Consider the following 56489-nt stretch of genomic DNA (forward strand, 5'->3'; position numbering starts at 1 on the left):
CCAAAGACCATGCGAGACGGCTGGAACCGTCTCGCTGCTACGCTCGAGGGATATGCTCTTGCTAACCAAGAACAAAATCCGGGAATCCCATAGCCCCTTGTGGGAGAGGGTGGCTCGCCGCAAAGCGGCGAGACGGGTGAGGGGTATCTCTCCGCGAGTGAAGCTCGCAGTGAGTTCGCGGATAGATACCCCTCATCCGGGGCTGCGCGCCACCTTCTCCCACAAGGGGAGAAGGAATGTCCGCATCGGCGATCTCACTTCATCATACTTCATACTCTAGCCCGCTGGGTTACTCGGAGGAAACTGCCTCGTCGCGATGGCATCCATGCTTGGCGCACCTTCAATTGTGTCCAGTCGCTAGCGTCAGCGCTGTTGTCGCATCGCACAACAAGCGGACGCCGCGATAGTTTCGACTGATTCCAAATTGCATTTGCCTCCGCGCGCGAACGCGATCATTCTTGCGGGCAAGGCGGCCGCCGACCCGGTGGGTGTCCGCTACACAAGTTGCCGCCGTAAGCGGCTTCATTGCACCGGCAGGGGAAGACGCCTATGCCAACGCTCACCATCAACGGGCGGAGCATGTCCGTGGATGCGGCAAACGACACGCCGCTCCTTTGGGCCATCCGCGAACAATTGCAGATGACCGGAACGAAATTCGGCTGCGGTGCCGGCCTGTGCGGTGCCTGCACCGTGCATGTCAACGGCGAAGCCGTGCGCTCGTGCCAGACCATGGTCGGCGACGTCGCCGGCAAGAAGATCACCACCATCGAAGGTCTTTCCGCCAAGGGCGATCATCCCCTGCAGAAGGCGTGGATTGCCGAGCAGGTGCCGCAATGCGGCTACTGCCAGTCCGGGCAGATCATGCAGGCAGCCTCGCTGCTGGCGAAGAATGCCAATCCGACCAAGGAAGAGGTCGTGGCCCACATGGATGGCAATCTCTGCCGTTGCATGACCTATTCGCGGATCCAGAAGGCAATCATGCGCGCCGCCACCGAGATGCGCACCGCATCCGCCGCCGGCAACGAGCGGAGGCCCACATGAACCATCACGTGAAAAAAATCACCCCCGAGACATCAGATCTCAGCCGTCGCTCCTTCCTGGTCGGCACCGCCGCCACCGGCCTCGTGCTCGGATATGCCGGCGTGCCCGGCGTCGGCGAAGCACTCGCTGCGGCTCCCGCCAATTTCGAGCCGAGCGTCTGGTACGCGATCGCGCCCGATGGCCTGGTCACCGTAACCTGCGGCAAGGCAGACATGGGCCAGCACATCGCCTCCACCATGGCGCAGATCGTCTGCGAGGAGCTGGGTGCCAAGTGGAGCGACATGCGGGTCAACCTCGCCTCCAACGATCCAAAATTCAACGACCCGGTCCTCGGTGCACAGATCACCGGCGGCAGCTGGTCGACCATGATGAATTTCGACGCGATGAGCCGGGCGGGTGCTGCCGGACGCATGGCGTTGACCGAAGGTGCGGCCGCCGCGATGGGCGTACCGGCAGGCGAGCTCGCAGTGCGCGACTCCATGATCGTGCATGCGAAGTCGAAGAAGCAGATGTCGTTCGCCGATGTCGTGAAGAGCGGCAAGGCGACCAAGACCTTCACGCCCGACGAGCTGAAGGCGATCAAGCTGAAGGCGCCGGAACAGTACACCATGATCGGCGTGTCGGTGCCGCAGATCGACATTCCCTCCAAGACCAACGGCACGGCGAAGTACGGCATCGACGTGATGATTCCGGGCATGGTCTATGGCGCAGTGGTGACGCCGCCGGTGCGCTACGGCGCCACGGTGAAATCGGTCGACGACTCCGATGCGAAGAAGGTGCCAGGCTTCATCAAGGCTGTCACCCTCGACGACAAGACCCAGACCACGACCGGCTGGTTGGTTGCGGTCGCCAACACCTATGCCAACGCCAAGAAGGCGGCGGCGGCGCTGAAGGTCAGCTATGACGGCGGCCCGAATGCAAAGGTATCGAGTGAGTCGCTGCTCGATGAAGCCAAGCGGCTTCAGAAGCTCGATGATTCCGGCCAGTTCTTCGTCAAGGACGGCGATCCCGCGGCTGCTCTCGGAACAGCGGCCAAGGTGCTGGAGGCGGAATACACCACCAGCATCAACATCCACGCGCCGATGGAGCCGATGAACGCCACCGCGGAGTTCAAGGGCGACATCCTGCACATCTATTCCGGCAACCAGTTCGCGACGCGCTCCGGCGCGATTGCGGCCGGTGCTGCCGGGATCGATCCGAAGTTTGTGGTGATGCACCAGATGTGGCTCGGCGGCGGTTTCGGCCGCAGGCTCGACGCCGACATGATGGTGCCGGCGGTGCAGGCGGCGAAGGCCGTGGGCAAGCCGGTGAAGGTGATCTACACGCGCGAGAACGACATGACGATGGATTTCTCGCGTCCGCTCACCTACCAGAAAGTGAAGGCCGGCGTGGACGGCGACGGCAAGCTCGTCGCACTCAGCCACGACGTGGTCTCGGCCTGGCCGACGCAGCGCTGGGGTATCCCCGACTTCCTGTCGCCCTCGGTCGACAAGAAGGGGCCGCTCGATGCGTTCACGGTGAACGGGTCGGACTTCTTCTACACGGTGCCCAACCATCACGTGCGGGCGATCAAGAACGAGATGGCGCACAGCGCCACTCCGTCGGGTCAGCTCCGTTCGGTGGCGCCGGGCTGGACCTTCTGGGCGGTCGAAAGCATGATCGACGAGATCGCGGCCGCGGCCGGCAAGGATCCGGCGCAATACCGCATCTCGCTGCTCGACGGTGCCGGCAACAACGACGGCGGCGCGCAGCGGCTGCGCAACACGCTGCTGGCCGCGATGGGCCTTGCCGGCTACGGCACCAAGAAACTCCCCAAGGGAGAAGGCATGGGCGTCGCCTGCGTGTCGTCGCAGGAACGTGCGACCGCAAGCTGGACCGCTTGCGTCGCGCATGTCGCGGTGGCGCCGTCGGGCGAAGTGACCGTGAAGAAGCTCACGGTCGCGACTGATGTCGGCACGCAGGTGCATCCCGACAACATCCGTGCCCAGGTCGAGGGCGCGGCGTTGTGGGGCCTGTCGCTGGCGCTGTACGAGAAGGCGACGCTGAAGGACGGTGGCATCGAGCAGACCAACTTCGATGGCTACACGCCCTTGCGAATGAGCCAGGTGCCGGAGGTCGCGGTCGCCGTGATCGCCAATGGCGAGAAGGCCACCGGCGTCGGCGAGCCCGCGGTGACTGTGGTGGCGCCTGCCATCGGCAACGCCATCTTCAACGCCTCGGGCGCCCGCGTCCGGGCCCTGCCGATCACGGCCGAGGCCGTGAAGGGGGCGATGAAGGCATAAAGCCGCGCTTGATCGTGACGTCTGATGATCCGCCGGAGGGAAGCCTCCGGCGGATTTTCGTTTGGGATTTCCTGGAGGTCGTCATGCCCGGGCTTGTCCCGGGCATCCACGTTCTTGGCGCGGCAGGCAGGGCGTGGATGGCCGGGACAAGCCCGGCCATGACGATGTGGAAGCACTCGCTCTACGGCACCAGCGAATAACTCGTGCTGCGGCCGCCGGCGGCGTCCTTCTGAAGGATGCCCTTCTCGATCAGGTCTTCGATGTCGCGGGCAGCGGTCGCTTGCGAGACTCTGACAATTCGAGCCCATTTCGAAGAGGTGAGCTTGCCCTCAAATCCATCGATCAGGCGGTTCAACATCAGCCGCTGGCGATCATTGAGGGAACGCGCGCGATGGCGCTCCCAGAATCTTGCCTTGTGCAGCACGTTTCCGATGATGGTCTCGGCGCCGTCGAAAGCGCGATCGAGACAGTCGAGGAACCATTGTAGCCAATTGGTGATGTCGAGCGTTCCTCGCTGGGTTCTTTCGAGGATGTCGTAGTAGGCGTTGCGCTCTTTGCGGATTTGAGACGACATGCTGTAGAAGCGCTGCGTACTCTGTTCCGAACGCGCGAGGACGAGATCGGTTATCACGCGCGCAATGCGGCCGTTGCCGTCCTCGAACGGATGAACGGTCACAAACCAGAGATGCGCAACCGCGGCCTTGATGACAGGATCTGAGTCCCGGTCGGCGTTGAACCAATCGAGGAATGCGCTCATTTCATTCTCGAGCCGGTTGGCAGCGGGTGCTTCGAAATGAACGTGCTCGTGGCCGACTGGCCCGGAGACGACCTGCATGGCGCTTGACTGTTCGGCACGCCACCCGCCAACGACAATTTTCAACATCCCGCTCCGACCCGTCGGGAACAGGGCGGCGTGCCAGCCGAATAACCGGTCGGCGGTGATGGGCTGATCGAATTTCTGGGTGGCGTCGAGCGTCATATCGACGACGCCCTCGACGTTTCGCTCGACAGGCGTGAGCGCGCCAATATCGATGCCGAGCCGGCGGGCGATCGACGACCGGACCTGATTGCGATCGAGAATCTCACCTTCGATCTCGCTTGATTTGACGACATCTTCAGTGAGTGTCTGGAGCGAGGCTTCTGCCTTCAAGGTGAAGCCGAGACTTTCCATCCGGCCAAGCAGGCGGCCCTGCTTGTGACGTACCTGGGCCAGCCGCGCCGCCAGCCGGTCTGCGCTCCACTGAAACGCCGGCCAGTCGGCTCTGTCGTGGATATAGACCATATTCTCAGCATCAAATGGTGAGAATATAGGGTCTATTCTCGTCATGATCCAGCTATTCTCCTCATTTTTCGATGAGAATGGCTCGAGTGTCTACTGTGCATGGGGTTGTTTTCGCGGTTTTTGCTGGGCCGCCGCGGAACCCGAAACCCGTAAAATTGCGCGCAATTCCTGCAGGTTCCGTTGAGCACACCTCTTAAGGGCCGGAGAACCTGATCCGGCCTAGGCTGACGCCAAATACACTCCCGTGCCTTTGGGGAAGCCATGAACGCGCCAGCCAAATCCGCCGCCAAACGCCGGCTTCTGCTCGCCTCCGACCGGAGCGATGCGAGCACCGAGCTCGCCAGCATCCTGAAGGCGGTCGGCGATGTCTCGACGGTGACGACGCAGGACATCCCTGAACAGCCGTCGCGCGATCTCTCCGGCCTCGTGGTCGATATCAACCTGCGCGCGCCCGAGAGCGTGCAGCGGGTGCGCAACAAGCTGCGCGGCGATGCCTATCGCGCGATGCCGCGGCTGTTCGTGCTGGCTGACGCGCTTCATCACGGCACCATGCAGGCCTGGGCGCTGGGCGCCACCGACACCATCTCGCGTCCGCTTCAGCCCGAGGACATTTTGCAGCGCATCCGCGCCGCGTTTCCCGACACCGCGACCTATGACGCGACCGATCGCGGCAAGACGCTCAACCGCGGCGTCGAGGCGGCGCATGCGGTGCTGAAGAAGATGTTCGAGAAGCTGCCGCTCGGTATTCCCCTGACGTTCGACGACATCATCGCGGCCGAGAGCAAGATCCTGAAGGCGATCAAGCATTCCTCGCTGCGCGAATGGCTCACCACCGTCGGCTGCCACCATGTCGGCAGCTATCGCCACTGCCTGTTCGTCACCGGCTTTGCGGTTTCCTTCGCGCAGCATCTCGGCATGCGCGAGGACGACCAGCGCCGGCTGACCCGTGCCGCCCTGCTGCACGATGTCGGCAAGGCCTTCGTTGCCTCCAATCTGCTCGACAAGCCCGGCAAGCTCACCGACGAGGAGATGGCCGAGGTCCGCCAGCATCCGCGCCGCGGCTATGACGCGCTCGCAGCCCAGGGCGGCTTCCCGCCGGAGATGCTGGATGTCGTGCTGCATCACCACGAATTCCTCGATGGCAGCGGCTATCCAAACGCCCTATCGTCGAACCAGATCAGCGACATCGTGCGGCTGACGACCATCGTCGACATCTATGCAGCCCTGGTGGAGAAGCGGGCCTACCGCATGCCCTTCACGCACTCGCGTGCCTTCACGATGATGGAAGGCATGGGCGGCAAGCTGGACCAGCAGCTGCTGCAGGCGTTCCGCCCCGTGGCGCTGGGGTCGTTCTGAGCCGGTACCGTGCTAGTCCTCGTAAGATGAAATCTCGATCAGGCTGCCATCCGGATCCCGGCAATAGACCGAGCGCAGCGTGCCGCGGGCGCCTTGCCTCGGGCCCGGGCCTTGCTCGATCGCGACGCCATGCGCCTGCAAATGCGCCACCACCTCGTCGGGCGTCGCCGAGGTGAGGAAGCACAGATCCTCGCTGCCGGCGGTCTGGTGGTCGGCGGTGAACCACTCCACCTTGTCGGCGTCGCGCGGCCGGACGTTGATCTTCTGTTGACCAAATTGAAGCGAGGTCCGCGGCGCTTTGCCGCCGCCGGGGTCGAACACCTTGACTTCCATGCCGAGAATCTTGCGATACCACTCGGTGGCAATTGCGACGTCGGCGACGTTGATCACGAGATGATCGAGGGCTTCGACCTTGATCGGCATGCCTTATCCTTTCGTCGCCATGAACGTTGCGCACTTTCCGCGCGTGGCGGGCTTTGTTACAACGCCGCTGACGCCACGATCAAGAACAACACTGGGAGAACCCTTGAGATGATCACTCGCCGTTCCGCGCTCGGCCTGCTCGCCGCCACCCCGCTTGCAGCCAGCCCGCTGTCGAAGGCCTTCGCCGCGGATTATCCGTCCCGGCCGGTGAAGTTCGTGGTCGGCTATCCGCCGGGCGGCGCCACCGACATCCTGGCGCGCTTGATCGGCCAGCGGCTCTCGGAGCGGCTCGGCCAGCAATTCGTGATCGAGAACAAGCCGGGCGCCGGCAACAATATCGGCACCGAATCGGTCGTGAACGCCGAGCCCGACGGCTACACCGTCTTGCTGGTCAATCCGGCGAACTACATCAACGCCACGCTCTACGCCAATCTCAAGTTCAACTTCGTCCGCGACGTCGCGCCGATCACCGCGTTCCAGCGCGTGCCGAACGTGATGACCGTCAACAACGACGTGCCGGCCAAGACCGTCGCCGAGTTCATCGAGTATGTGAAGGCCAACCCCGGCAAGGTGAACATGGCCTCCTCCGGCAACGGCACCTCGGTGCATCTGTCCGGCGAAATGTTCATGGCGATGACCGGCTGCAAGATGCAGCACGTGCCCTATCGCGGCGCTGCGCCCGCGATCACCGACATGCTCGGCGGCCAGGTGCAGGTGATCTTCGACAACATGCCCTCGATCATCCAGCACATCCGCTCCGGCTCGCTTCGCGCGCTCGGCGTCACCACGGCGCAGCGCTCGCCGCAGCTGCCGGACGTTCCCGCGATCGGCGAGACCGTGAAGGACTACGAGGCGAGCGCGTTGTTCGGCATGGGTGCGCCGAAGAACATGCCGAAGGACATGATCGCCAAGCTCAACAACGAGATCAACACGCTCATGAAGGAGCCCGACATGACCAAGCGGCTGGTCGAGCTCGGCGGCGATCCGCTGGTGCTGACGCCGGAGGCGTTCGGCCAGGAGATCGAGGCCGAGACCGCGAAGTGGAAGAAGGTCGTCGAGTTCGCCGGCCTCAAGGTCGAGTAGCAATCGCGTGAATGACCGGACATGAAGCCCCGCCGCAAGGCGGGGCTTTTTCCCTGCGTGGTTCCCGCTTGACGGGGTGGCTGTTGCGTCTATACTAAACCTTATGGTTAAGTATAAAGACGAGAGGCTCGATCGTACCTTTGCGGCGCTGTCCGATCCGACACGGCGCGCGCTGCTCGCGCGTCTCGGCGAAAAGGACAGCTCGGTGAGCGAGCTGGCGGCGCCGTTCTCGATCTCGCTCCCGGCGATCATGAAGCATCTCGACGTGCTTACGGATGCGGGCCTGATCGTGCGCGAGAAGGCCGGACGCACGGTCTCCTGCCGGCTTACCGCGCAGCCGATGGAGCAGGCGATGAACTGGCTCAATCGCTACGCGCAATTCTGGTCCGAGAGCTTCGACCGCCTTGCCGCATTTGTGGAGGACAAACCATGGTCAGTGCAGCCGCCAACGCCGCCGAACGCGCAACCGAAGGTCCAAGCCTCACGCTCACGCGCCGGCTCCGCGCGCGGCCGGAAAAGGTCTTCGCCGCCTGGACGCAAGCCGAGCAGTTAGTGCAATGGTTCGGGCCGCCGAACATGAAGCCGGCGACGCTGAATGCCGAGCTCGATGTTCGCTCCGGTGGCCGCTACCGCATCTCCTTCACCCGCGAGGACGGCGAATATTTCGAGGCGGGCGGCCTCTATCGCGAGGTTGTGCCGAACGAGCGGCTGGTCTTCACCTGGGCCTGGCATTCGACGCCGGAACGCGAATCGCTGGTGACGATCACGCTGAAGCCGGACAGTGCCGGGACGCTGATGATTTTTCATCACGCCCAGTTCTTCGACGAAACCGCGCGCGACAATCACCAGCGTGGCTGGAGCTCGTTCTTCGACAAGCTCGATACCTTCGTCGCCTGACCGCAAGGAGGACATCATGCAGCAACATCAGATCGTCTCGCGCGAGCAATGGGTCGCCGCCCGCAAAGCCCATCTGGCGCATGAGAAGGAGTTGAGCCGGGCCCGCGAACGCCTTGCCGAGGAGCGCCGCGCATTGCCCTGGGTAAAGGTCGACAAGGGCTATGTATTCGATGGTCCGAACGGCAAGGTCACGCTCGGCGATCTCTTCAAGGGCCGCCCGCAGCTCGTGGTGCAGCACGTGATGTTCGCGCCCGACTGGGAGGCCGCCTGCAAGAGCTGCTCTTTCTGGGCCGATGGTTTCGAGCGCATGGTGCCGCATCTGGCGGCGCGCGACACCACCATGGTCGCGATCTCGCTGGCGTCAGTCGAAAAGCTCGAGGCGTTCAAGAAGCGCATGGGCTGGAGCTTTGAGTGGGTGTCCTCAGGCCACAACGACTTTAACTATGATTACGAGGTCTCGTTCACGCGCGAGCAGATCGACCATGGCGCCCCGAAATACAATTTCGGCACCACGCCGTTCTATGGGCCCGAGCTGCCCGGCATCAGCGTGTTCTATCGCAACGAGGCCGGCTCGATCTTTCACACCTATTCCTGCTTCGCCCGCGGCCTCGACATGATGAACGCGGCCTATCAATATCTCGACCTCACCCCGCTCGGCCGTCACGAGGAGGGTCTGCCCTATCCGATGGACTGGGTCCGCCTGCACGACCAGTACGAGCCGCAGGCGAAGGGCGCGTGCTGCCACGGGTGATTTGATGGGCACGTTGTGCACGCATCAACGGCGTCATCGCCCGGCTTGATGTGCGGGCGATCCAGTAGTCCGAAACGGGAGTGCTTGAATCGGTAGGTCGCGGCGTGCTGGATTCCCCGCCTTCGCGGGGAACGACAGCGGTGGGTAAGGTGGCAACTTGCCTTTGATCCGCTTCTTACTTCTTCGCGTCGGCCTGCTCGGTCCCTTTACACGAGATCAGCATCGTGTAGGCGCGGGCGTTGCCGGCGATGTCGGTGGTCTTGAGCTCGCCCTTCGGCTCGGCCGTCTGGTACGGTACAACCGAATTGTCGAGGAAGTCGCGCAACGCGCCGGTCTTGATGGCGAAGTTGATGTTCTCGGGAATGTTGCCGGTGGCCGCGGCTATGCGCAAGCCGGGAAGCTTTCCCGTGACCACGCCCACAATCTGACCGCTATTGTCGAACAGCGGGCCGCCGCTATTGCCGGGCTGCACCGGTGCGCTAATTTGCAGGAATCGCGTGTCGTTGAGCATGCCGCTGAGCGAGCTCACGATCCCGGTCGTCACGGTGAAGTCCGACGTGAGCAAGCCATGATAGGGAAAGCCGATCGCGACGACGGAATCGCCGGAGTGGAACGAGCGATCGCGGATCCGGGCGAAGTCCTTGAATGCCACGGCCGATGACGGCTGCAACAAAGCCAGATCGTTGTTCGCATCGCTCGACACGACTCGCAACACCATCGCGGGTTCGCCAGTGAGATTCCCCTTGAGTTCGCTGCAACCGTCGATCACGTGGTTGTTGGTGACGATATGCCCGCTGGCGCTGACCACGAAGCCGGTGCCAAAGCCGGAGCTACTCTTGGCTCCTTTGCCGGGCTTGCTGGCAGGCGGTGCGCCTTGCTTGTCCGCCGCGGCTGCCGGCTTCGCGGCACCCTTGGTGAAATCGCCGGCCTTGTCGAGCCCGTCGGCTTTCACCTTGATCACGCAATTGGCCAATGCGGCGATCACCGGTCCGGTCGAGGTCAGATCGAAATTCAGAACGGCGCGGCCGGCCGTCGCCACCATCAGGCTCGCCTTCTGAAACGCACGCACAACGTTGAGCGGCATGATGGCCGTGAGCATGTTGGGCTGGTACGCGGTGGCGTACAGCCTGGCTTGCTCCTGCCCATCAAACGTCACGTCGATCGCGGCGTTCTCGCCCTTGTTGAAGCGGTAGCCGGGACTCGCAAAGGCGAGCGACCATGTGCCGGCGGCATTTTGGCTCACGACGAGGATGACGCCGCTCGCATAAGGCGTTGTCGCCGCACAATGGGAGAAGGCGCCCGTTTGATCGTTGCTGAAGGCACCGCCGATCCAGTTGCCGACATTGACCGAGCCGAACGGTCCGGCCGCATTTGCTGCTCCGGCAAGGCTCAGCTGCAAAAGAGAGGTAACGACAAACGACCTAAGCAACATAACTTCCCCCGGGACGGCGTTTGGGTCCATCTTATCCGCGCGGGCAGGCGTTGCGCAACCGGCAGTTGTCCGGCCGGTCCATGTCTCCTGCTTGCGACATTCCGGCTTGCCTTTGCTTTGTAGCGCGGTATACTTTGTGATACAAAGTGACCGGGGCGATTCCGGCCGCAAGGGGTGGAGCGGAGTTTAGGCGTTGCCGATGCGCGATCTCGACAAGGCGCTGGCGGACATCGTGGCGATTCGCAGCCAGATTGCGGCTGGGACGGCGTTCCGCGGTTATGGTCCGGCGACGATGGCTGCGACCGGCGCGATCGCGCTTGCCACCGCGATCCTGCAATTCTGGCTGCTCGGCGATCCCACCGGCGAGCCGCTCGGCTTCTTTCTTGGCTGGTTCGTTGCGGCTATGCTGTCCGGGGCGATGATCTGGATCGAGATGCGCGCGCGCTCGCACCGTCATCATTCGGGCCTCGCCGACGCCATGATCCATCAGGCGGTCGAGCAGTTCTTGCCCGCGGCCGTCGCCGGCGTCCTGCTCGCGGTGGTGATGTGGAAGTTCGCAGCCGAGACGCTGTGGCTCCTGCCGGGACTGTGGCAGATCCTGGTCTCGCTCGGCATTTTCGCCTCCATCCGCTCGCTGCCGCGCAGCGTGGCGTTTGCCGGGGCCTGGTACTTCATCTCGGGCTTTGCGGTGGTGGTGCTGGCGAGCCGGACCCACATGCTGTCACCATGGACCATGGGATTGCCTTTCGTGATCGGCCAGTCGGTGATGGCGGCCATTCTGTATGTCGCGTCCGGAGAGAATGATGTCGAAGACTGACAGCGCGCCGTTCTCCTATGAAGGGCTCGACCGTGTGATCCACGAGAAGGCGAGGCTCGGGCTTCTGACCTCGCTGATGGCGTACCCGAAGGGGCTTGCCTTCGCCGATCTCAAGCAGCTCTGCGGCCTCACCGACGGCAATCTCAGCCGGCACCTCGCCGTGCTCCAGGAGGCCGGTCTGGTCGAGGTGACCAAGGGCTATGAGGGCAATCGCCCGCACACCACCTGCCGTCTGACCAGGACCGGCCGCCGCCGCTTCCTCGACTATCTCGCCGTGCTCGAGCGGCTGGTGCGCGATGCCGCCAGGGCCGCCGGCCGCGAGGCACCGCCGCTTGGCCGCCTCGGCATTCTTCCGACCTGATCGCCCCCTTTTTTGACTGGAGGCTTTGCGATGCAAAGTGACGTCACGCCCCCTAACGAGAAGCTTCATGTCGGCATCATCATGGATGGCAACGGACGATGGGCGACGCGGCGCGGCCTGTCGCGCATGCGCGGTCACGAGGCCGGCGTCGAGACGATCCGGCGCATCGTCGAGGCCGCGCCGAAGCAGGGCATCGGCACGCTGACGCTGTATGCGTTCTCGACCGACAATTGGCGCCGGCCGAAGGCCGAGGTCGCCGCGCTGATGACGCTGCTGCGCTTCTATCTCGCCAATGAGGTGCAGAGCCTGGTGAAGAACGGCGTGCGGCTCAACGTGATCGGCCGTCGCGACCGATTGCCGGACGGCATCGCCACCGCCATCGCGCGCGCGGAGGCCGCCACTGCCCACGGCACCACGTTGCATCTGCGCATCGCCGTCGACTATTCCGCGCGCGACGCCATCCTGAACGCTGCGGCGAAGGCGGCCGCGCTGACCAGCCTCACCCGCGAAGCCTTCTCGCAACTGGTGACCGGCGAGGCCGGCTTGCGCGACGTCGATCTCATCATCCGCACGTCGGGTGAAAAGCGACTATCGGACTTCCTGCTCTGGGAAGGCGCCTATGCCGAGCTGCATTTCACCGAGCGGATGTGGCCGGAATTCGATGCAGGCGATCTTGCCGCGGCGCTCGCCTCCTTCCATGGCCGCGAGCGTCGCTTCGGCGGCCTCCAGGCCATTATGCCGGAGGAGGTGCCTTCACTCTCGCGGGCGTGACGCGCGGCACGCTCAAAAACCGCTGCATCTCCCTGCGGATCGTGCTCTACTGTCTCTGAGGACGGGAGTTTGCGGCGATGCGCGCGGTTCTGGATTATTGCACCGGGGGAACTGAGCGGCAGATTGCGGCCGGCACGCATCTGGTGACCGAAGGCGGCGCCTCCGGCCATCTCTATGTGCTGATGAGCGGCAAGCTCGAGGTGCTCAAGGGCGAGATGGTGGTCGCCACCATTGCCGAGCCCGGTGCGGTGCTGGGCGAGATGTCCGTGTTGCTGGGGCTGCCGCACACGGCGACTGTGCGGGCTTGCGCCGACACCGTCGTCTACGAGTTCGAGGACGCTGCCTCGCTCCTCAAGCGGGAGCCGGAGGTCACGCTGTTGATCGCGCGCATGCTGGCGCAGCGGCTCAATGCCGCCAACACCTATCTCGCCGATCTCAAGCGGCAATATGCCGGTCACGGCACGCATCTCGCCATGGTCGGCGAGGTGCTGCAGAGCATGATCAACCTGCCGCCGCTCGAGGTCTCGCCAGGCTCGGATCGGCAATCCGACCCAAGGATGTAAGCCAGTCAGGTGGATTCTCGATCGTGGCGGCCGGTCGCTTTAACGGCGCGCCGAGATCAATCCACTGCGCCTCGCCCGCCGCCAGCCAGAACGCCCTGTTCTCATCCAGGTCCAGCACGATATGTGTCGGCGGTCGTCCCGGTTGCAGGCCGGCATTGAACACCCACGTCTGGCCCAGCCGGTCGAACCACGAGCCGTCCGTGATGAAGGGGGATTGATGCACATGGCCCGAGATCACCATCGACGGCTGATACTGCATGGTCCACTGCACCAGCTCGACGTCGCCGAAGAACCGCTTGCCGCCCCAACTGGTCGGCGAATTGGCCGGCGGCGCGTGATGCGCCCATATCCACCGCTGCGGACGGTTGAGCGAGGCATTGCGCAGCTGCTCGGCGATGCGCTGCTTGACCAGCGGTCCGTCCCACCACGGGCAAGCTGTGAACAGCGTGTCGCCGATCGTGAGATTGTCGCCGTCGCAGGTGATGCCCAGCTCGCGTACCTCCGAGATCCAGCGCGAGATCTTCTCGCCCTCCGCGTTGCGCTCGTCGAGGTCGTGATTGCCGGAGCAGAGAATGACCCTGGTCTGCGCCGCGATCAGCGCAAGGTACTTCTTCACCACCACGATCTGGGCACGGAAATCCACCATCGATCCGATGTCCAGCGCGTCGCCAGCGAAGATCACAAGGTCGAATTGCGGCGCCGCGCTGACGAGCCAATCGAGCTGCGGCAACGAGTAGTGCAGGTCGGCCACGACCAGGCAGCGCATTGAGAATCCGTCGGAGAGAGCGTGAAAATGTCTGCGAATTCCAAACTGTCATAAAGCAAGAAGCGGACCAGCACGGCCGCCTGGTTCTGCCAATCCGGCAGGAAGGAAGCATGCTGTGACGCGCGGGAGCGCGCAAGTGGCGGTGCGTCGCAGGACTGGACCGGATCGTCGAATTCTGGTGTCGTGGCGCGCCTTCAACGCGAGCGATCGCATGACCTCCTTCAAGACCATTCGTGCCCGTGCCGAGAAGCGCAAAGGCGGGCCCAAGGCGCTCGACAGTCTGATGCCTGACAAGCCCGACCTGAAGGGGCTCGCAAAACTTGGCGACGATCGCATCCTCGCGGAGATGACCAGGCGGGTGTTTTGCGCGGGCTTCGCCTGGAGCGTGATCGATGCGAAGTGGGGCGGCTTTGAAGATGCCTTCCTGCGCTTCCAGCCGGCCAAGCTCAGCTTCCAGCCCGAAGATTACTGGGAAGCCCTGCTGCGCGATGCGCGGATCGTGCGCAATGGCGCCAAGATCATGTCGGTGCGCGACAACGCCGCCTTCGTGCAGGAGATTGCGAAGGAGCATGGCAGCTTCGGCAAGTTTCTGGCGAAATGGCCGCCGTCCAACGAGATCGGCCTGCTCGATCTCCTGACCAAGCGCGGCTCGAGGCTCGGCGGCAACACCGGCCAGATGCTGCTGCGCTTCGTCGGCTGGGACGGATTCGTCACCTCGAAGGATGTCGTCGCCTGCCTGCGCGATGCCGGCCTCGACATCGCCGAAGAGGTCAAGTCGAAGGGCGATCTCGCCAAGGTGCAGGCGCAGTTCAACGCCTGGGCGGAGGAGACGGGGCTGCCCTACATACATCTGTCACGCATCTGCGCGCTCTCGGTCGGCGAAAACCGGAGCGAGCACTAGCGCTCATCGATCAGATCGTGGACATCGTGTGGCGATCTCGCGCCGTCGGCGCGGCAGATGCAACGTGCGATCACGAAATTCATTTCGCTGGAACATTTGTGAGCAGCACCCGTTCGGAGTTTGAGCCAGGCGACACAGGCGCAGGGAACACGCGCTCCGGCCAAACCTTGGTTCAAGCCATGAAACCCGACATGACAGAAACGGAGCAGCTCATGAAGCTCACATCCGACCAGGTGAAGCAGACCGTCAACCAGCTCGGCGCCCAGGTGCTGCCCGACGAGCATCCCGCCATGCCCCAGCTGAACAGCATGTTTGGGGAACATACCTTCTTCGTCGACGAGATGGGATTGAAAGTCCTCGAGCCGACGCCATCGCTCGGCGCGGAGCGCGAGACCGGTGAAGTCGTCAGCCTCGCCGACTGGAGCGATGCGGATTTGACGCGCCTGATGGCGCACGAGCCCGAGCCGACCGGCGTGATCGTGGTGTTCGAGCATGTCAGGCACTGAGACCGCGAGGACGAGGGCCGCGTATGGCCCCCGTCCGGATCGCAGCTGAGCCACCCTTTGGGATGCCGAAGGATAGCCGGATCAGACGCGTGTTGCGTCGCCGATATCAGATCCGGTCGTTGAGAAGGACATTGGACAGCGAGGGGTCGGAGGGATTGGACGTGCCGTTCGATCCCGACCCGCTGTAGGTCGAATCCGCGAGCGAGGCTTTCAGCGAATCCAGGAATTTCTCGAGCAGATCCGCCGTCGAATTGCCACTCGACGAAGTGTTCGTGCCGCTGGACGAGCTGTCGGTGCCGCCGACAGGAGGCGGCGCGTTGAACGGTGGCGGTCCGCCCGCTCCACCTGGTCCGTGCGCGAACGCAGACTTGAAGATACCTTGCAGCTCGGTGGCCTGCTGGTCGGTGAGCTTGCCGGACGACACCTCCTGCTGAATCAGACTATCGATCCTCGACTTGATGCCGTCAGGTCCGCTGCCGCTGCCGGGTTGATCGCTTGTCCCGTCCGATTGCAGGGAGGAGTCGATATCGTCGAGCGCGGAGGACAGCGCCGACTGATCGGATGCACTGATCGTGTCGGAACTGACTTCCGATTGCAGCTCGTCTTGCAGTCGCTGCAGGGGCGATGTGTGTTGGTGGTGATGTGTGGAGAGCGCCGAAATCGAGGTCATGGTTGCTATCCGTGCTTTTGGTGGGCTCGGGTCGATATTGCCCAAGTCGCATCCAGTCCTGGGTTCGCAGGTTCACCTTGGCGGTTGGATTTGCCCGGTCGGGCGGTGGTAGACACGGGAGCTGGCGCCGAGCCGTTGGAGCCGCAGTCCGCCGGTTGCTCAATGTTTCCGTTGAACGATTGGAAATATTTGGAAACAAAATAGGTGAGTTTGATACGATACTCTTCCTGTCCTTTTCCCAAAGACGCTCTCATTCGGACCGCTGAATCGCATGTCGACCCTGGAAGCCGCATTGCGAGGAGGAGCGGTCGTCATTCTTCTTTTTCGCGTGGCGATTGCCGCGCGCGATGCACGGCGCAATCCCGTCAGCCGCTATTCCGCACTGCTGAATTTGAGCATCGCGGCCTATGTCGTCGAATCGGCATCCGGCTTCGGTGCGCTGGCTCTGCTTCTGCGCATTCCGGTGCATCTCGTCAGCGGCGGCATGCCGGCCGCATTCTGGATTGCAGTGAGCGCCATCTTCGTCGATGAATTTCGCCTGCGCTGGTACCATTCGCTCGGCGCGCTCGCATTGATGGGCCTCGCATGGATCGACATGTCCAGGCATCCGATGTCCGTCGATGTAGCGCGCACCGCTCTGTCCGTGTCGCTTCTGCTGCTGGGCATCTGGCATGTGCTGTCGGGGCGCGCGGCCGACCTGGTGGAGAAGCGGCGACGGCTGCGCGTCTGGTATGCCGTCGTCACCGTGCTCTATGCCCTGTTCATTATTGCATCGGACTGGCTCTGGCCCGGTGGCCTGTCCGTGTCATCGCTCAGTCTCGCCAACGCGGCCGGCTTGACGGCGGTGATATTCCTGTTCGCCGTGCTGGGCACGCTGGCCTCGACTGAACCACCGCTGGTGCCCGCGCCTGCGCTGGCGAGCCAGCCGACCGTGATTTCGCGTGATCCACCGGCAGCAGTGCCGGCAACCGAACCCGATGCAGCCGAACTCGCGGCGCTGCGCCGCCTGCTCGACCACGACAAGGTCTTTCGTGAGCCGGACCTGAGCATCGCAACATTGTCACAAAAACTCGAGATTCCGGAATACCGGCTACGCCATCTGATCAACCGGCAGCTCGGCCATCGCAATTTCAGCGCCTTCGTCAACGGCTATCGTCTGGCTGAGGTCGAGGCCGCGCTGAGCGATCCCACGCAAGCCGCAGTGCCGATCCTGACCATTGCGCTCGACGCCGGCTTCGGCTCGATCGGGCCCTTCAATCGCGCCTTCAAGGCGCATACCGGCCTGACGCCGTCCGAGTATCGGCGGGCTCGTGCCGGCGGTGTGGCAGGGGCCGAAGTCTAGCCGTTTCCTGATTTGACGGGCCCTTTGCAGGAATCGGCCAGTCTTCGTTCAGGAATCGGCGCGCCGCCGCACTGCCCCCGTGCAACTCATGCCCTGCAGGCGAGACGCCTGCGGATGCGAGGTTGCCATGAAGCCATTGATTTCCGTTCTGCAGTTTTCCCTTCCCGCCGTGATCGTGATCGCGACGCTGGAGGGGCTCGTCCTGGCCCTGGTGATGCGCCGTGACTACAATTGGCGTGCCTATTGCGCCTCGCTGGTCGATGCGCTCGGCCGGCAATATCTCGTCTACACGCTGCTGCCGCTCAGCATCGCGCAGCCGCTGGTCGATCTGGCCTGGAGCCACCGGCTGTTCACCATCCCGCTCAACAGCGTGCTGTCGGTGGTCGTGCTCGTGATCGCCCAGGATTTCAGCTACTACTGGTTCCATCGCGCCAGCCACCGGGTTCGCTGGTTCTGGGCGACGCATGCGATCCACCATTCCTCGAACGAGTTCAATCTCGCGGCGTCCTACCGCTTCGGCTGGACCGGGAGGCTGACCGGTGCCGCAATCTTCTACGTGCCGATGATCTGGCTCGGCTTCGCACAGGGACCGGTGTTCATCGCAGCCGGCATCAATCTGCTCTACCAGTTCTGGCTGCACGCGGAGTGGATCCCGAAACTCGGCTGGCTGGAATATGTGCTCAACACGCCCTCGCATCATCGCGTGCACCATGCTTGCAACGCGGAGTATCTCGATCGCAACTACGGCGGCATCTTCATCGTGTTCGACCGGATGTTCGGCACCTTCGTCGCCGAACGCGACGACCTGCCGTGCAATTACGGCCTGGTGAAGCCGCTGCGCTCCAACAATCCGGTCGTCATCGCGTTTCACGAATGGGCGGCGCTCGGGCGCGATCTCTGGCGATCGCCGACCTGGCGGGGCCGGTTCGCCTGCCTGATCGGCCCGCCGGGCGATGGGCCGGCGATGTCGGTGGTCACGACGCCGACGGCGCGCGATGCCGGTGAAAAGGTCAGTGCTGCGGTGGGATGAAATGGCGAGAGCGCAGGTCGCCTCGAGGTTCTGGCCGGAATAAAAGCGCTGTCTCGAGGTTTTGATTGAATTGGCGTCGACCAGGACATCACGAGATGACTTTTGGGGGCCTAGCTGGCGAGGTCGAATTTAGGAGGCATTCTGCCTCGCGGCGAGCGGTGCTTGGCTGGGCGACATCCGCCGCTTTGCTGATAACCCCGCGGTTCGCGTTGGCTCAGGATCCGCCGAATTCTCCAGGGCAGGTGGACATGCTGGCGTCCATGATCCAGAAGCTCGGAGAACCGAAGCACGCCAGCAGGATCAGCTCCGAGGAGGCCGCCCGCTATGTGGATCGCGCGCCCCGGGCCTTGATCCGCTTCTGGCTTGAGCATGGGCGTGGCGCATATTTCGATGGATTGTACTGGCTCTGCGATCCCGAGCCGTTCGATTCCGTGCTTGAGCTCATCTTCAACGGTGATGAAGAATTCAGCCCGTCCGACATGACGGTGGTCGCTTATACCGCATTCGGTGATCTGAAAGTGTGGCACCGGCGTCGGCGCCAGATGAATGTTTCCCTCCTTGAGTCCGCAGTCTTCAATCCGCCGGCGAGCGCGTGGCACGACCGACGCACGGGACAGCCGTTCTCCGAGGACTTCAGTGTGTCCAGCCTTGCGAGCACCGGGCGATGGGCCTTTGGACCGGAGGATCATGAATTCTTTGCCGCCGCCGTCGCGCGGCACGGAATGCTCGAACCGGGCGAGGTTTATGGCTTCTTTCCTGCGCTGCAATTGGGTGGGGCCTACAAGGTCGAGAATCTAAAGCGCGTGAGAGCTGCCGAACATTTCCAGATCCTGGCACAACTCGATCGTTTCAAACTGACGCGTCTGACGCCACCGGATCCGCCGACCTATCCTTACGGCCACGTGGAATTCGTGCGCTACATCGGGCAACATTGATGCAGCACAAAGTGCGGCCGATCAGCTCGAAAAGTCGGGTCTCACAGAGGACACTGACGTTGATCGCGCCCTTGTCGATATGCTCGATCACAGCAGAGGTATCGCTCGATGTACCCTCGAAATGATCAATGCGACGAAACGTTCCGGTCAATTCCAAAAAGTCGGGCGCAGCGGTCGCTGCGCTTGGGCCAATGGCAAACGCCGCAACCCAGGCTTCTCAATTAGCCTTGATCCCCGCCTCTCGAATGACCTTTGCCCATTTGGCGCCCTCGGTCCTGAACAGGGCAGCAGCCTCATTAGGCGTATTTCCGACTGCCTCGAAGCCTAGCGTCGTCAATTTCTCCATGACGTCCGGCAGCGCGATGATCTTGACGATCTCGCGATGGAGCATCGTGGTAATCTCCATCGGTGTCCCGGCAGGAACGATGAACGCGAACCATCCCTCGCCCTCTACTGCGGGATAGCCGGCTTCCGCCATGCTGGGCACCTCCGGCAGTGCCTGCGACCGCGCCTTGCTCGTCACAGCCAGGGCGTGCAGCTTGCCCTCCTTGATCTGCGGCACCGCCGGTGGCAACGAGGTAAAGGCAATGGGCGTGTGCCCGGCGAGCGTTGCGCCGACCGCCAAGCCCGCGCTGTTGAAGGGCACATGCACAAGGTCGAGGCCGAGCAACAGGCGGAAGTGCTCGCCGACGAGATGTGGCGGGGTCCCGGTCCCCGGAGAAGCGAAGCTGTATTTGGCGGGACCGGATTTGATCAATGCAACAAGATCTTTGACAGTCTGGACTGCTAATGACGGATGGACCGTGAGCACCGTGGGCGAGGTGACAGCAATCGTTACCGGGTCGAAGTCCTTGTAAGGATCGTAGGGTACCGTGTCGTACATGGCCGGGTTGACGACAATATTTGGCGGTACCACAAGGACCGTATAGCCGTCGGGTGCCGCTCTCGCTCCCTGACCCAAGCCGATGTTGCCACCGGCACCGCCGATGTTCTCGACGTAGAACTGTTTTCCGAGACGTTCGGACAATTTTGCCGCCGTGAGGCGCGCCAGTATGTCGGTCGGACCGGCGGCTGCGTAAGGAACGATCACACGCACCGGCCGCGTCGGATATGTTTGCGCCGACGCAGCGGTCGATAGAATAGGCGCGAAGGCCGCACCCGCAGTTAGCTGTAGAAATTGCCGGCGCAGAAATTTCATGGCGGTCTTTCGAGTTGTCGAGAAACGCCACCGCGGGACACCCGGGGCGTCAATGCTCCCCAAAGCAGAGATTGATACCACCACCCAGAAAGACGGGGTATAATATGAAGGTAACGAAATTCATATTGAACTGGATATGGCAATGGAGCTTAGGCATCTCCGGTATTTCATCGCCGTCGCGGAAGAAGGACATATCACGCGGGCTGCCGAGCGCCTCGGCATGCAGCAGCCGCCGCTCAGCCAACGGATCAAGGCAATTGAGCGCGAACTTGACGTTCAGCTCTTTCGCCGCAAGGCGCGCGGTGTCGAACTGACCGAAGCTGGCCGCGTCTTCCTTGACCATGCGCGCGCGATGCTCACGCAGAACGAGCGAGCAATCGAATCAACGCGGCGCTCGGCGCGAGGCGAGCAGGGTCGGCTTTGCGTGGGCGTCACGCCCACCGGTCCATTTCATCCATTCGTGCCGCGTATCATCCGCGCGTTCCGGGAGGCCTTCCCGCTGGTGAGCCTGACACTGGAGGAGTGCCTCAGCCCGGAGCTCCTCAAACGCCTCCGAAACGAGCAGATGGACGCAGCCTTTCTACGAACGCCCATGGCCGAACCGGAGGACCTTGTCGTCGACGCCTTGCTTGAGGAACCAATGGTCATGGCCTTGCCCAGTGCTCATGCGCTGGCTCAGTACGCCGGCGATGACGCGGTGTCATTGAAAGATCTCGCCGGTGAAACCTTCATCGTCTATGCGCGCCAGCATGGACCGGGACTGTATGACGCAACGACCGCGGCGTGCCTCAAGGCAGGCTTCAGTCCACGGCTCGGCCAGGAAGCGCCGCGCATCACATCTGCGCTGAGCCTCGTTGCAGCCGGCCTCGGGATTTGCGCCGTTCCGGCTTCCTTGGAGCGAATGATCATGGACGGTGTTGCGTATCGGCGCCTCAAGGGACCCAATCAACCGAAAGCCGTTCTGAACCTCGCATCGCGCCGCGGCGATCCTTCAGCCGTGGTTCGACACTTCCGGAGTTTGGTTAGGCGAGCCGCGAGAGATTTTCATACCGATTGGGTAAAAGCGGCGTGATCCAAATGGCTGCGGACTGATCGCTCTAGAAGTCCGATGGTTCAAGAAGTAAGCCCGATATTGCGTTGACCGCGTGCAGCCGAAATTCTCGCTCGGCGGCGCACGGTCACGGTCGACACGATCCACAAGCTGAGTGAGGCACGGAAAATTCGGCTGACGTCCTCGTTCGGCCCTACAGGGTCGATCACACGGCTTAGACACCGCCGCCGCGTTCCAAGAAAGCGCAGCGGAATCGGCAGCGCTCGGCATCGATAGCGTGTACCGAAATGGCGCACCACGGCCGATGAAGATGGGCACTACTGCTTCGCCGTGGCGCTATGAGGCCGGAGCCCGCAGTGCGAACCAAGCCGAAAAGCAGCGATGGACTGCGATTATTGCAGGCCCGTGCCAAATCGATCGAGTTGGCAAACTTTGCCATAAATGATAAAATCTCCCTGACACCGGGAGAACGGCAATGCCCACTCGCAATATCAGCCTGACCGACGAGCAGGACGCCTTCGTTGAAAAGGTCGTGAAGACGGGAGAGTACCAGAATGCGAGCGAAGCGGTGCGCGACGCACTCCGTGTGCTGCAGCAGCGGCGCCGCGAAGACGCATTGAAGCTGAAGGCTCTGCGCGTCCAGATCAAGGCCGGCCTCGATGCGCTCGACCGGGGAGATTTTGTCGAAGTGGATGACGCCGAGCTTGACGACTATCTGGAAAGCTTGACGGCCCCCTCGGGCGTCCGCTGATCTCCAGATGGCGCGCTTCCGTCTTTCATCGTTGGCGCGAAGTGATCTTGCGCAAATCCTCGCTGTCAGCGCGGAGCGATGGGGACCCGAAGGCAAGCGCCGGTATGCGACGCTCCTCTCGGCCGCGATGCGAAAAGTCGCGGCTCAACCGGACGGCGCTGCGACGCAAGACCGTGGCGAGTTGTCTCGCGGAGTTCGAAGTTTTCACCTCCGGCATGCACGTGCCGGCGGCGGTGAGGCGACAGTGAGACAGCCTGTCCACGTTCTATTCTACCGCGTCATTCGGCCGGGCCTCGTAGAGATCGTAAGGGTGCTTCACGAACGGATGGAGCCAAGCCGGCACCTGAGCGCGGAGCCCGACGAATGAGGCGCCGCGGAGCAAGGAGGGCGGAGATTGGCGGCAATATCGCAGTCCTGAAGTGGCGCACCACGGCAGACGAAGATGGGCACTACTCATTCGCCGTGGCGCTATGATGCCATAGCCGATTACGCGCTCCAACCGACTAACCTGCGATGGCCTGCGATCTTTCGCTCCGTCTCATGGGCCGCAGTCTTCCCGATTTCCGGTTGCCCGTCGAAAGCGACCCTTTAGATCAATCCCGGGAATGGCGTGATAGGCCGAGAGCGGCGAAAAACTCGGTCGCGTTTCACTTGATGCCAATCACCATCGAATCTGGGCCAACCAGCGGCTCGACGCGCGTTTCGACAAAGCCCGCCTCCTTGAGCCAACCGATGCAATCGGCTCCGGTGAAATCGAAGCCTTCGCGGGTTTCGATCAGCATGTTCAGGCTCATCAGGAGCCCGAACGCATTCTTCCTGCGCTCGTCATCGATGATCGGATCGTAGACGATGAGCGCGCCACCGTAAGGAAGCGCCTGGTAGGCGTTCCGGATCAGCATTCGCTTTTTCTCAAGGCTCCAGTCATGCAGGATGTGCCCCATGATCAGCACGTCGGCCGAGGGCATCGGGTCGGCGAAGAAGTCGCCTGCCTGGAACGAGAGCCGCGACGAGAGCCCGTGCTGCGCCGCGTAGGCCTCGAAATGCGGTTTCACCACTGGGAGATCGAATCCGATGCCCTTGAGATGGGTGCGCGCGCGGGTGAGTTCGACCGCAAGGCCGCCCTGTGCGGTACCGATATCGGCGAAAGTCTTGTGGTCGGCCCAGGGGAATTTGTCCACGATCGCGTGTGCAGCGCCAAGGCTCAGTCCCGTCATCGCCTTGAGGAAGTCGGCGAGGATCGCCGGGCTCCGGTAAATCTCATCGAATAGGTCGCGGCCCTGCTTTGCCTCGTTCTGCGGCTCGCCGGTCCGCAGCCCCTCAGTCAGCGAGCCCCAGAATGGATAGAGCCGCGCGTTTGCCATTTCGAGCATGCCGCCCACATAGGTCGGCTTGCGGCGATCGAGAAACACCGCGCCCGCCGGCGTATTGGAATAGAGCGCGTCGTGGCGCTCGAGTTGGCCGAGCGCGACCAGCGCATCGAGGAAATCGCGGACGCTGCGCGGATGCAACTTGAGCTGCGTGGTCAACGCCTCGGCGCTCATCGGCCCGTCGGCCAGCAATGTGAAGAGGCCGAGCTCTATTGCGCTCAACAGCGTTTTCGAACCCCAAAATGCAAAACCAAGCTGCATGATGGCATCCGGCGTCACCGCGGCGACGGGCGTGATAGTGTTCGGCTGGACCTGCTGGTTCATGGCTGCACCTTTGCGGATTCGGGTGAGAGCAAGCCTAGGCAATCCGGCAGAGGTCCGCATGGAGACGCTATTGATTTTTCATGCTCATTCCGTTGACATACCAATCGGAGCGGCAAGTTAGAGAGCGGCAGCGTGCGCCTTCACTTCGATCAGTGCGTCCTGGACACGGAGCGTCGGGAGCTCCGCCGTGGACTGGCTGCCGTGCCGGTGCAGCCTCAGGTCTTCGATCTGTTGGTCTATCTAATTGAGAACCGTGGTCGCGTCGTTAGCAAGGATGACCTCCTCAATGCCGTCTGGAACGGACGGATCGTGTCCGAATCGACGCTCATCAGCCGCATCAATGCGGCACGCCGCGCAATCGGCGACGACGGCGATCAGCAACGCCTGATCCGGACGGTCGCGCGCAAGGGTGTGCGGTTCGTCGGCGAGGTACGGGGGCAATTGGACAGCATTGCGTCATCGGACCTGGCGCGGGAGACGCCGATTGTCGGCCTCGCGCCGCCAGACAGGCCCTCGATTGCGGTCCTGCCTTTCGTCAACATGTCGAACGACCCCGGCCAGGATTTCTTCGCCGACGGAATCACCGAGGACATCACGGCGGCGCTCAGCCGCATCCATCAGTTCTTCGTGATCGCGCGCAACGCGACACAGCGATACAAGCAAGCGCCGCCGGATTTGCGTGAGATCGCCGCGACGCTCGGTGTGCGCTATGTGGTGGAAGGCAGCGTGCGCAACGCCGAAGGGCGCGTCAGAGTTTCGGCTCAACTCCTCGACGGCCTCACTGGGAACCATATCTGGACGGAGCGCTTCGACCGCAAGCTGGGCGATATATTCGCTGTCCAGGATGAGATCGCCTTAGGGATCGTTGGGCAGATCGAGCCCGAGCTCGGCCGCGCCGAGTATGAGCGGACCAAGGCGTCGCCACCGGAGAATCTTGGTGCCTGGGAGCTCTTCCATCGTGGAATGGCGCTGATTGCCAAGCGCACCCGGGAGGGCAACGTCGAAGCCCGCCAGTTGCTCGAAAGATCGTTGAGCCTCGACCCCAACTTCGCACCAGCCCATGCGGCGATCGCCTGGAGCCAGACAGAGGACCTGTTCTTTTGCTTTGCTGTTCACGATTCAAGGGAGATTTTCGACCGGGCACGCCGCGCCGTAGCCCTCGATGATCGCGACCCCCTGTCGCATCTTGCGCTCGCCTGGGCGCTGAGCTTCATGCGTCAGCCGGATTCCGCGATCGACGCGGTGAAACGGGCGCTCGCCCTTAGTCCAAGCTTTGCCCATGCCCATGCGATCCTGGGTCGGCTGCTGATTCACTCCGGCCGATGTCTTGAGGGCATCGCGGAGGCCGAACAGGCGATCCGTCTGAGCCCCTTCGCGCCAAGCGCACGGCAATATCTCGTCGTTCTTGCAGCCGGCCATTTCTACCTCGGTGAGTACGCCAAAGCCATCGAGTTCGCCCGTCAGGCTATCCAGACTTTTGATACTTGGGTGCCACGGATGCTCATTACGTCGTCGCTAGGTCATCTCGGCGATCGCGCCAACGCCGAGCAGGCGCGCGTCGAGCTGGAGAAGCACCACCCTCGATTTTCCATTGCTCAGGCGCGGCGTGACTACGTGGTGTTCGACGAACGATATCTCGATCGCCTGCTAACCGGTCTGCGCAGGGCCGGCGTACCGGAAAGCTGACGGGTACCGCCCGCCTTGGGGACATTAGCGTCGATATTGCCAAGTCCGCCTTCTCATCGCTATCGGCAATACCCGACATTTCCGACCGAGAGCCGCGTGCTTGTCATTAGGATTGATGGGTCGCAGATCTCGACCAATTGGGACGGCAAGATAAAAGCGACGGTGTCGCTCCGGGCCGTCGGGGGTCGTAAGTGTCTGTTTGCACATTGTTTTAAATGGCACTGTAGCGGCACCGTGCAAAACGCCCCAGTGCCGCTTCAACGGAAATGACGTTTGGAATCAATATCCCGAGCGCCACCCATCGCAGCGTAGCGGTTTGCCGCGCGTGCTCGGCATGATGTCCGGCCATGATCGCATGGGAGGCCGCTGCCGGACCAACGGTGCACCGTCAAGGCTCGCGCTTCGCGCGACCGGCTCCGCCGGCTTTCGGCCTTGACGGCGCTCCGATGGTCCGGCTCTTTGCTGCCATGCGATCATGGCTTGCTCTGCGCGATTGCGCTCAGGCGGCAGACGAAGCGCGAGGTCAGAGCACTGTAGCGTGATGTGGCGCGCACTTCGGCCGTTCAGTGGATAGACCAGGCTTGCCACAATAGCGCCATGGCTCGCTCTCAAGAATCGCAGCGGCGCGTGTCGACCAACGCGCAATGCGACGATCTCTACGACTATGCAGTGGCGCCTGCGCGTTCTGGCCGGCGACGAGCGAAGCGCACTCCGGTGACATGGACGGTGACCGATGACTGGCCGAAGGATGAGCCGGTGGCCGAAGCCGAGATTAGCGTGTTCGAAGCGTGGTTCGGCGATCTGTTCGACGAATTGTTTGGAGACTGCTGAAGGGGGATATCACCATGGCGGCGGCGGTTCGCGCGGCGCTGTACTTGCGGGTCTCGACAGGGCGGCAGGCCGACAACGATCTCTCCATCCCGGATCAGCGCCGCCAGGCGAAAGCCTACTGCGCATCGCGCGGCTGGGAGATCGTCGCCGAATACGTCGAGCCCGGCGCCTCGGCGACCGATGATCGGCGGCCGGAGTTCCAGCGCATGATCGACGCCGCGACGCCCAAGCCGCCGGCGTTCGATGTGATCCTGGTCCACAGCTTCAGCCGCTTCTTCCGCGACCAGTTCCAGCTTGAGTTTTATGTCCGCCGGCTGGCCAAGAACGGCGTGCGTCTTGTCTCAATCACGCAGGAGCTCGGCGACGATCCGATGAGCAACATGATCCGCCAGATCATGGCGCTGTTCGACGAATACCAGTCCAAGGAGAATGCCAAGCATACACTACGGGCGATGAAGGAGAACGCGCGGCAAGGCTTCTGTAATGGCGCGCTGCCGCCGATCGGCTACCGCATCGTGGAAGCGGCCGAGCAACGCGACCACCGCACCAAGAAGGCACTGGAGATCGATCCCATCCAGGCCGAGACCGTGCGGCTGATCTTCCGTCTGGCGCGCGAGGGAAACGGCTCATCCGGGTCGATGGGCGTCAAATCGATTGCCAAGCATCTGAACGAATCCGGCATCCGAACGCGCGATGGCGGACGCTGGGGCGTTGATACCGTGCACAAGGTACTGACGCGAACGACGTATATCGGCCGCCACCGCTTAAACACGAAACATTGGAAGACCCGCGAGCGCAAAGCGGAGGCTGAGGTGGTCGAAATGGCGGTGCCGCCGATCATCGAGGCGGCCGAGTACGAGGTCGTGCAGACGCTACTCAAGACGCGCAGCCCCGCAATGACAGCGCCGCGCATCGTCAGCGGACCGACACTCCTTACCGGCATCTGCTTTTGCGCTGCCTGCGGCGGGGCAATGACACTGAGAACCGGAAAGAGCGGCAGGTACAGGTATTACACTTGCTGCACCAAGGCGCGGCAGGGTGAGACCGGCTGCAAGGGCCGAACGATCCCGATGGAAAAGCTCGACAGCGTTGTCGCTGAGCACATCGAACAACGACTCTTGCACCCAAAACGTCTCGAACAAATCCTGGCGCGCGTGCTCGACCGCCGCAAGGAGCGCGCGAAGCGCCGAACGGCGCATATCGCCGAATTGCGCAAGCGTGCGGCCGAAGCAGAAGCCAAACTCAAGCGGCTCTACGACGCCATCGAAAACGGCATCGCCGACGTGTCCGATCCGATGCTCAAGGAGCGTGTGACGGAACTCAAAGCCGTCCGCGACCAGGCCCGCGCAGACGCAGAGCGGGCCGAGGGCGCGCTGGATCGGGCCGGGCCGAGCATTACACCGCGGGCGCTCAAAACCTTCGCCGGCCAGGCCCGCAGGCGCATGCGGAACGAGACCGGCGGCTACCGCCGCGATCACGTGCGCGTGCTGGCCCAGCGAGTGGAAGTGGACGCGAAGGAAGTTCGCATCATGGGATCGAAAAGCGTACTCCTGCGCACGCTCGTCGCCGCATCAAGCGCAAAAACGGCTGCGTTTGAAGTGCCCAGTTTTGTACCGAAATGGCGCACCCGACACGATTCGAACGTGTGACCTTTGCCTTCGGAGGGCAACGCTCTATCCAGCTGAGCTACGGGTGCAGCGAGGCCTCATGTAGCCGATTGGCGAGGGGCGGGCAACCGGTCCCTTGGATTGCGATGATGCCATCATGCCGGTGTTTTGCCCGACGCGTCAACGGATTTTCCGAAGTCCGGGGCCCGGATCGAGCGACGCGCATTCCAGGTAGTCTATCGGCGCGGGGGGAAATCCCCGATTTCGCTGCGTTCCAGCCGGGCTACCGTCGGATGGATTTTCGCTCATGCTAAGCCATTGATTCAACAGCCGCCGTCTACTGTGCATGGGGTTGTTTTCGCAGTCGTCGCGCTTCAGGCCGATTTGCGCGGGGCGAGGCCAGGAACCGGACCACTGACCGGCACATTGTCCCGGCCGAGGCCTGCGAATTCGGCCAGGATCCGCTCGGAGCAGACGACACGGTTGCGGCCGAGCCGCTTGGCGGCATAGAGCGCCTGGTCGGCCGCCCCCAGCAGCCGGTCGGGGGCGCCGTCGGCCTCGCCGGGGATGTGACTGGCGACGCCGACACTGAGGGTGACGTGGTTGCCGGCCCCATCGGCGCCATGGGCGATCCGCAACGCCATGACGGCGCCGCGGATCTCCTCGGCGATGGCGCAGGCATCGTCGCAACTCATGTCGGGCAGGATCAATGCGAATTCCTCGCCGCCATAGCGGCTGGCGAGGTCGAGCGGGCGCACCGCGTGGCGGCTGACGACCCGCGCGACCTCGCGCAGGCATTCGTCGCCGGACTGGTGGCCGTGCTCGTCGTTGAACAGCTTGAAATGATCGACGTCGACGAACAGCAGCGCCAACGGCTTCTGCGTCCGCTGCGCGCGTTCCCATTCGGTCATCAGCACCTGATCGAACGAGCGGCGGTTCGACAGCCCGGTCAGCCCATCCTTGGTGGCGAGCTCCTTTAGCGCCATCTCCGCGCGCTTCTGGTCGGTGAGGTCGCGCAGCGTCTCCACCACGGCGATCAGATTGCCGGCCTCGTCATGGATGGGACCGGCGTCGATTGCGAGGTAGAGCTGGCTGCCGAGCTTCGGCATCACGCACCAGTTCTCCGCGCTGAAGCCGAGTCCGTTGTGGCCGCGCGCGGCATATTCCGAATAGAACTCCGGCAGCTGTTCGGGCCGGTCGAGCGCGACCAGATCGGCGAGGCAGGGGCGCTTGGTCTCGTAGAAGGCCTGCCAGTGCTTCGTGGTGCCGATCACCTCGGAGGCGGCAACGCCGGTCAGCCGCTCGCACGCCCTGTTCCAGATCACGACACGGCGCTTCGGATCGATCACGAAGGTCGGCACCACCAGGTGCTGCATCAGCCGGACCGCGTAGGAATCCGCCACGTCGACGGTCTTGGGTGACTTCGCCATCTCAGGCCACCGCCGCCACGGGCATGGCGTCGCCCGGGCCGAACAGTTCGCGCACTTCGGCCGCCGGCTTCGGCCTGCTGAACAGATAGCCCTGCATCTCCGTGCAGCCGAGCGCGCGCAGCATCTCGCGCTGGGCCTCGGTCTCGACGCCTTCGGCGACCGTGGTCATGTTGCTGGCGGAGGCGATGTTCACCACTGCCTGCACGATCACGGGTGACCCGACGGCGTCGGCGATGTCGGCGACGAAGCAGCGGTCGATCTTGATCTTGTCGAACGGGAAGCGCTTCAGATAGCTCAGCGAGGAATAGCCGGTACCGAAATCGTCGAGCGCGATGCGCACGCCGATCGAGCGAAGCTGGTGCAGGATCGAGAGCGCTGCCTCGTCGTCGCGGATCAGCACGGCCTCGGTGATCTCGAGCTCGAGCCGCCGCGGCTCGAGCCCGGAGGCGGCGAGCGCCCCCGCGATCCGCAGCGCCAGCGTGTCGCATTTGAGCTGCACCGGCGAGACGTTGACCGCGACGCGCACATGGGCGGGCCAGGTCGCGGCCTCGTTGCAGGCCGTGCGCAGCACCCAGTCGCCGATCTCGTTGATCAGGCCGGTATCCTCGGCGATCGGAATGAATTCGGCCGGCGAGACCATGCCGCGCTCGGGATGGCGCCAGCGCAGCAGCGCCTCGCAGCCGGAAACCTCGCCCGAGTCCAGATTGACCAGCGGCTGGTAATGGATCTCGAAGCCACCGTCGATCAACGCCTGGCGCAGATCCTGCTCCAGGGTGAGGCGGGCCTTGGCGCTCGCATCCATCTCCGGCACAAAGAAGCGGTAGGTGCGCCGCCCTTCCGCCTTGGCGCCGTACATTGCGAGGTCGGCGTTCTTGATGAGCTGGTCGAGATCGGCGCCGTCCTGCGGCGCCAGCGCGATGCCGATGCTGGCGTCGGTGGAGAGCTGGTGGCCGAAGCAGTGATAGGGGCGGCGGATTGCTTCATGGATCCGCGTCACGAACGACAGCACGTCGGCGGACGATTCGATCCCGGTCTGGATCACGGCAAACTCGTCGCCGCCGAGCCGCGCGATCAGATCGCCCGGCTTGAGGCAGGCGCGGATGCGCCCGGCGATCGCCTTCAACAGCTCGTCGCCGACATGATGGCCGAGTGAATCGTTGATGCCTTTGAACTCGTCGACGTCGATATAGAGCAGCGCGAACTGTTCGCCGCCGGCGGCCTTCTCCAGCTCGCGCTCGATCTGCTCGCGGAATAGCGTGCGGTTCGGCAGGTCGGTCAGCGCGTCGTAATGCGCCATATGCGCGATCTTGTCATGGGCGCGCCGCCGCTCGGTGACATCCTCGACGACGTTGATGAGGTAGCGCGGCTCGCCGGAGGAGTCGCGGATGCCGATCCGGGTCGAGGTGATGTAGCGCAGACCCATGGTCTGGCTTGTCCAGGCATGTTCGTCCTTGGACAATCCCTCGGTCGTCTGCAGCGCCTTGCTGTCGTCCTCGGTGACGACCCTGGCGGTCTCATCCGGGTAGATGTCGAAGGGGGTCTTGCCGACGATGGCTTCGCGCGACTGGCCGAATTGCTCTGCGGCGGTGCGGTTGATCAGCAGATATTGCCGTGTCCGCGCGTCCTTCACCGTGATCTGCGACGGGATGTGATCGATAATCTCGCGGAGGAACGTGTAGTTGCGGTCGCGCTCCTGCTCCAGGTTGAGCCGCTCGGTGATCTCCTCGATCGTGGCGACCCATCCGCCCTGCGCCAGCGGTGTATTGATGACCTGGAAGGCGCGGCCGTTGGGCAATTGATGCGTTTTCGTGGCGACCTTGCCTTCGGCGACGTCCCTGATGACCTCGGCGCAAAACGCATCGACGTCGCCGCTGAACGCGTTGCGCTCCTTGCGATGGGACATCGCTTCGGTGATGTGACAGCCCGGCTTGATGATCTCGTGGGAGAGGCCGAACATGTCGGCATAGCGGCGATTGCAGGTGACGATGTATCCGGCGGCGTCGTAGAGGATAAGCCCCTGGGACATATTGTTGAGGGCGGTGTCGAGCCGTAGTCGCTCCGCCTCCAGCCGCTGCTGGGCCTCGCGGTTCTGCCGGTTGATCTGGCGGACGATCATGAAGAGGATCAGCGCGATCACGGCCGCCGAAAGCGTCGCGGTGGTGACCATGAAGCCGGTCTGCTGCCGCCAGTCGGCAAGCGCGGACGACATGGTATTGGTGGCCACGATGACCAGCGGGAAATGCGTCAGCGACGCAGCCGAACCGAGCTTCTCCTCGCCGTCGACCGGGCTCTTGACGCGAAGCGTGTGCTGACCGCTGCGGGTCAGCACCTTCTGCATCAGCGGCGCGCTCTTGTAGCTGGTCCCGATCATCGATTCGACATGCGGATAGCGCGCCAGCATCACGCCTTCGCGGTCGAACAGCGCGATGGCGGCGCCGTCGGCGAGCGCGACCGAGGCGAAATAACGTTGATAGCTGTCGGGATCGATCCGCCGGACCAGCGCGCCGACGAAAGTGCCGTCCGGCAGAGCGAGCCGGCGCGCCACGATCGTGGTCCATTTGCCGATCAGGAAGCTGCGCACCGATTCCAGCAGCACCGGCTCCGACATCGGATTCGATTTGAAGGTCTGGAAGTAGGCGCGCGAAGACACGTTGATCTTGGGGAGCGGCTGGGCTCGCGACCAGCTGATCAGCTCGCCGTCGGCATCATAGATCGCGATGTCGCCGAGATAGGAGACCGCGCCGATCTTGCCCCTGAGCATCCGGTGGGCCTCAGGCCCCGACATGCGCTCGCGGAACATTTGCGGCGATGTGATCTCCGGCAGGCGCATCTGCCCGATCACGTCGGCCGCGACGACGTCGGAATCTTCAAACTGCTGGTCGAAATGCCGTGCGATCAGCTGCACGGTGTTTTCCAGCTCGCGCTCGCGGTTGGTAAGCGTCTTCTCCCGAAACTCGCCGACGGCCATCGCGGTCACCGCGAAGATGCCGGCGACCAACAACGCGCCCGAGAGAGTCAGCCACAGCACGGGTCCGCGCCGCATGGCAGCGTCCCAGCCGCTCTTCGCGGCCAGAAACATCGCAGCTGCCATCTGTCGAAAAACCCGGCGCATCCCACTCCCCTGGGGGAAGAGAAATACTACGGACAGATGGCGCAATGCTTAGGAAAGCCGGTTACCCATGGCTTAAACCGGTTGCGGATTAATACGGATATCCACCGACACGGGAATCGCGTGACGTCGCGCCACGGTTGTAGGTGGCTCCCACAGCGCGCTGCGCTGTATCGTTAATCGAAGCTTAATGCGAGGCGTCCGCGCTCTTGTCGCCGCCGCCATTGCGCAGTCGCCCGACCACGCCGGTCGGGAAGAAATAGACGCTGGCAATGAACAGCAGACCGAGCCAGAGCAGCCAGCGATCCGGATGCAGCAGTCCCGGCAGCAGCGGCAGGCCGGCTTCGCTTGCCGCCTTGGAGGCGACACCCATCAGCGATTGCAGATAGTTCTGCGCGAGGATGAAGATGGTGGCGCCGATGATCGCGCCGTAGATCGTGCCCATGCCGCCGATCACCACCATCAAGAGAATGTCGAGCATGATGGAGAAGCTCAGCGAGGTGTCCGGCCCTGCATAGCGCAGCCACAGCCCGTTCAGGATGCCGGCGCTGGCGGCGACGAGCGCCGCAAGGCAGTTGGCATAAGTGAGATGGAACACGGTGCGGAAGCCGAGCGCCTCGGCGCGAAAACGGTTCTCGCGGATCGCCTGGAGCACGCGCCCGAACGGCGAGTTCACCACGCGCAGCAGCGCGAGGATCATCAGGGCCGAGACTGCGAACACCAGGTAGAAGGTCAGGATGCGGCCGTTGATCTCGAAGCCGAACAGGCTTTTGGAGACCAGCACCGTGCCGGGGCGGAGCAGCTCCGGCAGCTGGAAGCTGCGTCCGTCCTCGCCGCCGGTGAGCCAGGACAGCTGCGAGGCCAGCACCTGGAAGGCGGAGGCGACGGCGAGCGTGATCATGGCAAAGAAGATCGCGGCGACCCGCAGCGAGAACAGACCGATGGCGAGTGCGAGCAGCGCGGCGAGCGGCAGGCCGACGACGATGCCGGTGGCGACCGCGGCCCAGTTCGGGCCCATGCCATACAGCGCGATCGCGATCGCGTAACTGCCGATGCCATAGAACATCGTGTGCGCGAACGACACCGAGCCGGTATAGCCGAGCAGCAAATCGTAGGACGCCACCAGCGCGGCGAACACGCAGATCTTGGCTGCGACGTTCAGCGCTTTCGCACCGGGGAACAGGAACGGCGTTGCCGCCAGCGCCAGGATGATGACGAGGAGAACAAGCGTGAGCGCGCGGCTCCGCGGCGGATCGCCCGACAGGATCATCATCGGCTGGTCACCGCATAGAGGCCGCGCGGCCGCCACATCAGAATGGCAACCATCAGCAGGATGTTGGAGACGAGGGCGAGTTTAGGCACCAGGAAGCCGCCGTAATTGGCGACCATTGCCACCAGGATCGCGCCGATGAAGCAGCCGCCGATCGAGCCAAGTCCGCCGATGATGACGACGACGAAAATCAGGACGGTGAGCTCGTCGCTCATGGAGGCGTGGACCTGCTCGCGATAGAGCGCCCACATCACGCCGCCGAGGCCGGCCAGCGCCGAGCCCGTCATGAACACGCCGAGGAACAGCCGGCGGATGCGGTAACCGAGCGCCTCGACCATCTCGCGGTTCTCGACGCCGGCGCGGATCAGCAGGCCGAGCTTGGTGCGGTTGAGCACGAGCTGGATCGCGACGAAGACGGCAAGCCCGATCAGCATCGCCAGCACGCGATATTTGGCGATCGCGACGTCGCCGAGGATGAACGAGCCGCGCAGCGAAGTCGGCAGCGGCATCGGGATGATCTGCGGCCCCCATAGCGCGTAGAGCGTCTGCTCTGCGACGATGAGACCGCCGGTCGTCATCAGGATCTGCTTCAGATGCTGGCCGTACACAGGAAGGATCAGCACGCGCTCGACGACCAGGCCGAGCGTGCCTGAGACCGCCATCGACAGCAGCGCTGCGGGCGCCAGCACCGCGAGGTTGACCCACAGCGAGTCCGCCTGCACGGAGGCCGCAAACGGCGCGAACACCAGCGTAGCGACATAGGCGCCGACCGCGATGAAGGCGCCGTGGCCGAAATTCAGCACGTCCATCAGGCCGAACACCAGCGTCAACCCCGAGGCCATGATGAAGATCATCATGCCCATGGCAAGGCTCGCCGCGGTCAGCGTCAGCCAGGTCGAGGGCGAGCCGATCAGGGGGATCGCGACAAGCGCGAGCGCGATCGGCAGCAGGATCGGCGCGATATCGCGCTTCGGCTTCGGCAGCGGATCGGTTGCAGCGAGTTCAGTCACTGATGCGCCTCCAGGCTCAGGCCGAGCAGCCGCTCCTGCAGCGGCACGTCGGCGGCCAAGGCCGCCATCTCGCCGCGGTGGACGATGGCGCCGTTGTCCATCACCAGCACGGTGTCGCCGAGCTCGCGGGCGGCAAAGAAGTTCTGCTCGACGAGGAGAATGGTCGCGCCCTGGCGCTTGATCTCCTTCAGGCACTCGATCAGCGCCATGACGATGGCGGGCGCCAGCCCCTTGGTCGGCTCATCGATCAGCAGGAGCTTGCGGGGCTCGACGATCGCACGTGCGATCGACAGCATCTGCTTCTGCCCGCCCGAGAGGCTGCCGGCGCGCGACAACCAGAACCTTCGCAGCGCCGGGAAGAAGCCAAAGATCCACTCGAGCTGGGTGTCGTCCATCGGCCCGTCGCGGGCGGCGAGGACGAGATTCTCTTTCACGGTGAGGTCGGAGAACACCGCCATGCTCTCGGGCACATAGCCGACGCCGAGCCGGGCGATGTCGGGCGTGGCGCGGCTTTCGATACGCTCGCCGGCGAGGCTGATCTCGCCGCTGGAGGCCTGCCACAGACCCATGATGGTGCGCAGCGTGGTGGTCTTGCCGGCGCCGTTGCGGCCGAGCAGCATCGTGACCTCTCCCTGCGGCACGGCGAGGTCGATGCCCTGGAGAATGTGATAGCGGCCGATATGGGTGTGAACGCCGGAGAGCTTCAAGAGATCGGTCATGCCGCACCCTCGGTAGCTTTCCCGGGGGCGACGCCGAGATAGGCCTCCTGCACGATCGGCGAGGCGATCACCTCGGCTGGCGGGCCGTCGGCGACGAGCTGGCCGTTATGCAGCACGATGATGCGGTCGGCGAGCGAGCGCACCACGTCCATCTTGTGCTCGACCAGCAGGATGATCTTGCTCTTGTCCTGCTTGAGCTGTGCAATGAGGTTCAGCACGACCGGGACCTCGTCGATGCTCATGCCGGCGGTCGGCTCGTCGAACATGAACACCTTCGGCTCCAGCGCAATCATCAGCGCGACCTCGAGCTTGCGCTGGTCGCCATGCGACAGCGCGGTTGCGGTGACGCCGCGGCGATTGCCGAGCGCGACCTGGTCGAGGATGGCATCGGCGCGCGCGATCAAATCGCGGCGGACCATCCAGGGCCGCAGCATGTCGTAATGGGTGCCGCTGGCCGCCTGCACCGCGAGGCGGACGTTTTCTTCCACTGACAAGTTCGGGAATAGATTGGTGAGCTGGAATGCGCGTCCGAGACCCGCACGGGTCCGCAGAGGCGCGGAATGCTCTGTGATGTCGGAGCCGTCGAACAGGATGCTGCCGCTGGACGCACGCAGCTGGCCCGAGATCAGGTTGAAATAAGTGGTCTTGCCGGCGCCGTTCGGCCCCACGATGGCGGTGAGCTCGCCCGGGCGGAACGTGCAGGTGACGTCGTTGACTGCGACATGGCCGCCGAAGCGGATGGTGAGGTCGCGGGTCTCGAGGGTGAGCGTCATGGGAGCCCGGCGAATGATGAAATGAAAATATATCCGCGATCACGCTGCGCCCCCTCCCCCGCTTGCGGGGGAGGGTTGGGGAGAGGGTGTTTCCGCAGACGAGAACCCCCAAGAGAACCCCCAAGAGGAGAGAGCCCTCTCCCGGCCTCTCCCGCAAGCCGGAGAGGTGAAGAAGCACCTACCGCTTGTTCTTAACGGGAACGTCCATGTCCTCGATCTTCAGCTCGCGCACCGGCTCGAGCACGGCCCAGGCGAGGTTCGGATCGACCTTGACCTTGAAGTGATACATGCTCTGTAGCGCCTGATGGTCTTCCTTGCGGAACACCATCTTGCCTTTCGGCGTGTCGAACTCCAGGCCTTCCATCGCGGTGATCAGCTTCTCGGTGTCGGTCGACTTCGCCTTGGTGACGGCGGCGACGACGGACATCGCGGCTGCAAAGCCGCCCGCGGTGAAGAAGTCCGGCGGCGCGTTGAAACGCTTCTGGTGCTCGGCGACGAGCCAGTCGTTCACCGGGTTCTTCGGGATGTCGTAGTAGTAATAGGTCGCGCCTTCCATGCCCGGCATGCCCTTATAGGCCGCAAGCGCCGGCAGGATGTTGCCACCGGTCGAGAGCTCGATGCCGTAACGCTTCGGATCCATGTCCTGGAGTTTGGAGGGCGGATTGCCGGCGCCTGCCCAGATGATCCAGATGATCTTGCGGCCCGGCTTGTCCTTCAGCGCGTCGAACAGACGCTGCGCGATGGCGGTGAAGTCGGTCGTGTTGGCCGGTGCATATTCCTCGGTCGCGAGTGTCGCGCCGGTCTTGGCCAGCGCTGCCCTGAAGGCGGCGACGCCGTCGCGGCCGAAGGCGTTGTCCTGCGCCAGCGTGGCGACGGTGACGCCCTGCTTGCCGATCGCGACCGCGTTCGAGATCGCGTCTTGCGACGAATTGCGCCCCGTGCGGAAGATATAGCGATTCCACTTCTCGCCGGTAATCTGGTCCGCGACCGCCGGCTCGACGATCAAAATCTTCTTGTTCTCTTCGGCGACGGGGAGAATGGCGAGCGCGGCCGCCGACGAGGTCGTGCCGATCGCGATGTCTGCCTTGTCGTCCTGGTACGCTTCCGCGAGCGCGGCCTTGGACAGGTCGGGCTTGCCCTGGTCATCCTTGGTGATGATGACGATCTTGCGGCCGTCGATCATCATGGTGCCCTTGGTGGCGTATTCGAAGCCCATTTGCAGGCCGGTCTCGGTCTGCTTGGCATAGGCTTCCAGTGGGCCGGTCTTGCCGTAGATCAGCGCGACCTTGAGGTCGTCCGCGCGTGCGGAGGTGGCCGCGGCCAAGCCCATGATGGCTGCTGTAAGAATGAGCGATCGACGCACGGTGGTCCTCCCTGAATGAACTGCCTTGATCACAGCGATTTGCACACATGTGCAAACATTGCAATTCCACCTTCCGGCGGAGCCTGCGATGGGCTCGTGTGGCACAAGGCGCGAGGCTTTACCGCCGATACCCGCCCGCCCGCGAATAGCCCTGGCGGTTTTGCTGCATCGGGCGGGCGGAGACGCTGGCGCGGGATTCGCTCGAGACGGGCGTGGCGAGCTTCAGCTCCTCCAGGAAGATCGGGCGGGCGAAATAATAGCCCTGCGCATAGCGGATCTTGGTCGCGGCCTGGAGATAGGCGAGCTCCTCGTAGGATTCGAGGCCTTCGGCGATCACCGTCATGCCGAGCGCTTCGCTTAAGGACTCGATCGCGCGCAGAATGCCCTGGCTGCGCGGGCGCTTATGGATGTCGGTGATGAAGGAGCGGTCGATCTTGATCTCGTCGGCGGTGATGTCGGCCAGCGCCGACAGCGATGAATAGCCGGTGCCGAAATCGTCGATGGAGATGCCGACCCCAAGCTTGCGGAACATCGGCAGGATTTCGGACTGGAAATGGCTCTTGGCGACGAAGGCGTCTTCGGTCACCTCGATCATGAAGCGTTGGGGAAAACCGGTGTCGTCCAGCGCCTGCGCGAAGGTGCGCATGAACTCGGGATTACCGGCCTGCTTGGCGGCGACGTTGATGCTGATGGTCGCTTCCGCGCCAAACATGTCGTTGATCAGGTCGATCGACTTGACGATCTCGGCCAGCACGAGATGAGTCAGCTCGTCGATCAGCCCGAGCTCGGTCGCCAGATTAATGAATGAGCCCGGCGCCTGGATCACGCCCTCGTCGTCGCGCAGGCGCACCAGGGCCTCGATACCCATCACCGCTTGCGTGCGGATGTCGACCTTGGACTGGAACGCGCAGCAGAAGCGCTTTTCGAGAATGGCGAGCCGCAGCGACTGCTCGATCTTCATCCGCGCCAGGGCCTCGCGCTCCATGCCGGCATCGAAGAAGGCGGCGGATCCCTTGCCGTTGTTCTTGATGCGGTACATCGCGATGTCCGCGTTCTGGCGCAGGGTTTCGAAGCTGCGGCCATGATCGGGATGGAGGCTGACGCCGACGGAGGTGGAGACGAACACTTCCGAATTGTCGATAAAGAACGGCGCGGTCAGCCGCTCCAATGTCGCGTTCAGGAATTCGGCGACTTCGTCCTGGCTCTGGATCGGCGAGAGCAGCAGCAGGAATTCGTCGCCCGAGATGCGCGACAGCACGTCGGATTCGCGCAAGTCGCGGCCGAGCCGCTTCGACAGCTCGACCAGCAGCGCGTCGCCAACGGCGTGACCGTAATAGTCGTTGATGTGCTTGAAATTGTCGACGTCGAGGAAGGCCAGGGCGAAGCGCTCACCGGCGCGATCCTGCGCGAGCAGGCTGTTGGCACGATGCTCGATCACGCGGCGCGAGGGCAGGCCGGTCAGCTCGTCGAAATAGGCCGAGCGAAACAGCTGGTCCTCGAAATTCTTCTGCTCGGTGATGTCGGCGGAGGACGAGATCAAGAGCTCGCGGCCGGCGAGCTGGACCGGCCGATGGGTGGTCAGCAGCACCTGGCGCGCGGCGCCGTCCTGGAGCGCTTCTTCGGAGGTGACCGGCTGCCCGGCCCTCAGTGCGCGCTCGCAGGCCGCGCGGCGCTGTGCGAGATCAGGCGACGGACGACTGCCGTCCATGCCGAGCTGGGCGGCCGCGACATCGTTAACCAGGAGAAGCTTGCCTTGCGCGTCCTGCACGGTCAGGCCGGCAGGCAGCATTCTAACGATTTCCTTGAGAAATCCGAGCTCGGCTTCACTCGCGCCGTTATATGCATTGTCGTTCATAGAAGTCATGAATCTTGTTGTTTCAGCGCGCGTTTGCAATGGACGCGATCATGCGCAGTTCCCTCTTAGGTTTGGTTAAGGGGTCCGCAGAAATACTGGGGTGTTTTGGGAGAAACCTGTGGCGTTGCGAGGTGCGCCGCCGATCGTCATTAACAGAAAGTCAATGGCGCTTGCGAAAGCGCGAGGGTCGCGCGCTGTTCTCTTTCGTTTGGACAGATGCAAGCCGTCGTCGACACCTCTGCCGTAGGGAGAGGTGATCCTCATCACTCGTTCTTGGGAATGCGACATTGCATGATGCAATGCAGCCCGGTCTTCAAATACGAGACCTCGGTCTTGCCGTCGAAGGCGGAGAGCGCCGACTTCAAGAGGTTGGTGCCGAAGCCGGGCTCCGAGATTTTGTCGATGCTTGGACCCCCGGTTTCGTCCCACGTGACGGTCAGGCGATCGTCACTGACGGTCCATGACACCTGCAGCAATCCGCGTGGTGAGGAGAACGCGCCGTATTTTCCGGCGTTGGTGGCGAGTTCGTGAAACATCAGTGACAGCGTCACCGCAAGCTTCGGCGCCAGGAACAGCCGGTCGCCGTTGAGCGTGAAGCGGACGTGGCCGTAAGGGCCGAGCTCGGAAATCAGGAGGTCGCGGATGTCGCAGCCGGCCTTGTCGATCCGCGAGATCAGGTCGTCGGTCGCGGCTAGCGACCGCAGCCGCGGGTCGATCCGGGCCCAGACCTGCGGCTGGTCGTGCAGCACCTGGTGCAGCACGGCGTGCACCGTCGACAGCTTGTTCTTCAGCCGGTGCTGGAGCTCGTCGACCAGGATCTTGCGATAGTCCTCCTCCTCGATCAGGCGCCTGGAGATCCGGCGCTGCTCCGCCAGCATCGTGCGATAGTGCTCGACGCCCCAGATGGTCAGCGCGGAGACGCCCCAATAGAGTGTCAGCAGGGCGAACCGCGCGCGATCGGCAAACGCATCGCCGAAATTCACGACGACGCCGAGCACGCCGCCGACCAGCGCCGTCACCACGCCGATCCGAATGCCTCCGAAGGCGGCGGCAAAGAACACGGCCGGAAAGTACGGGGTGAAGTAGACGTCGGGTCGGACATGCGCGAGGCCCCAGCGTGCCAAGGTCGCAACCAGCAGGCAGGCCACCGCGAACGCAATGCTCAGGCCGAGCGACGGCGGTGCCACGCCTTGCCAGCCCTTGCGGAATTCGGCGATCAGCTTCCCCATGCGCAGCCCGGTTGCGATAGAAGTCCGAAAATCGAGAGACGGGACATGATGTTACGCATCTCGCATGCGCAAGCAAAGCTTGGCTTGTCGGGAGCCGGCAGGAATAGTGATTGTTGCGGCGCCGATTGTCGTCGTGACGTCATCGATCGGTGTCCGCCATTTGGCTTCAAATCATTCGAAAACAGGGACATTCCATGGGCAGGCTCGACGGCAAGGTTGCGGTGATCACGGGTGCGACGAGCGGGATCGGATTGCGTACCGCGGAAGTCTTCGTTGCCGAAGGTGCCAAAATTGTGATCGTGGGCCGCCGTATACCGGAAGGCGAGGCGCTGGCGAAGCAGCTCGGCGCTTCCTGCGTTTGTGCCAGACGGATGTGACCGTCGAAGTGCAGATGCAGGCGCTTCGCAGGGTGGGCAAAGGCGCTCTCTTCGCGCGCCGTGCCCACCATCGATGTTCAAATGTGGGGAGGTATGGCGGGCACGCTTACGCTTTGCCCACCCGACGAGACCGGGTTTCCGTCATTGCGAGGAGCTCGCGACAAAATTGCGTAGCAATTTTGCGCTGATGCAACGAAGCAATCCAGAATCCCTCTGCGGAAAGATTCTGGATCGCTTCGCTTCGCTCGCAACGACGGCCGTGGCTAAACCGCCTTCACCCGTACCCTTAACCCATCCTTTGGCTTCGGGATCGGCCACATCTGCCAGTCCGGCTTGTAGCCGGGCTCCAGCGACACCTCGATGTTCTGCAGGAAGTGCCGGGCAAAGCATTTCGCCTGCATGTAGGCGAAGTGCAGGCCCAGGCACATATGTGCGCCGCCGCCGAACGGCACCCAGGCGAAGCGGTGACGGTTGCGCTGCGCTTCCTCGGTGAAGCGCAAGGGATCGAACCGATCCGGCTCCGGCCAGATGTCCTTCATATGGTGCGTAAAGAGCGGATTGACGCCGACCGCGGTGCCGGCGGGGATGGTGTAGCCCTTGAAGGTGAAATCGCGCATCGCGCGGCGCGGCATCGAGGGCACCGGCGGCTTGATCCGCAGCGCTTCCTTGAAGGCCATCTCCGTCAACGGCATCTTTTCGAGATCATCGAAGCTGCTCGGCGCCCCCGGAGAGAGCCCGAGCGCGAGAACTTCCGCGCGCAGCCTGCTCTGCCAGTCCGGATTGGCAGCGAGCTCGCCGATAAAGGACGTTAGCGAGGATGTCAGCGTGTCGTGCGCCGCCATCATCAGGAAGCTCATGTGGTCGATGACGTCCTGGTCGGACAGGAGCGCGCCGTCCTCATGGGTGGCGCGGCAGAGCTGCGAGAACAGATCGTCGCCGCCGTGATTGCCGCGGCGCAGCGGGATCTGCTCGCGGAAATAGGCGATGATACGTTTGCGCCCCCTCACGCCGGCCGCCATCTGCGTGCCGGGCAGGGGACGGCGGATCGGGGCGACCGCAGCGGCGACCATATCGACGAAGGCGCGGTTGATCTCGTCGACCTCGGGCCCGATGCCGGCGCCGAGAAAGGACGTCGCGGCCAGATCCAGCGTGAGCTGCTTCATCGCCGGATAAAGCTGGATCTCGCCCGGATTTGCCTTCCACTGCGCCACCCGTGCCGAAATGCCGCGGTCGAGATCGCTGAGATAGGACTTCATCGGCCCGGACTTGAAGGCGACCGAGAGCGCTTTGCGATGCAGCCGGTGCTCGTCGAAATCCAGCAGCATCAATCCGCGCGGAAACAACAGGCCGAGCACCTTGCTCCAGCCATGGGTCGACGAAAACAGCTTTTGCTGGTCGAACAGCACCAGCTCGTTCGCTTCCGGGCCGAGCAGCACGATGTTGGTTTCGCCGAAAATGTGGGTGCGATAGACGAGCCCGTATTTGGCGCCGTTCCGCTCGATATGTCCCTTGGGGTCGGCGAGCACCTTGAAGGTCATGCCGACGATCGGCCAGCCTTCGTCGCCGGGGATATGCGTCAGCTCGTTGCGCCTGGGTGCGGTGTACCCAAGTGCAGGCGAGGCCACATTCTGCATCGACATGACGAATGCTCCGGTTGACCGACAGGAATCGCGCGACCGCGGCAATCATACGGCCCGCGCCGAGCTGACCAGGTCAGCATAGCACAGGCCGGGATGTCCTGCTTGTGAACGTCGTTGCGCGCGTAACGCCGAAAGCTACCGCTTGGCCGCTTCCTTCTGCAGATCCGGCGCGTTGACGGCGGGAATGGCAACGCGACCGGGACCGGTCACCTTCAGCGCCTCGGCGGCTTTCTCGTTCTGCATGATCTTGGCCATCACGGCCTGACCGGCGCGCTCGAAAATTGCGCGGTTCTCGATCACGAATTTTTGCGACCTGCGCAGGCCGTCGATGTAGCCGTTGATCTCCGGCACGACATAGCGCGCCACCATATCCCAGCTCCGGCGCGTGGCGTCCGGATTGGCCCAGTCGTGCACGAAGCCGATGATGGCGCCGACGCCGCCGGACACTTCCATCACGTTCTTGATGGTTTTGACGAGATCGTCGGGGGTGCCGATGGTGGACGCCGCGCCTTCGACGAAGGCGGTCTTGTCCACGGCCTCGTCGGGCGAGGCGAACGCGGTGAGGCCCGGCCGCTGCAGCGTGCCGACATTGTACTCGTTGTGCCAGCGCATCAGGCCGGCGCCCGCTTCCCTGCGCGCCTGCTCGCGGCTTTCGGCGATGTGGAAGGTGAGGAGCACGCGCCAGTCGGCGCGGTTGACCGTGGTGCCGTGCTTCCTGGCGGCGTCCTCGGCGAACTGCCACTGCTGCTGCAGCGACATCAGGCCCTGCGTCGTCATCGAGCCCAGCGAGATGATGCCGATGCCGTATTTGCCGGCGAGCGTCATGCCCGACGGCGAGATCTGAGAGGCCACCACGAACGGCATCTCCTCCTGCAGCGGCAGGATCTGCAGCGCGGCGTCGTTCATGGTGAACCAGTCGCTCTTGGCGGTGACGCGCTCGCCGTTGAACAGCCGGCGGATCACGGCGATCGCCTCGTCCTGGCGGTCGCGCTGCGTCATCGGGTCGATGCCGAGCGTGTGCGCGTCCGACGCCAGCGCGCCGGGGCCGGAGCCGAAGATGGCGCGGCCGCCGGTCATGTGGTCGAGCTGCACCATGCGCTGGGCCACGTTGAAGGGATGGTGATAGGGCAGCGACACCACGCCGGTGCCGAGCTTGATCCGCTTGGTACGTTCGCCCGCCGCGGCCAGAAACATCTCGGGCGAGGCGATCATCTCCCAGCCGGAGGAGTGATGCTCGCCGCACCAGAACTCGTCATAGCCGAGCGCGTCGAGCTGCTCGACCAGGTCGAGATCGCGCCGGAACTGAAGCATCGGATGCTCGCCGATCGGGTGATGCGGGGCAAGAAAGGCTCCGAATTTCAGGCGCGCCATGGCGTTCTCTCCGGCTGTCATTTTCTGTTTGTTAGGTAGGCGTGAGGCTACGTGGGCGATGCCGCGAACGCAATCGCGCCATGTCCCGTGCAGCGGAATGCAGGCATGCGTTGAGTCGCTACCGCGACTGTGTTCGAGCACCTCGAAGTCCTACCTCTGAGGTAATCGCGGGGATGACGCCGATCTGCGAGCATCGGGCGCAGATAAATCTCCGAAAGCTCGCGCGAAAATGCATCAAGCCGTCACGAAGCCTGTCGATTCGACCCGCCGCTGGTGGGTGCTGGCGATCGTCGTCGCCGCGCAGTTCATGTTCGGCGTCGACGCCTTCATCGTGAACGTCGCGATTCCCACCATTGCGGTCGACCTGCATGCGACGCCGGCACAGATCGAATCCGTCATCGCGATCTATCTGATCGCCTATGCCACCCTGGTCGTCACCGGCGGCCGCCTCGGCGACATCCATGGCACGAAGAACGTCTTCCTGGCCGGCGTGCTCGGATTCACCGTGACCTCGCTGTGGTGCGGTCTGGCGCTTTCAGGCACGGAACTGATCGTCGCCCGGCTGGCGCAGGGCGCGACCGCCGCGCTGATGGTGCCGCAGGTGTTGGCCACGCTGCATCTGCTCTTCACGGACGAGTCGCGCAGCCGCGCCTTCGGCATCTACGGCATCGTGCTCGGGCTTGCCGGCGCCGCGGGCTTTTTGCTCGGTGGCCTGCTGGTGACGATCGACCCTGCGCATACCGGCTGGCGCTCGGTGTTCTTCGTCAACGTGCCCTGCGGCCTCGTTATCGCCGTGGCCGCATGGCGCATCATGCCGTCGGCGCCGCGTCGGGCCGGCACCAGCCTCGACATCAAGGGCAGCCTGGTGCTGTTCGCAGGGCTGCTGTGCCTGATCGGTCCGCTGCTGTTTGGCCACGATGTCGGCTGGGCGCCGTGGCTGTGGGCGGTGATGCTGGGCGGCGGTGCGATCCTCGCAGGATTCCTCAAGCTCGAGCACGTTGTTGCGCGCGCGGGCATGCCGCTGATTGATCTGACGCTGCTGGCGGACACCGCCTTCCTGCGCGGGCTTGGTGCGGCCCTCTTTTTCTTCGTCGCCAATCTCTCGTTCTATCTGGTGATGACGCTGTTCATGCAGCGCGGCCTGAAGATTCCGCCGCTCGCCGCCGGCCTTGCCTTCCTTCCGCTCGCGCTCGCTTTCGTGGCGGCCTCGCGCCACAGCGGCGCGCGCGCAAGGCATCGCGGCACCAAAGTGCTGATCGAAGGCTGCGCACTGCAGATCGCGGGCCTCGCCGCGCTCGCGGCTCTCGCAGTCTTGATCGACGCGCCGACGCCGGTCGCGCTCGCGCTCATCATGATCATCTTCGGCTACGGCCAGGGGCTGGTGATGGCGCCGCTCTCGGGCGCGGTGCTCTCGACAGTCAAACCCGTCGCGGCCGGCGCGGCGTCGGGCATGTACGGCACCATTGCGCAGATCGGAAATGCGGCCGGAGTGGCCGCAATCGGCGCGGTGTTCTTCGCGGTCGAGGCGTTGCAATCAGCGCGCGCAGGATTTCTTGCCTCACTCGCGCTGTTCGCGGCGTTAATCATGATCTGCGCCGCATTCCTGACGTGGATGCGCCGCGCATCTGCACGAAGTTGAGGCACTGCGGTTAATACGTGCGGATTCCTGCGGATTTTTGCGGGATTCCGCGTGGTTTCCCTGATGTCGACAGCACACGGTCTTTTCTTTTTGCACTGCAGCAACTATCTGGTCTGGGTAAACGTTGAAAGACGCCCACCAGGAATTTGCCGTGTCGTTAGCCCGTAATGTCGACCTCTTGAGACATCTGCCAAGGATGGATGGTCTGCGCTTGCCCGACTTTGGCGCGAGCGCCGATGCCTCCAGTCCGTTGGAGGAAGTCACCGGCTTCGGCGACAATCCCGGCAGTCTTCGCATGTTCGCGTTCGTGCCGGCGCAATTGCAGAAGCCGCGCGCGCTCGTCGTCGTGCTGCACGGCTGCGGCCAGACGGCAGCGAGCTACGACCTCGGCGCCGGCTGGTCGACGCTCGCACGTCACTATGGCTTTGCGCTGATGATGCCCGAGCAACAGCGCAGCAACAACGGCAACACCTGCTTCAACTGGTTCAATCCCGAAGATACCGCGCGGGACAGCGGCGAGGCGCGATCGATCCGCGAGATGATCGCGCATATGGTTCAGGCCCACCGCATCGATCCCAGGCGCGTCTTCATCACCGGCCTGTCCGCCGGCGGCGGCATGGCCTCGGTGATGCTCGCGACTTATCCGGAGGTGTTCTCTGCCGGCGCGATCATCGCAGGCCTTCCCTACGGCATCGCGTCGAATCTGCGCGAGGCGCTGGACGGCATGTTTCATTCCCCGGCGCGGCCCGAGCGTGAGCTCGGCGATTTCGTGCGGCGGGCTTCCAATCATCGCGGGCCCTGGCCGAAGATTTCGGTGTGGCACGGCAGCGCCGACCGCACCGTCAATCCCGGCAATGCCAACGAGATCGTCAAGCAGTGGCTCGATTTGCACGATCTGCCGATGACGCCGATGGCCGAGACCAATGTCGACGGCTACCCGCGCCAGGCCTGGTGGAATAAGGACGGCGAGACGCTGGTCGAATCCTATGCCATCACCGGCATGGCCCACGGCACCCCGCTGGGGCTCGCCGATAACGACCAGCGCTACGGCCTCGAAGGCGCGTTCCTGATCGAGGCCGGCATTTCATCGTCCTATCACATCGCGAAGTTCTTTGGTCTGACCGGATGGATTCCGGATGCGGCCAGGAAGACGGCGGAGGTAAAGCCAGCGCCCGCGCGCTCACCCGCTCCGCATCTCGCCCGCTCGATCCGCGCCGCGGTCGCCGACGAACAGGCCGAGCCGAAGCGCGAGGAATCCCGCGGCTTCGATCTCGGCCAGATCATCACGCGCGCGCTGACCGCTGCGGGCCTGATGAAGTAGGCCCGACCCCAACTGTCGTCCCGGACAGGCGCGCCTGAAGCGCGCGCCGATCCGGGACCCATAACCACAGGACAAAGTTGGGCGCGAAGTCGCAACTCCGAGTCCCCGTAACCACGGCTTCCTGTGGTTATGGGTCCCGGATCTGGGCTTACGCTTGTCCGGGACGACAGCTGGGTTTGTGGCGACGCCCTCGCGTCGATCTCGACCAATCTACCCCGTGTGATCGACCATCTCGATCGGCGTTGCCGTCACGTCAGGTGTGAAGCGGTTTTCCGATCAGATCATGCGCAAGCAATAAGGCCTACATCTCGCCGGTGATGAACGGATTGGTCATTCGCTCCTGGCCGATGCTCGAGCCGGCGCCGTGACCGCAGATGAAGCCGACGTCGTCGCCGAGCGGCAGCAGTTTTGTCATGATCGAGTTGATCAGCGTGGCGTGACTGCCGCCGGGCAGGTCGGTGCGCCCGACCGAGCCGGCGAACAGGACGTCGCCGACATGGGCAAAGCGCAGATTCCCGTTGAAGAACACCACGCTGCCGGGTGAATGGCCCGGGCAATGGAAAATGTCGAACGTCAATCCGCCGATCGATACGTTGTCGCCTTCGTCGAGCCAGCGGTCCGGCTCGAAATTGCGCACCCCCGTCATGCCGAAGCGCGCTCCGCTCTCGACCACGTTGTCGAGCAGAAATTTGTCCGCGGCATGCGGGCCCTCGATCGGCACCTTCAGCGCATCGCGTAACTCGGCCGCGCCGCCGACATGGTCGATATGGCCATGGGTCAGCCAGATTTTCTCGACGGTGACGCCGGTCTGCTTGATCGCCTCAAGGATCTTCGGCACGTCGCCGCCGGGGTCGATCACCACGGCCTTCTTGCCGGGCTCGTCCCAGATGATGGTGCAGTTCTGCTCGAACAGTGTCACCGGGACGATGATCGCGCCGGCCTTGGATTGTTGGGTGTCATTTTGCTCGGTCATGGGGCTCACAATGCCGATTTTTGCTGCGCCGCCAAGCAAAAATAGTCGCGAGCGGCGCCGGGGAACAGGTACGCCCGCCATCACACGGCCGTCCCAATTTGCGTGGCTGTTTGAACCGGGGCGTTGCTTCCGCGTTCTCTCGCGCGAGGCACAGATTTCCGGGTGGGTTTTCCGACATGGCGCAGGGCGGCGAGAACTGGTGGCGCGACGGCATCTTCTATCAGATCTATCCGCGCTCGTTTCAGGACGGTGACAGCGACGGCGTCGGGGATCTCGCCGGCATTTTTCGGCGGCTGCCTTATGTGAAATCGCTCGGCGTCGACGCGATCTGGCTGTCGCCGATCTTCCCCTCGCCAATGGCCGATTTCGGCTATGACATCTCCGACTATACCGGCATCGATCCGCTGTTCGGCACGATGGCGGATTTCGATGCGCTGCTCGCGGCCGCGCATGACAATGACCTGAAGCTGATCCTCGATCTCGTGCCGAACCACACCTCCGACCAGCATCCCTGGTTCATCGAAAGCCGCTCCTCGCGCGACAACCCGAAGCGAGACTGGTACATCTGGCGTGATCCGGCCCCCGATGGCAGCGTGCCGAACAACTGGCTGTCCGAGTTCGGCGGCAGCGCATGGCAAATCGATGCCGCGACCGGTCAATATTACTACCATGCCTTCCTCGCCCAGCAGCCGGACCTCAACTGGCGCAATCCGGAGGTCCGCGCCGCGATCTACGACGTGATGCGGTTCTGGCTGGAGAAGGGCGTCGACGGCTTTCGCGTCGACGTGATCTGGCACCTGATCAAGGATTCCGAGTTTCGCGACAATCCGCCGAACCCGCATTATGTCGAGGGCCGGCCGCCGAACGAGAGTATCCTCACCCAATATTCCACCGACCAGCCGGAGGTGTTCGACGTCATCGCCGAGATGCGGCGCGTCATCGATGCCTATCCGGCCCGCGTGCTGATCGGCGAGGTCTATCTGCCGCTGCATCGCCTCATGGCCTATTACGGCAACGACCTCACCGGCGCGCAGATGCCGTTCAATTTCGCGCTGCTCTCGACCTTCTGGAGCGCGCGCTCGATCGAGAAGATCATCGACGACTACGAGAAGGCGCTGCCGACGGGCGCGTGGCCGAACTGGGTGCTCGGCAATCACGATCGCCCGCGCGTCGCCAGCCGGGTCGGGCCGGAGCAGGCCCGCGTCGCGGCCATGCTACTCCTGACCTTGCGCGGCACGCCGACGCTCTATTACGGTGACGAGATCGGCATGCATCAGCTCGCGATCGCGCCTGCGGATGTCCGCGATCCCTTCGAGAAGAACGTCCCCGGCATCGGGGTGGGCCGCGACGGCTGCCGCACGCCGATGCAGTGGGACTCTTCAGGCTTCGGCGGCTTCTCGGACGTCAAGCCGTGGCTGCCGCTGCCGGAGGATCATATCCACGAGAACGTCGTCAATCTCGACGCCGACACGCGCTCGATCCTCAGCCTGTACGAGCGCCTGATCGCGTTGCGGAAGGCATGTCCGCCGCTGGTGTCAGGCGATTATCATCCGATCGCCGCGCAAGGCGATCTCCTGATCTATCGCCGTGGCGCCGAGGGCAGGGCGGTCATCGTCGTGCTGAATCTCGGGCCTGAACCGATCGCGGTCACCACCAGCGCGATCCGATTCGGCAGCGAGATATTGCTCTCGACATTTCTGGATCGCGAGGGGGAGCGGCTGGAAGGCGTGCTGGATCTGCGAGGGAATGAGGGCGTGGTGGTGGCGGCTAACGTCCACGCTTCTTCCCCCGTGTCGTAGTCCCGTCGATATCACTCCGCTTCAGCAGATAATCCAGCCCGCCGACCCGGTACCAGCGATAGCCATAGGGCTCGAGCACGACGCGATGCCGGCCGCGCTTGTCGGCGTGGCTGTGGTCCTCCGCGAGCAGATTGATCAGGTGCTCGCCGGCATCATCAGGCAACCCTACCGAAAACGCCGTCTCACGCGGCTTCTCGTCGAGGTTATGCACGAACAGCACCGAATTGTTGCGCCAGTCATAGCGCGTGATGAAGACGGCGGGATCGCGCGTCGCGATGATCGCAAAGTCGCCCCAGCCGATCTCCGGCACCTCCTTGCGCATGCGGACGATGCGCTCGGTCCAGTTCAGCATCGAATTCGGATCGCGCCGCTGTTTGGCGACGTTGACGTGCTCGTAGCCGTAAGGACCCTTGTCGATGACGGGGTTCGCCGGCTTGTCGCTCTTGGTGAAGCCGCCCTGCGGCTCGGTCGACCATTGCATCGGCGTGCGCGCGCATTTGCGCTCGGGCAGCGCCAGATTGTCGCCCATCGCGATCTCGTCGCCATAGCGGATCACGGGAGTTCCCGGCAGCGTACACATCAGGCTGTAGGCAAGCTCGAGCCGCCTGCGGTCGCCGCCCAGCATCGGCGCAAGCCGTCGCCGAATGCCGCGATCGTAAAGCTGCATGTCCTTGTCGGGGCCGAACGATTTGAACACGGTGTCGCGCTGCGCCTTGGTCAGCCGTCCCAGGTCCAGCTCGTCGTGATTGCGCAGGAACAGGCCCCATTGCGCCGAAGCCGGCCGCGACTTCGTCGCTTTCAGCGCCTCGGCCAGCGGTCGCGAGTCGCCGGAAGCTAGCGCATAGAACAGATGCTGGTTGACGTGAAAATTGAACATCATGTGCATGCGGTCGGCATCCTTGCCGAAATACTCCATGTCCGTTTCCGGCAGCACATTGGCTTCGGCCAGGATGATGGCGTCGCCTTCCCGCCATTGCAGGAATTCGCGGTAAGCGCGCAGCATGTCGTATTGCTCGACCGGCTTGGTCACCTTCGCGCCCTTGGTGGCGATCACGAAAGGCACGGCGTCCATGCGAAAGCCGGAGACGCCGAGCTGGATCCAGAATCCCATGATCTTCAGGATCTCCGCCTGCACGTGCGGATTCGAGGTGTTGAGATCGGGCTGGAAATCGTAGAAGCGGTGGAAGAACCAGGCGCCGGCGTCCTTGTCGCGCGTCCATGTCGATTTCTGAACGCCGGGAAACACCATGCCCTTGTTGGCATTGGCCGGCTTCTTGTCGGACCAGACATACCAGTCGCGATAGGGCGAACTCTTGTCGCGCCGCGCCTCCTTGAACCAGTGATGCTGGTCGGAGGTGTGGTTGACGACGAGATCGATGATGATTCGGATGCCGCGCTGCTTGCAGCCATGGGCAAACTCGACAAAATCGCCGAGCGTGCCGTAGCGGGAATCGACGCTGTAATAGTCGGCGATGTCGTAACCGTCATCGCGGCCCGGCGAAGTCTGGAACGGCATCAGCCAGATCGTGGTGATGCCAAGCCCGTGCAGATAATCGAGCCGCCGTAACAGCCCCTTGAAATCGCCGACACCGTCGCCGTCGGCATCCATATAGGTGCCGACGGACAGGCAATAGATGATGGCGTTCTTGTACCAGAGATCGTCGATCATATCGGGCCAGCCCTCTTCGGTCCGCCCGCGACCGTCGGCGGCTGCGTGATAAGTGCGAGGGGGAGGGGAGGTTCCGCGCCTCGGTGGGGGGGGGGGGGGGGGGGGGGGGGGGGGGCGGGGGGGCGCGCGGGGGCGGGGGGGGGGGGGGGGCCGGGGGGCGGGGGCGCGCGGGGGGGGGGGCACAGCACACGGGCGGGGGCGGTGGGCGGGGCGGCGCGCGGGCGGGCGTGGGGGGGGGGGGGGGGGGGGGGGGGGGCGGGGGGGGGGGGGGGGGCCGCGCCCCCCCCCCCCCCCCCCCCCCCCCACACCGAGAATGGAATCGGCTACACTCCCCCCATGGACAACGCCCGCAACATCGCCCTCGTGCCGCCGCCGGACCGCCGTCAATCCGAGACGGCGCTCGCGATCGCGCGCGGCACGGCGCGGCTGTTACGCTCGCTTGGGTTCACTTGCATCAGCGAGTTACCGCTGCCGTCGGGCCGGCGCGCTGATCTCGTGGCGCTGAACGAGCGCGGCGAGATCTGGATCGTCGAGATCAAATCGTCGGTGGAAGATCTGCGTGCCGATCAGAAATGGCACGAATACCGCGCCCATTGCGACCGGCTGTTCTTCGCCTTCACGCAGGACCTGCCGTGCGAGATTTTCCCCGAAGGCACCGGCCTGATCATCGCCGACGCCTATGGCGCGCACATGCATTGCGAAGCGCCCGAGCACAAGATCGCAGCCGCCACGCGCAAGCAGATGACGGTGCGGTTCGGCATGGCGGCCGGCTTGCGGATCAACCGCCTGGTCGATCCGCAGGGGCATGCGGATTTCTGGGAGTAGAATGGTCTCGTGTCCCGGACAAGCTGCAACGCCGCTTGGCGTTGCGGCGCAGATCCGGGACCCATATGTGGTTCAAGCTGAGGTATGGGCCCCGGCTCTGCAGCGCACCACTTCGTGCTGCGCAGCGTCCGGGCCACGACTGCCGTAGGGTGGGCAAAGCGAAGCGTGCCCACCAGTCAAGCCAATCAAGATTGAAGTAGAGATGGTGGACACGGCGCTTTGCGCCTTTGCCCACCCTACGAGACGTCAGCGCGGGGCGCGCTTGGCCAGAATCCGCTGCAGCGTCCGCCGGTGCATGTTGAGCCTCCGCGCCGTCTCCGAGACGTTGCGGTTGCACATTTCGTAGATGCGCTGGATGTGCTCCCAGCGCACGCGGTCGGCCGACATCGGGTTCGCCGGCAACTCGGATTTGTCCGTGCTAGTCGAGAGCAATGCAGCGGCGACGTCGTCGGCATCCGCGGGCTTCGAGAGATAATCGATCGCGCCCATCTTCACCGCGGTGACGGCGGTGGCGATGTTGCCATAGCCGGTCAGCACGATGGCGCGGGCTTCGGGGCGCTTCTTCTTCAGCGCGGAGACGACGTCGAGACCGTTGCCGTCACCGAGGCGAAGATCGACGACGGCGAAGGCCGGTGCGGACTTGCCGATCTGCGCGAGACCATCGGAGACCGTGTCGCATGACGTCACCGCAAAGCCGCGTGTCTCCATGGCGCGCGACAGGCGCTCCAGGAACGGCTTGTCGTCCTCCACGATGAGAAGCGAGCGGTCGGCCTGTTCGTTCAGTTCGGCGATGGCGTTCAAGGTTATGTCCTCTCTCCTGCGCACCTACATATGGCCTCGCAATCGGGCGGTGCCAAGGCCCACAATACGAGGCCGCCAATAGTCGATCGGCCCTTACGTGCGACGCAAGGTCGCGCCCTATCGTATTGTTTCCTCGAAGCTCTCGATAGTCTCAAAACGTTCCCGCGGCCACGCGATCTGCACCACTGCACCGTGGTCCGGGAAGATCCGATTGGTAAACGAGACCTTGGCACCGGTGCGCTCAAGCAGCGTGCGGGCGATGAACACGCCGAGCCCCAGCCCGCCGCCGGCATCCTGGGTGCGCCGCCGCGACAAATAAGGCTCGCCGATCCGGTTCATGAGATCGGGCGGAATGCCGGGGCCGTCGTCGGAGATCACGATCTCGATGGTCTCATTGTTCCACCACGCGTTCACCTCCACGGTGGAGTTGGCGAAATCGACCGCGTTCTCGATGATGTTGCCGACGCCATAGAGCACCGCCGGATTGCGCGATCCGACCGGCTCGGCTGCAGCCGCCACTGCGATCCGCACCTTGATGTCGATGCCGAAATCGCGGTGCGGTGCCACCACCTCTTCGATCAGTTCCGACAGCTTCATGCGGTCGAACGGTGCGCCGGTGGAGGAGAGCTGGGTGATTTTGCTCAGAATGTCGCGGCAGCGTTGCGTCTGCTCGCGCAGTGTTTTCAGATCGGCGGCAAAGACCGGGTCCGTCACGGTCTTTTCCAGTTCGCGCGAGATCAGGAAGATGGTCGCAAGCGGCGTGCCGAGCTCGTGCGCGGCGGCCGCGGCCAATCCGTCGAGCTGGGTCAGATGCTGCTCGTGCGTCAGCACCAGCTCGGTCGCGGCGAGGGCGTCGGCGAGCTTGCGCGCCTCCTCGGTGACCTGAAACGAGTAGAGGCTGGTGACGCCGATCGCGAGCACGATCGAAAGCCAGACGCCGAACAGATAGATCGGCGGCAGCACCACGGGATCCTCGGAGTCCCATGGCAGCGGGAAATGAAAGAAGAACAGGATCGAGGCACACGCCACGGCCAGCAGGCCGAGAGCGAAAGTGAGCCGGACTGGCAGCGCGGTGGCAGAAATCAGGACCGGTGCGAGAAACAGGAACGAGAACGGGTTCTGCAATCCGCCGGTGAAGAACAGCAATCCCGCCAGTTCCACGATGTTCAATGCCAATAGCCCGGCCGCGTGAAGCGGCTTCAGCCGCTGCATCGGGTTGGCCACGGTTTGCAGAGCCAGATTGAGCGCAGCCGACAGGGCGATGATGCTGACGCAGGGCACAATGGCGACATCGAACTCCAGCCCCTGCGCCACGACGAAGATTGCAGCGAGCTGGCCCAGCACGGCGAGCCAGCGCAGCCGCAGGATGGTGTCCAGGCGGATGTGTCGTTGCGAAGGGCGGAAGTCGGAAGCGGCGGTCTCGGTCATGACAGGCCAATCTAGCGGTGCGCGTGTCCGATCACAAACACGCTGGCCCACTGATTCCAACGAGTTACAAGCCTTCGGAGCTACAAGCCTTCGGAGTTACAGGCCTTGCACTCCACCGCGCAATGGCGGAAGAACGCCTTTAGCATGACTGAGAACTCGAAGGCTTCAAGTCGGCCGACTGTCGCGGATGGCACTTTGTCCGCGGCCATCGAGGTCGATCGCCTCGTCAAGCTCTACAAGCAGACCCGCGCGGTGGACGGCATCTCCTTTACACTTCCCCGCGGCAGCATCACCGGGCTTCTGGGCGGCAACGGCGCCGGCAAGACCACCACCATCGCGATGATCATGGGGCTGGTGCTGCCGACCTCCGGCCGTGTCCGCGTGCTCGGGCACCGGATGCCGGAGCAAAGCGCCGAGGTGCTTGGGCGGATGAACTTCGAAAGCCCCTATGTCGACATGCCGATGCGGCTCACGGTGCGGCAGAACCTCACTATTTTCGGCAAGCTCTATGCGGTCGAAAACCTCGCCGACCGAATCGCGAGGCTGGCCGACGAGCTCGATCTCAACGACTTCATCGACCGCGCCAACGGCAAGCTCTCGGCCGGGCAGAAGACCCGCGTCGCGCTGGCGAAGGCGCTGATCAACCAGCCCGAGCTGTTGCTGCTGGACGAGCCGACCGCCTCGCTCGACCCTGACACGGCCGACTGGGTGCGGGCGCATCTGGAGCGCTATCGCAACGAAAACAACGCCACCATCCTGCTGGCGTCACACAACATGCTCGAGGTCGAGCGGCTCTGCGACCGCGTCATCATCATGAAGCGTGGCCGCGTCGAGGACGACGACACGCCCGACGCCATCATGGCCCGCTACAATCGCACCACGCTGGAGGAGGTGTTCCTGGATGTCGCGCGCGGGCGGACCAATGGGGCGAAGGAGGAGGCAAGATGAGCGAGCTTTCCCTGCACCGCGGCATTTCCGTCCAGCGCATCGGCGCGATGATCCTGCGCTACTGGTATCTGTTGATGTCGTCCTGGCCGCGGTTGCTCGAGCTGCTGTACTGGCCGGCGCTGCAGATCATCACCTGGGGCTTTCTTCAGCTCTATATCGCGCAGAACGCCAATTTCTTCGCGCGCGCCGGCGGCACCCTGATCGGCGCCGTCATCCTCTGGGACATCCTGTTCCGCGGCCAGCTCGGCTTCTCCATCTCCTTCCTGGAGGAGATGTGGGCGCGCAACCTCGGCAACCTCATGATGAGCCCGCTGAAGCCGATCGAGTTTCTGCTCTCGCTGATGGTGATGAGCCTGATCCGGCTGGCGATCGGCGTCATCCCGATGACGCTGCTCGCGATTGCGTTCTTTCACTTCAATGTCTACAGCCTCGGCCTGCCGCTGATCGCCTTCTTCTGCAATCTGATCTTCACCAGCTGGTCGGTCGGCATCTTTGTCTCGGGTCTGGTGCTGCGGAACGGCCTTGGCGCCGAGAGCATCGTCTGGACCTTGATGTTCGCGATCATGCCGCTCGCCTGCATCTATTATCCGGTCAGCGTGCTGCCCGCATGGCTGCAAACCATCGCCTGGTCGCTGCCGCCGACCTACGTGTTCGAGGGGATGCGCGCGTTGCTGATCGAGCAGACCTTCCGGGCCGATCTGATGCTGGATGCGTTAGCCATCAATGCAATGCTTCTGATGGCTTCTTTTGGGGCATTCCTTGCCCTTTTGCGCAGCGCCAGGAAGCACGGCTCGCTGCTCTCGGGCGGCGAATAACTCACTTTCCCGTGGATTCAGGCTGAATTAATCGTCTGCGCCACGTAGATGTACGGAACCATGCATTGACGCAATATTACGCATTCGGCAGTATGTTGCGA

50 protein-coding genes, 1 tRNA gene and 1 pseudogene are annotated in these 56489 nt (G+C 63.6%); 29 read left to right on the forward strand and 23 right to left on the reverse strand.

What is annotated here, in order from left to right; translation table 11 throughout:
• Positions 1-549: 549 nt before the first annotated feature.
• Together ABIC09_RS34330 and ABIC09_RS34335 are read left to right on the forward strand one after the other, a co-directional pair.
• Complete coding sequence (locus ABIC09_RS34330) at positions 550-1041, forward strand: (2Fe-2S)-binding protein (protein ID WP_092231998.1); 492 nt, start codon at positions 550-552, stop codon at positions 1039-1041.
• Positions 1038-3323 (forward strand): xanthine dehydrogenase family protein molybdopterin-binding subunit, encoded by a 2286-nt coding sequence (locus ABIC09_RS34335; RefSeq protein ID WP_354112023.1) that lies wholly within the window; start codon positions 1038-1040, stop codon positions 3321-3323. The genes ABIC09_RS34330 and ABIC09_RS34335 overlap by 4 nt, the downstream gene beginning before the upstream one ends.
• A 181-nt stretch (positions 3324-3504) precedes the next feature.
• Here the strand turns inward: ABIC09_RS34335 and ABIC09_RS34340 are convergent, their stop codons facing one another.
• Positions 3505-4605: a Fic family protein gene (locus tag ABIC09_RS34340; protein WP_354112062.1), complete on the reverse strand. Its 1101-nt coding sequence runs from the start codon at positions 4603-4605 to the stop codon at positions 3505-3507.
• Positions 4606-4866: 261 nt separating this feature from the next.
• Between ABIC09_RS34340 and ABIC09_RS34345 the strand changes: the two genes are divergently transcribed.
• The gene (locus ABIC09_RS34345) at positions 4867-5961 is read left to right on the forward strand and encodes an HD-GYP domain-containing protein (protein ID WP_148754265.1); all 1095 of its coding nucleotides are present in this window, start codon (positions 4867-4869) and stop codon (positions 5959-5961) included.
• Positions 5962-5973: 12 nt separating this feature from the next.
• Here ABIC09_RS34345 and ABIC09_RS34350 read toward each other — a convergent pair whose 3' ends face one another.
• On the reverse strand, positions 5974-6384 hold the full coding sequence (locus tag ABIC09_RS34350) for a VOC family protein (RefSeq protein WP_354112024.1): 411 nt from the start codon (positions 6382-6384) through the stop codon (positions 5974-5976).
• 108 nt (positions 6385-6492) lie between these two features.
• Between ABIC09_RS34350 and ABIC09_RS34355 the strand changes: the two genes are divergently transcribed.
• The 4 genes from ABIC09_RS34355 (at position 6493) to ABIC09_RS34370 (ending at position 9115) form a co-directional block, all read left to right on the forward strand.
• Positions 6493-7467: a Bug family tripartite tricarboxylate transporter substrate binding protein gene (locus ABIC09_RS34355; RefSeq protein ID WP_354112025.1), complete on the forward strand. Its 975-nt coding sequence runs from the start codon at positions 6493-6495 to the stop codon at positions 7465-7467.
• Positions 7468-7570: 103 nt separating this feature from the next.
• Positions 7571-8020, forward strand: coding sequence for an ArsR/SmtB family transcription factor (locus ABIC09_RS34360; protein WP_148754268.1), 450 nt, complete (start codon positions 7571-7573; stop codon positions 8018-8020).
• Positions 8020-8364, forward strand: a complete 345-nt coding sequence (locus ABIC09_RS34365; RefSeq protein ID WP_246230221.1) for an SRPBCC family protein — start codon at positions 8020-8022, stop codon at positions 8362-8364. Before ABIC09_RS34360 ends, ABIC09_RS34365 begins: the two co-directional genes overlap by 1 nt.
• 16 nt (positions 8365-8380) lie before the next feature.
• Complete coding sequence (locus ABIC09_RS34370) at positions 8381-9115, forward strand: DUF899 domain-containing protein (RefSeq protein ID WP_354112026.1); 735 nt, start codon at positions 8381-8383, stop codon at positions 9113-9115.
• A 175-nt stretch (positions 9116-9290) separates the two neighbouring features.
• Here the strand turns inward: ABIC09_RS34370 and ABIC09_RS34375 are convergent, their stop codons facing one another.
• Positions 9291-10547, reverse strand: coding sequence for a S1C family serine protease (locus ABIC09_RS34375; protein WP_354112027.1), 1257 nt, complete (start codon positions 10545-10547; stop codon positions 9291-9293).
• Between the two features lie 199 nt (positions 10548-10746).
• Here ABIC09_RS34375 and ABIC09_RS34380 point away from each other — a divergent pair, with 199 nt between their 5' ends.
• The 4 genes from ABIC09_RS34380 (at position 10747) to ABIC09_RS34395 (ending at position 13059) form a co-directional block, all read left to right on the forward strand.
• On the forward strand, positions 10747-11364 hold the full coding sequence (locus ABIC09_RS34380; RefSeq protein WP_354031363.1) for a hypothetical protein: 618 nt from the start codon (positions 10747-10749) through the stop codon (positions 11362-11364).
• Positions 11351-11725, forward strand: a complete 375-nt coding sequence (locus tag ABIC09_RS34385) for a transcriptional regulator (RefSeq protein WP_187435214.1) — start codon at positions 11351-11353, stop codon at positions 11723-11725. The genes ABIC09_RS34380 and ABIC09_RS34385 overlap by 14 nt, the downstream gene beginning before the upstream one ends.
• Before the next feature lie 30 nt (positions 11726-11755).
• Complete coding sequence (locus ABIC09_RS34390; RefSeq protein ID WP_148754273.1) at positions 11756-12496, forward strand: di-trans,poly-cis-decaprenylcistransferase; 741 nt, start codon at positions 11756-11758, stop codon at positions 12494-12496.
• 77 nt (positions 12497-12573) lie between these two features.
• Positions 12574-13059, forward strand: coding sequence for a Crp/Fnr family transcriptional regulator (locus tag ABIC09_RS34395; RefSeq protein ID WP_148754274.1), 486 nt, complete (start codon positions 12574-12576; stop codon positions 13057-13059).
• Here the strand turns inward: ABIC09_RS34395 and ABIC09_RS34400 are convergent.
• Positions 12998-13825, reverse strand: a complete 828-nt coding sequence (locus ABIC09_RS34400; RefSeq protein WP_354112028.1) for a metallophosphoesterase family protein — start codon at positions 13823-13825, stop codon at positions 12998-13000. The genes ABIC09_RS34395 and ABIC09_RS34400 overlap by 62 nt on opposite strands.
• 211 nt (positions 13826-14036) lie before the next feature.
• On the opposite strand from ABIC09_RS34400, the gene ABIC09_RS34405 reads away from it, so the two are divergent.
• Both ABIC09_RS34405 and ABIC09_RS34410 read left to right on the forward strand, forming a co-directional pair.
• Positions 14037-14726, forward strand: a complete 690-nt coding sequence (locus ABIC09_RS34405; RefSeq protein WP_148754276.1) for a DNA-3-methyladenine glycosylase I — start codon at positions 14037-14039, stop codon at positions 14724-14726.
• A gap of 212 nt (positions 14727-14938) precedes the next feature.
• On the forward strand, positions 14939-15232 hold the full coding sequence (locus tag ABIC09_RS34410; protein ID WP_148754277.1) for a hypothetical protein: 294 nt from the start codon (positions 14939-14941) through the stop codon (positions 15230-15232).
• Between the two features lie 106 nt (positions 15233-15338).
• Here the strand turns inward: ABIC09_RS34410 and ABIC09_RS34415 are convergent, their stop codons facing one another.
• Positions 15339-15902, reverse strand: coding sequence for a hypothetical protein (locus ABIC09_RS34415; RefSeq protein WP_354112029.1), 564 nt, complete (start codon positions 15900-15902; stop codon positions 15339-15341).
• Positions 15903-16173: 271 nt separating this feature from the next.
• Between ABIC09_RS34415 and ABIC09_RS34420 the strand changes: the two genes are divergently transcribed.
• From ABIC09_RS34420 to ABIC09_RS34430, 3 genes are all read left to right on the forward strand, one after another.
• Positions 16174-17244: an AraC family transcriptional regulator gene (locus tag ABIC09_RS34420; protein ID WP_354112030.1), complete on the forward strand. Its 1071-nt coding sequence runs from the start codon at positions 16174-16176 to the stop codon at positions 17242-17244.
• Between the two features lie 127 nt (positions 17245-17371).
• Positions 17372-18274: a sterol desaturase family protein gene (locus ABIC09_RS34425; protein ID WP_354112031.1), complete on the forward strand. Its 903-nt coding sequence runs from the start codon at positions 17372-17374 to the stop codon at positions 18272-18274.
• Positions 18275-18534: 260 nt separating this feature from the next.
• Positions 18535-19209, forward strand: coding sequence for a GAD-like domain-containing protein (locus ABIC09_RS34430; RefSeq protein ID WP_354112032.1), 675 nt, complete (start codon positions 18535-18537; stop codon positions 19207-19209).
• Between the two features lie 217 nt (positions 19210-19426).
• Here ABIC09_RS34430 and ABIC09_RS34435 read toward each other — a convergent pair whose 3' ends face one another.
• Positions 19427-20407: a Bug family tripartite tricarboxylate transporter substrate binding protein gene (locus ABIC09_RS34435; RefSeq protein WP_354112033.1), complete on the reverse strand. Its 981-nt coding sequence runs from the start codon at positions 20405-20407 to the stop codon at positions 19427-19429.
• 142 nt (positions 20408-20549) lie between these two features.
• Between ABIC09_RS34435 and ABIC09_RS34440 the strand changes: the two genes are divergently transcribed.
• From ABIC09_RS34440 to ABIC09_RS34450, 3 genes are all read left to right on the forward strand, one after another.
• Positions 20550-21479: a LysR family transcriptional regulator gene (locus tag ABIC09_RS34440; RefSeq protein WP_354112034.1), complete on the forward strand. Its 930-nt coding sequence runs from the start codon at positions 20550-20552 to the stop codon at positions 21477-21479.
• A 454-nt stretch (positions 21480-21933) separates the two neighbouring features.
• Positions 21934-22209, forward strand: a complete 276-nt coding sequence (locus tag ABIC09_RS34445; RefSeq protein ID WP_354112035.1) for a type II toxin-antitoxin system ParD family antitoxin — start codon at positions 21934-21936, stop codon at positions 22207-22209.
• Between the two features lie 7 nt (positions 22210-22216).
• Positions 22217-22576: a type II toxin-antitoxin system RelE/ParE family toxin gene (locus ABIC09_RS34450; protein ID WP_354112036.1), complete on the forward strand. Its 360-nt coding sequence runs from the start codon at positions 22217-22219 to the stop codon at positions 22574-22576.
• 280 nt (positions 22577-22856) lie between these two features.
• On the opposite strand, the gene ABIC09_RS34455 is transcribed toward ABIC09_RS34450, so the two are convergent.
• The gene (locus tag ABIC09_RS34455; protein ID WP_354112037.1) at positions 22857-23900 is read right to left on the reverse strand and encodes a methyltransferase; all 1044 of its coding nucleotides are present in this window, start codon (positions 23898-23900) and stop codon (positions 22857-22859) included.
• A 201-nt stretch (positions 23901-24101) separates the two neighbouring features.
• Here ABIC09_RS34455 and ABIC09_RS34460 point away from each other — a divergent pair, with 201 nt between their 5' ends.
• The 3 genes from ABIC09_RS34460 to ABIC09_RS34470 all read left to right on the forward strand — a co-directional run bounded on the left by ABIC09_RS34460 (position 24102) and on the right by ABIC09_RS34470 (position 28066).
• Positions 24102-25586, forward strand: coding sequence for a winged helix-turn-helix domain-containing tetratricopeptide repeat protein (locus ABIC09_RS34460; RefSeq protein ID WP_354112038.1), 1485 nt, complete (start codon positions 24102-24104; stop codon positions 25584-25586).
• Positions 25587-26213: 627 nt separating this feature from the next.
• Positions 26214-26417: a hypothetical protein gene (locus tag ABIC09_RS34465; protein WP_354112039.1), complete on the forward strand. Its 204-nt coding sequence runs from the start codon at positions 26214-26216 to the stop codon at positions 26415-26417.
• A 14-nt stretch (positions 26418-26431) separates the two neighbouring features.
• Positions 26432-28066: a recombinase family protein gene (locus ABIC09_RS34470; protein ID WP_354112040.1), complete on the forward strand. Its 1635-nt coding sequence runs from the start codon at positions 26432-26434 to the stop codon at positions 28064-28066.
• On the opposite strand, the gene ABIC09_RS34475 is transcribed toward ABIC09_RS34470, so the two are convergent.
• The 10 genes from ABIC09_RS34475 to ABIC09_RS34520 all read right to left on the reverse strand — a co-directional run bounded on the left by ABIC09_RS34475 (position 28037) and on the right by ABIC09_RS34520 (position 40782).
• Positions 28037-28113: transfer RNA gene (locus tag ABIC09_RS34475), tRNA-Arg, on the reverse strand. The two genes, ABIC09_RS34470 and ABIC09_RS34475, sit on opposite strands and share 30 nt — an antisense overlap.
• Positions 28114-28398: 285 nt before the next feature.
• Positions 28399-29454: a sensor domain-containing diguanylate cyclase gene (locus ABIC09_RS34480; RefSeq protein WP_354112041.1), complete on the reverse strand. Its 1056-nt coding sequence runs from the start codon at positions 29452-29454 to the stop codon at positions 28399-28401.
• 1 nt (position 29455) lies between these two features.
• Positions 29456-32545, reverse strand: a complete 3090-nt coding sequence (locus tag ABIC09_RS34485) for a bifunctional diguanylate cyclase/phosphodiesterase (protein WP_502916371.1) — start codon at positions 32543-32545, stop codon at positions 29456-29458.
• A 205-nt stretch (positions 32546-32750) separates the two neighbouring features.
• On the reverse strand, positions 32751-33836 hold the full coding sequence (locus ABIC09_RS34490) for a branched-chain amino acid ABC transporter permease (RefSeq protein WP_354112042.1): 1086 nt from the start codon (positions 33834-33836) through the stop codon (positions 32751-32753).
• Positions 33833-34843, reverse strand: coding sequence for a branched-chain amino acid ABC transporter permease (locus tag ABIC09_RS34495; protein ID WP_354112043.1), 1011 nt, complete (start codon positions 34841-34843; stop codon positions 33833-33835). The genes ABIC09_RS34490 and ABIC09_RS34495 overlap by 4 nt, the downstream gene beginning before the upstream one ends.
• A complete protein-coding gene (locus ABIC09_RS34500; RefSeq protein WP_354112044.1) occupies positions 34840-35562 on the reverse strand; it encodes an ABC transporter ATP-binding protein in 723 nt (240 codons plus the stop codon). The genes ABIC09_RS34495 and ABIC09_RS34500 overlap by 4 nt, the downstream gene beginning before the upstream one ends.
• Positions 35559-36335: an ABC transporter ATP-binding protein gene (locus ABIC09_RS34505; protein ID WP_354112045.1), complete on the reverse strand. Its 777-nt coding sequence runs from the start codon at positions 36333-36335 to the stop codon at positions 35559-35561. The genes ABIC09_RS34500 and ABIC09_RS34505 overlap by 4 nt, the downstream gene beginning before the upstream one ends.
• A 178-nt stretch (positions 36336-36513) precedes the next feature.
• The gene (locus ABIC09_RS34510; RefSeq protein ID WP_354085153.1) at positions 36514-37698 is read right to left on the reverse strand and encodes a substrate-binding domain-containing protein; all 1185 of its coding nucleotides are present in this window, start codon (positions 37696-37698) and stop codon (positions 36514-36516) included.
• 118 nt (positions 37699-37816) lie between these two features.
• A complete protein-coding gene (locus ABIC09_RS34515) occupies positions 37817-39553 on the reverse strand; it encodes a putative bifunctional diguanylate cyclase/phosphodiesterase (protein WP_354112046.1) in 1737 nt (578 codons plus the stop codon).
• A gap of 263 nt (positions 39554-39816) precedes the next feature.
• Complete coding sequence (locus tag ABIC09_RS34520) at positions 39817-40782, reverse strand: sensor histidine kinase (protein ID WP_148754290.1); 966 nt, start codon at positions 40780-40782, stop codon at positions 39817-39819.
• A 194-nt stretch (positions 40783-40976) separates the two neighbouring features.
• On the opposite strand from ABIC09_RS34520, the pseudogene ABIC09_RS34525 reads away from it, so the two are divergent.
• Positions 40977-41185: pseudogene (locus ABIC09_RS34525) on the forward strand (SDR family NAD(P)-dependent oxidoreductase); the annotation flags it as partial.
• Between the two features lie 237 nt (positions 41186-41422).
• Here the strand turns inward: ABIC09_RS34525 and ABIC09_RS34530 are convergent.
• Both ABIC09_RS34530 and ABIC09_RS34535 read right to left on the reverse strand, forming a co-directional pair.
• Positions 41423-42799: a cytochrome P450 gene (locus tag ABIC09_RS34530; RefSeq protein ID WP_148754291.1), complete on the reverse strand. Its 1377-nt coding sequence runs from the start codon at positions 42797-42799 to the stop codon at positions 41423-41425.
• A gap of 135 nt (positions 42800-42934) precedes the next feature.
• On the reverse strand, positions 42935-44170 hold the full coding sequence (locus ABIC09_RS34535; RefSeq protein ID WP_354112047.1) for an LLM class flavin-dependent oxidoreductase: 1236 nt from the start codon (positions 44168-44170) through the stop codon (positions 42935-42937).
• 229 nt (positions 44171-44399) lie between these two features.
• Between ABIC09_RS34535 and ABIC09_RS34540 the strand changes: the two genes are divergently transcribed.
• Both ABIC09_RS34540 and ABIC09_RS34545 read left to right on the forward strand, forming a co-directional pair.
• Positions 44400-45809 (forward strand): MFS transporter, encoded by a 1410-nt coding sequence (locus ABIC09_RS34540; protein WP_354112048.1) that lies wholly within the window; start codon positions 44400-44402, stop codon positions 45807-45809.
• Positions 45810-45960: 151 nt separating this feature from the next.
• Positions 45961-47130, forward strand: a complete 1170-nt coding sequence (locus ABIC09_RS34545) for an extracellular catalytic domain type 1 short-chain-length polyhydroxyalkanoate depolymerase (RefSeq protein ID WP_354112049.1) — start codon at positions 45961-45963, stop codon at positions 47128-47130.
• Between the two features lie 301 nt (positions 47131-47431).
• Here ABIC09_RS34545 and ABIC09_RS34550 read toward each other — a convergent pair whose 3' ends face one another.
• Complete coding sequence (locus ABIC09_RS34550) at positions 47432-48103, reverse strand: MBL fold metallo-hydrolase (RefSeq protein ID WP_354085158.1); 672 nt, start codon at positions 48101-48103, stop codon at positions 47432-47434.
• Positions 48104-48279: 176 nt separating this feature from the next.
• Here ABIC09_RS34550 and ABIC09_RS34555 point away from each other — a divergent pair, with 176 nt between their 5' ends.
• Complete coding sequence (locus ABIC09_RS34555) at positions 48280-49902, forward strand: alpha-amylase family glycosyl hydrolase (protein ID WP_354112050.1); 1623 nt, start codon at positions 48280-48282, stop codon at positions 49900-49902.
• On the opposite strand, the gene ABIC09_RS34560 is transcribed toward ABIC09_RS34555, so the two are convergent.
• Positions 49871-51571: an alpha-amylase family protein gene (locus tag ABIC09_RS34560; protein ID WP_354112051.1), complete on the reverse strand. Its 1701-nt coding sequence runs from the start codon at positions 51569-51571 to the stop codon at positions 49871-49873. The two genes, ABIC09_RS34555 and ABIC09_RS34560, sit on opposite strands and share 32 nt — an antisense overlap.
• A gap of 336 nt (positions 51572-51907) precedes the next feature.
• Between ABIC09_RS34560 and ABIC09_RS34565 the strand changes: the two genes are divergently transcribed.
• A complete protein-coding gene (locus ABIC09_RS34565; protein ID WP_148754298.1) occupies positions 51908-52396 on the forward strand; it encodes an MmcB family DNA repair protein in 489 nt (162 codons plus the stop codon).
• A 246-nt stretch (positions 52397-52642) separates the two neighbouring features.
• On the opposite strand, the gene ABIC09_RS34570 is transcribed toward ABIC09_RS34565, so the two are convergent.
• Positions 52643-53197 carry an ActR/PrrA/RegA family redox response regulator transcription factor gene (locus ABIC09_RS34570; protein WP_354031384.1) on the reverse strand — a complete coding sequence of 185 codons (555 nt, stop codon included), beginning with the start codon at positions 53195-53197 and terminating at the stop codon, positions 52643-52645.
• Between the two features lie 117 nt (positions 53198-53314).
• Entirely contained in the window at positions 53315-54625 is a 1311-nt protein-coding gene (locus ABIC09_RS34575; RefSeq protein ID WP_354112052.1) for an ActS/PrrB/RegB family redox-sensitive histidine kinase, read from the reverse strand.
• 144 nt (positions 54626-54769) lie between these two features.
• Here ABIC09_RS34575 and ABIC09_RS34580 point away from each other — a divergent pair, with 144 nt between their 5' ends.
• A complete protein-coding gene (locus ABIC09_RS34580) occupies positions 54770-55573 on the forward strand; it encodes an ABC transporter ATP-binding protein (protein WP_354031385.1) in 804 nt (267 codons plus the stop codon).
• Positions 55570-56388: an ABC transporter permease gene (locus ABIC09_RS34585; protein ID WP_354112053.1), complete on the forward strand. Its 819-nt coding sequence runs from the start codon at positions 55570-55572 to the stop codon at positions 56386-56388. The genes ABIC09_RS34580 and ABIC09_RS34585 overlap by 4 nt, the downstream gene beginning before the upstream one ends.
• Positions 56389-56489 lie beyond the last annotated feature (101 nt).

The sequence above is a fragment of the Bradyrhizobium sp. S3.12.5 genome (assembly GCF_040548225.1).
GTDB classification, from domain to species: domain Bacteria; phylum Pseudomonadota; class Alphaproteobacteria; order Rhizobiales; family Xanthobacteraceae; genus Bradyrhizobium; species Bradyrhizobium cytisi.

Excerpts from the sequence above, each read along its gene's own strand:
- ABIC09_RS34500 (WP_354112044.1), bottom strand. The coding sequence starts at position 35,562 with ATGACCGATCTCTTGAAGCTCTCCGGCGTTCACACCCATATCGGCCGC.
- ABIC09_RS34430 (WP_354112032.1), top strand. The coding sequence starts at position 18,535 with ATGATCCAGAAGCTCGGAGAACCGAAGCACGCCAGCAGGATCAGCTCC.
- ABIC09_RS34580 (WP_354031385.1), top strand. The coding sequence starts at position 54,770 with ATGACTGAGAACTCGAAGGCTTCAAGTCGGCCGACTGTCGCGGATGGC.
- ABIC09_RS34440 (WP_354112034.1), top strand. The coding sequence starts at position 20,550 with ATGGAGCTTAGGCATCTCCGGTATTTCATCGCCGTCGCGGAAGAAGGA.
- ABIC09_RS34550 (WP_354085158.1), bottom strand. The coding sequence starts at position 48,103 with ATGACCGAGCAAAATGACACCCAACAATCCAAGGCCGGCGCGATCATC.
- ABIC09_RS34385 (WP_187435214.1), top strand. The coding sequence starts at position 11,351 with ATGTCGAAGACTGACAGCGCGCCGTTCTCCTATGAAGGGCTCGACCGT.
- ABIC09_RS34340 (WP_354112062.1), bottom strand. The coding sequence starts at position 4,605 with ATGGTCTATATCCACGACAGAGCCGACTGGCCGGCGTTTCAGTGGAGC.
- ABIC09_RS34490 (WP_354112042.1), bottom strand. The coding sequence starts at position 33,836 with ATGATGATCCTGTCGGGCGATCCGCCGCGGAGCCGCGCGCTCACGCTT.
- ABIC09_RS34350 (WP_354112024.1), bottom strand. The coding sequence starts at position 6,384 with ATGCCGATCAAGGTCGAAGCCCTCGATCATCTCGTGATCAACGTCGCC.
- ABIC09_RS34425 (WP_354112031.1), top strand. The coding sequence starts at position 17,372 with ATGAAGCCATTGATTTCCGTTCTGCAGTTTTCCCTTCCCGCCGTGATC.
- ABIC09_RS34405 (WP_148754276.1), top strand. The coding sequence starts at position 14,037 with ATGACCTCCTTCAAGACCATTCGTGCCCGTGCCGAGAAGCGCAAAGGC.
- ABIC09_RS34515 (WP_354112046.1), bottom strand. The coding sequence starts at position 39,553 with ATGAACGACAATGCATATAACGGCGCGAGTGAAGCCGAGCTCGGATTT.
- ABIC09_RS34535 (WP_354112047.1), bottom strand. The coding sequence starts at position 44,170 with ATGGCGCGCCTGAAATTCGGAGCCTTTCTTGCCCCGCATCACCCGATC.
- ABIC09_RS34390 (WP_148754273.1), top strand. The coding sequence starts at position 11,756 with ATGCAAAGTGACGTCACGCCCCCTAACGAGAAGCTTCATGTCGGCATC.
- ABIC09_RS34395 (WP_148754274.1), top strand. The coding sequence starts at position 12,574 with ATGCGCGCGGTTCTGGATTATTGCACCGGGGGAACTGAGCGGCAGATT.
- ABIC09_RS34375 (WP_354112027.1), bottom strand. The coding sequence starts at position 10,547 with ATGTTGCTTAGGTCGTTTGTCGTTACCTCTCTTTTGCAGCTGAGCCTT.
- ABIC09_RS34415 (WP_354112029.1), bottom strand. The coding sequence starts at position 15,902 with ATGACCTCGATTTCGGCGCTCTCCACACATCACCACCAACACACATCG.
- ABIC09_RS34435 (WP_354112033.1), bottom strand. The coding sequence starts at position 20,407 with ATGAAATTTCTGCGCCGGCAATTTCTACAGCTAACTGCGGGTGCGGCC.
- ABIC09_RS34355 (WP_354112025.1), top strand. The coding sequence starts at position 6,493 with ATGATCACTCGCCGTTCCGCGCTCGGCCTGCTCGCCGCCACCCCGCTT.
- ABIC09_RS34575 (WP_354112052.1), bottom strand. The coding sequence starts at position 54,625 with ATGACCGAGACCGCCGCTTCCGACTTCCGCCCTTCGCAACGACACATC.
- ABIC09_RS34480 (WP_354112041.1), bottom strand. The coding sequence starts at position 29,454 with ATGGCGAAGTCACCCAAGACCGTCGACGTGGCGGATTCCTACGCGGTC.
- ABIC09_RS34585 (WP_354112053.1), top strand. The coding sequence starts at position 55,570 with ATGAGCGAGCTTTCCCTGCACCGCGGCATTTCCGTCCAGCGCATCGGC.
- ABIC09_RS34470 (WP_354112040.1), top strand. The coding sequence starts at position 26,432 with ATGGCGGCGGCGGTTCGCGCGGCGCTGTACTTGCGGGTCTCGACAGGG.
- ABIC09_RS34335 (WP_354112023.1), top strand. The coding sequence starts at position 1,038 with ATGAACCATCACGTGAAAAAAATCACCCCCGAGACATCAGATCTCAGC.
- ABIC09_RS34445 (WP_354112035.1), top strand. The coding sequence starts at position 21,934 with ATGCCCACTCGCAATATCAGCCTGACCGACGAGCAGGACGCCTTCGTT.
- ABIC09_RS34380 (WP_354031363.1), top strand. The coding sequence starts at position 10,747 with ATGCGCGATCTCGACAAGGCGCTGGCGGACATCGTGGCGATTCGCAGC.
- ABIC09_RS34530 (WP_148754291.1), bottom strand. The coding sequence starts at position 42,799 with ATGTCGATGCAGAATGTGGCCTCGCCTGCACTTGGGTACACCGCACCC.
- ABIC09_RS34345 (WP_148754265.1), top strand. The coding sequence starts at position 4,867 with ATGAACGCGCCAGCCAAATCCGCCGCCAAACGCCGGCTTCTGCTCGCC.
- ABIC09_RS34410 (WP_148754277.1), top strand. The coding sequence starts at position 14,939 with ATGAAGCTCACATCCGACCAGGTGAAGCAGACCGTCAACCAGCTCGGC.
- ABIC09_RS34560 (WP_354112051.1), bottom strand. The coding sequence starts at position 51,571 with ATGATCGACGATCTCTGGTACAAGAACGCCATCATCTATTGCCTGTCC.
- ABIC09_RS34400 (WP_354112028.1), bottom strand. The coding sequence starts at position 13,825 with ATGCGCTGCCTGGTCGTGGCCGACCTGCACTACTCGTTGCCGCAGCTC.
- ABIC09_RS34370 (WP_354112026.1), top strand. The coding sequence starts at position 8,381 with ATGCAGCAACATCAGATCGTCTCGCGCGAGCAATGGGTCGCCGCCCGC.
- ABIC09_RS34520 (WP_148754290.1), bottom strand. The coding sequence starts at position 40,782 with ATGGGGAAGCTGATCGCCGAATTCCGCAAGGGCTGGCAAGGCGTGGCA.
- ABIC09_RS34555 (WP_354112050.1), top strand. The coding sequence starts at position 48,280 with ATGGCGCAGGGCGGCGAGAACTGGTGGCGCGACGGCATCTTCTATCAG.
- ABIC09_RS34360 (WP_148754268.1), top strand. The coding sequence starts at position 7,571 with ATGGTTAAGTATAAAGACGAGAGGCTCGATCGTACCTTTGCGGCGCTG.
- ABIC09_RS34485 (WP_502916371.1), bottom strand. The coding sequence starts at position 32,545 with ATGGCAGCTGCGATGTTTCTGGCCGCGAAGAGCGGCTGGGACGCTGCC.
- ABIC09_RS34565 (WP_148754298.1), top strand. The coding sequence starts at position 51,908 with ATGGACAACGCCCGCAACATCGCCCTCGTGCCGCCGCCGGACCGCCGT.
- ABIC09_RS34330 (WP_092231998.1), top strand. The coding sequence starts at position 550 with ATGCCAACGCTCACCATCAACGGGCGGAGCATGTCCGTGGATGCGGCA.
- ABIC09_RS34420 (WP_354112030.1), top strand. The coding sequence starts at position 16,174 with ATGTCGACCCTGGAAGCCGCATTGCGAGGAGGAGCGGTCGTCATTCTT.
- ABIC09_RS34505 (WP_354112045.1), bottom strand. The coding sequence starts at position 36,335 with ATGACGCTCACCCTCGAGACCCGCGACCTCACCATCCGCTTCGGCGGC.
- ABIC09_RS34455 (WP_354112037.1), bottom strand. The coding sequence starts at position 23,900 with ATGAACCAGCAGGTCCAGCCGAACACTATCACGCCCGTCGCCGCGGTG.
- ABIC09_RS34540 (WP_354112048.1), top strand. The coding sequence starts at position 44,400 with ATGCATCAAGCCGTCACGAAGCCTGTCGATTCGACCCGCCGCTGGTGG.
- ABIC09_RS34450 (WP_354112036.1), top strand. The coding sequence starts at position 22,217 with ATGGCGCGCTTCCGTCTTTCATCGTTGGCGCGAAGTGATCTTGCGCAA.